Below are 55,242 nucleotides of genomic sequence, written 5' to 3'. Positions count from 1 at the left end.
CGGGATGACGACAATCATGTCGTCGCCGCGATAGTCCAGAAGGCGATCATAGGGCCGGACCTGCAGAGTCAGCTGGCCCCGCGCACCCTCCCGGTATACCGAGACCTGCGTGACCGGCAAGCTGTAGCGTCGGCACACGTCGACGATTGAGTCGGAATCGCGTGCCTCCAGGTAGCGGTCCCCGTGTGCGCTGCGGAAGATGAGGCGGCTCAGTTCTTCCACGGCTTCACCAGCGTCTTTGGCCGTCGCTTCAGGAGCGACGGCATCACCGAGTCAACGTTCCTGATGTAGGAGTTAACGTTCTGGACGCCACGGGCCATCGCCACGACCTCATCAGTCTCCTCTGCCTCGATCAACTCCACTTTGCCCCCCCGGCCGGGCAGGAACATTAGGTTGAGGATCGGTGCGCCCCGCGCAATGAACAGAGGGGTCGAGGTGTCCCACCATTCGAAGACGAAGTTCACCGGCCTCACCCAGGAGCGAATATTCCAGCGCCCCTGGAGCACAAGCCCGGGCAGAGCCGGCTCGAAGTAGGTCGTCGTCAGCGGCGAGAGATATTGGATGTCGACATCGTCGTCTGAGATGAAGTAGTAGTTCAGCATCATCTGCATGAGCGGGCGGTCGGAGTGGCGCCACTCCTCACGCGGATGCACCTTGAGCAGCGGCGCGAGCTTGTCGGCCCGGATGCTTGATTTTTCTCCCACCGACACCGTGCATCCGTCGCGGGTCAACTCACAGTGCATCTGGAGATCAAAGGGGCTCCGAATCGTGTAAAGACTGCTCGAGAAGTCTCGTGACGCGGGACAGAAGCGGATGAGCCCTTTTTGCTCGCGATAATCCTTTTGCTCTGCGTAGGGTTCAGGGTCAAACCAGATGGCTCGCGCCTCGAGGGCACGCGGCAGGAACCATCCAACCCGACGAGGAATGGTCAGCCGTGACAGGTCGGGCTACAGGCGTTGAGGTACAACTCGAGCGAGTAGCCGGAAACCTGCACAGCGCCACCACGCAAACCAGTGACGCTCGATGACAACGTCGTGCCAGAGTCACCCACCACCACAGAACGCGTTTCTGTCCGGAACGCCAGCACTTCGGCCGACTCGGACTTGGTGACCACAGCATTTGTTGAAAGGCTCATTCGACACTCCCTCACATTGGTATGCCTGAGATACTAACAGCCGCTCTATGACGCAGCCAAGGCTTCTGACACAAATCGCGCAACGTCGCTCTCTAGCATGCTGACTTGTTCAGACGTCTGCATGTTCTTCAACGACACTTTTCCGGATGCTTGCTCGTTGTCACCGATGATCACGGCGAATCGGACGCCCGTCCTGTCGGCGAACTTAACCCCCGCGCGTACTGTCATAGCGCCTAGGGCTGGCACAGAGCGGATGCCAGCGTCGCGAAGCACTCTAGTCAGTCGACGAGCGTCCGCGAGCAGGTCGTCGCCTGTCCCGAAGACGTACACGTCCGGGCCGAAGTCCGGCTTTGGAAGGAGACCGTGGGTCGTGAGGAAGTCGACTACAGTCACGTCGCCCATCCCGCAGCCGATACCCGGGATCTTTCGGTCAGTGAACAGACTCGCGAGATCGTCATAGCGCCCGCCTCCGAACAGGGAACGGCGGTTATCCGGCGAGGTGTCGAACACCTCAAACACTGTGGACGTGTAGTAGTCAAATCCTCGGATGATGTGTGGGGAAAACTCAAGCGGTACTGAGGTCATCCGTTCACCTATGATCCGCACGATCCGCGAATGGGACGCTGCGTCCTCTCCCGCGACATCGACAAACGACGCCAGATCCATGGCGAGCAGCGCGCGCAAACGGGCGTCCTGCTCGGGGTCGAGACCAGCACCACGCAGGGATTCCGACCGCTGTTCATCGTCGATCTTCTCCCAGCGATCAATGACTTTGCCTATGGCCGCGAGATTCTCGTCAGACACACGGACATAGTTCCTGAGCCCGGCATCGAGCAAGCCCCGGTCGTTCACGCGGATGACATACATCGAGGGGTCCGCACCGAGCCCGTTCAAAAGCGCGGCAATCAGCTCGAACATCTCGATCTCTGCCCCGAGGTCTTCGCTGCCGAAGATGTCAAGGTTGAGCTGCCAGTGCTCGCGCACTCGGCCGCGTTGCGGTCGTTCATACCGGTGGGCGTTGATGTGCGAGTACCAACGCGCCGGAAAGACAACATCGGCCTGGTGGCCGGCGATCATTCGCGCTACCGACGGCGTCATCTCCGGTCGCAAGACGATTTCGCGCCCGCCCTTGTCTGTGAATCGGTACATCTGCTCGTCGACGATCTCCTTGCCGGACTTCGCCTCGTAAATTGCAGCGGGCTCGATGATCGGCCCATCGTAGCGCTCGAACCCAAACAGCTCGGCTGTCTTGAATAACGACTCGAAGATTTGCGTCCGAATCGACATCTCTTCGGGCAGAAAGTCCCGCGTGCCTCGATAGGGTTTCGTAGAGAGGGGCAACGCAGAACTCGATTCTCGGCTGTTAGTTCGGGGCGGTCGATTGTTCATGCTGGCGATGACTATAAAGCATGCGCACGATTCGGTCAATAATACCAGTGTCGTGGTTTTTTCAACGTTCGCGCGCCCTCTACGCGCGTTGCTCGAAGTTCACAGCGTCGACGGCCTCGCACTCCGTCGCTTCGACGTCCCCTGTCGTCGCCGAGCGATGCATTTCCCGGAGCCCCTGGCTCGAAAAGTCGAGCACCTCGGCCCGGTTATGCAGAAGCGACGCGTTCTCCCAGATCACGACGTCATCCGAACGCCAGGAATGCCGGTAAACCAACTCTTCCTCGACCTGCGAGGCATGGACGATACCCAGGATTCTGTCGCTCTGAGCGTCAGTGAGGCCGCGGAGCCGAGTCGCCTGCGGGGAGCAGTAGATGAACCGGCGCCCGGTGACCGGGTGCACGCGCACGATCGGCTGAATGAGCCCCCGGCCCTCGGGGACCTCCGAATGATCGATTGATGGGAGGTACCAGTACAGCCCGTCAAGCGACGGGCGCACATCGTCGGGAATCGACTCATAGGCCCCGTACTGGTCTGCGAATAGCGTGTCGCCCCCCGGACCCGAGGGGCATTCGAGGCAGTGCAGCGCCGTGGCGCCGTGCGGACGTCTCGCATACGCCAGACCGTCCGAGTGCCAGGCCATTCCGTATTCCATCGTCGGTGAGTCGGGAGAATTGCGAATGTACAACAAATCCGGATACCCGTTCACCTGATGCGACCGAGGCCGGCGCGAGATCCCCAGATCGAGGTCTCCGAAGTACGCAGTCAGGCGGAGCTGGTCGGCAGGGCCGATCCGTGTATCGCGAAAGTGCAGCAGCTGAAACTCCGCTAGCGCCTCCCGCAGCTGTCGTACGGTTGAGTCGTCTGCAGGCTCGCGAAGATCGATCCCCTCGACGACCGCGCCAAACCTCCCGATCGGGACCGTCGTGAAAACAGTCGTCACAGGTGCACATCCAGCTTGTGTCGTTCAATCGATGCCCTCACGAGGTCCAAATCGGACGCGCGCGGGGATCCAGCAAAGCCTTCGCCCCACCGATCCGCGTACCGGTCCGGCGCCGGTTCCCCCCCGCTGAGTGCGAGCAGCACAGACTCCAGACAGATCGCCACGTAGGACACCGCGTACCCACCCTCATGCAGTATTACAAGCCGGCCATCGCAGGCGGCGTCAGCGATAGCCATCACGATTCGTGTCATCTCAAAGTAATCGGCCGCACACAGCTGCAGTCGTGCAGCTGGATCGACGTTCGATCCATCGAACCCGCAGCTGACGATCACGACATCCGGCACGAATCGGGCGCAGAGCGGCGCCACCACCGACTTCATCGCCAGCGCGTACGCAGCGCCGCCAGCGCCGGGTGCGAACGGCAAATTGGCATTCCGGAGACTGCCCCGGCCCGCACCGACCGCATCCACCGAACCGTCAGAAGACACCCACGCTTCCCGGTCCTGATGGAGGGAGATCGTTAGTACCGACTCATCCTCCCAGAATATGCCCTGGGCGCCGTTGCCGTGGTGTGCATCCCAGTCGACGATCGCGACGCGTGCGAAGCCGAGGGATTGAAGCTCTCTTGCGAGCACCGCGCTGTGGGCGAACACACAGCCTCCACCGCCGGCGCTGGACGTCGCGGCGTGATGCCCGGCGGGGCGCACGAGGGCATAGCCGTTTCGCACGTCGCCCCGCGCGACTGCTCTCCCCATCGTCAGGACCGCGGCGCAGGCGTCGAGCGCCGGATCGGACCGGATCGGATCGCGCGCGAGTTCGTCGACGTACGCTTGCGGATGGATCCGCCCTACTGCCTCCGCCAGCCCGGCGCGGTCAATCGGCAGCTCCCGCACGCGTGACCAGACATCCGCCTGGCGCAGGTGCGCCACCGGTACGGCGACCCGTTCCGGTCGGTCCCAGAGATCGTCGAACTCGGCAATCACGCTCGGCTGCAGGAACCCCGATCCGGTCTTTGTGCGCGGCCCGCGGACTTCGGTAGCCACCACGACACCTGTTGCGTAATCACTCATGCTTCGACGTTGCTCCGATCTACCTGACGTTAGGTCCATGATGCCACGGCGCGCCGCAGTGATGGGCGAATCTGAGCAGTCAAGGTTTGGTTGGCCTCGCAAACAATTCGACTGAAAGGATTGTTCGGTAAAGGTGGAAACGGAGACCGTAAGGAGCAGCGAGAGTCCTTCTATCCTCAACCGTCACGGTGTGCATTGGCGCATCGCGTCTTTTCAGGGATACCCGAGGAGCATGGTGTCTTGCCGTGTTTCGCGCATGGTTGGCACTTCGATCGTGATTCGATGACGCCGCATCTTGTACTCATCTTTGGTGGTTTCTGCTGCCGAGGTCTCGTCTGGTTCGACCAACACGTCTCGTTCCTCGGGTTGGTCCCCGACGAACTGCCAGAGACGGATGAGCGGTGCGCGGGAGTCAAGGCCGGCGCTGGTCATCTTTCACCGCTCATTTCCTCTCTTTGAGGTTGGCCGAGAGCATCTAAGCCGGCGCCAATCGCGTCATCAGTCGAGAAGGTCGAGAAAGGTTCACCCGCATCTGGCATGCCCTCGGCGGTCCCGCCCCAGGTGATGGTCGCTTCGGTCATGAAGTTGCGCTGGGTCTGGAGTTTCGTGACAAGGCGATTGTCTGCGACTTGAGCGCCTAGTACCCAGTTCGGCCAGACCGGCATTCGCCAGTTGACATCTATCTTATAGAGCCACTGCTTGTCGCGTTGGAGCTCGTATCCGTCTATGTGCTCGAGCGCTCTGAGATATCCGGTCGGGGCACCGGCGTCCTTGAACTCGAATGCGAGGCCTTCCAACTCCTCGTCATTGATCCAGACGGCCGGCGGCTTGTACTCGGATAGGGGTGCGATATGAAGTGCCACGCTTGCATTCACGTGGTTGCCGAACTGATAGAGAATAATGTTTCCCCATGGGCGGTTGAAAAGAATCTCATCGCGGAAGATCGTGGCCAGCTTGTCGGCACCGCGGTCGCTGCGCCTGAGCGCCGTGCGTGGGTCGACGAAGTGGACGACCGCGTATGCGTCGAGCCGCTCGTTGAGCGTGTAGCCCTCAAGCCCGACGCCGCAGGTCTCCAGGAACGCCCGCATGTCGCCCTCCGGCTCGACGGCATATCGCTTGAGCATGTCCACCAATGTGGCGTACGCCTGCTCGGAACTGCCCATGCCTATGACATTAACCAGCTCCTCGGAGATGGCGATTCGTTCTGCGGACAGGGTTCCGTTTCCGCGTCGAAGCTGGCGTAGCTCATCGCGAAGTTTGAGCCGGGTCGGGTCGTCTTTCACTGGTTGGCTCCTGCCCGTGGTGTCAGTTTCGTGTCAGTGACGCAAACGTCGCTGCGAACCAGACTGGAATCAACAACTTCATATGCCGGAGCGGGAGCGATGCAACGTCAATTGCATCGCTCCCTGGCCGAATCAATCCCCATCCCTGTCCCCGTGAAAGAACGAAAGAGAGAACACAATTGACCACCTTCACCGTACTGCGCACCGGCGCGGCCGTCTGCGCCCTCAGCGCAGCGCTCGCACTCACCGCATGCTCATCCCTGAACACCACCACCACCCCCGACCAGACAATCCTCGCCGCGTGCGCTCCCGACAAGCAGGTCGCTGCCGACGTCGACATCGATGGCAGCGGCTCAAGCTCCGGCGATACCATCGCGACCGAACGGCTGGCGATCACCGCTGACGTGGTGCGCCGCACGGCTATCTGCGGCGGCCATCTTCTGGTCCGTGCCTTCTCCGCCTCGAGCGGTGCGACGGTCACCATCTATGACGGCGACCTGTCGTTGCCGGGTGCGACAGACAACGCGCGCCTGCGGCGAGTTGACGGGCTGGTCGAGAAAGTCATGGCCGAGGTCACCGCCAAATACGGTGACGCCATCGCCGCCCTTTCGGGCGGCGGCTCGGACATCACCTCCGTCTACCGGCTGGCCGGCGAGTATGCCGCCCAGCTCGGCACCGGTTATGTGCTGCACCTGTATGTACTGACCGATGGCCTGAACAACATCGGCACCGACCTCACCTCCCAAGCGCTCGCCCCCGAGCAGGCGACCGACCTGGCCTCGACGGTCAATGTTCCGGCGCTGCCTGGCGCTTCGATCACGGTCGCGGGTCTCGGCCGGATCAACGGCGACCCGGCACCGTCCGCTCTGGTCGAAGGGCTGGTGGCGTTCTACAACGCGCTGTGCGTAAAGACCGGCGCGGAGACCTGCGTCTCCGTGACCGATTACACGGCGGGGCGGTGACCGTCATGGCACCCACCAAGCACACCAACGGCTCCACCGACCCGACAGATGAGCGGGTCACGGAGTACAGCACCCTCAGCCTCCAGCAGGTTGATGAAGCGCACCGCATCGACGGCATCACCGGGCCAGCCCTGCATGTCGAGAACGAGCTCGATGCCTTCGGGCGCGAGCAGGAACCACTGTGGAAGGCAGAGGGCATCCTGCAGTCCCGCCCGGCGCTGATTGCGCACTCAGGCTTGAAGGTGCAGGCCGAGACGGCGGAGCACCTGAGCCGCCGGCACCGCCGACTGGTCAAACGCGCCCAGCGTCGTCTGGAACGCACGGTTGCAGCCTTGAGTCCGTTCGTGCGCCGCAAGAAAGGCCAGAAGACCTGGTTCATGGTTCGCACCGGCCTGCTCCTGCTCGGTGACGTCGCTGGACAAGCTGGGGCGCAGATCTACTACGGCGAGATCCCTGAACTCGCACTCACCCAAGCACTGGCCGCCGGGGTCGCGGTCGTCACCGCGGGGTTGGTCGGCGGTGAGATCAAAGACCTGCGCCTGGCGGGCAAGCGAAAGATCGAACGCGCCAACCTCACCACACAGCAGGAGCCCTTCGCGCACCTGTTCGACGGCACCGATGACGGCACGCACTTCGTCAAAGCACTCGTCTACGTAGGCGCAACAGTGGGGGTATTGATCTCGACCGGGATCTTCGCGCTGCGCTCGACCATCGACGGCCCGCTCAGTGGCCTCGTCTACGGGGCGTTGGCGGCGGGCATTGCCGCGGCCAGCTTCATCTCCAGCTACATCGTCACCGATGAAATCGCCGACGCAATCGACACTGCAGAGAAAGACTATGAGCGCACCCTCAAACGCCAGACCGCGCTCGCTGCGAGTGCACCGCTGAAAACGGCGCTGGAGAAGCACGCCGAGGACGAGTCGATCCGTTACGAGCACGAGACGCGCGGACAGGCGGCACAGCTGACCTATGAAGGTCTGAAGCACCGTGTGCTGCGCCGCAACCCAGGCGTGGCCGGACATGGCCCCGCCGCCGAACCGGAGCCCGTTGTCGAACGCCGCACACGCGACGACGGGAGCGGAGCATGAGCCTCACGCCACACCTCCAACCCAGTGCCCTCGTGGGCGAAATGCCGCGGCAGGTCAAGCAGCGCAGGAACGAACCACCCATTGAACTGGGCTGGCCAGGCTTCTGCCCCCGCCAGCCCCGGCTGGTGCTTCCCATCTTCGATGACTCCGGCTCGGTATCGCTGCCCGGCGGAGGCGACCCCATCGGTAACCGGTATCAGGAAGCTCAACGTGCATTCGAGGCCCTCCGGGAGTGGTGTTCCTGCGGCAAGTGCCTGGCCGGGGTGCTGCACTTCGACACTCCGCGAGGGGACGTCGACCCCGGCAAGTTGCGCAGCACCTCGTTCCAAGGACAACTCGCGAGTGGCCTCCGGATACCGCGCGGCGCGGCTGGCTCAAGCGTCCTCGGCCCCGGCCTCACCCGAGCGGAGGACATCGCAGCACGCTTCCCGAAACACGAGGTTCGGCTGGTCGTGCTGACGGACTGGCAACTGTTCGACACCGACAACGTCCTCGAGCGGCTACGTAACTTTCCGGGAACGATGCTCGCCATTGGGTTGAACGCAAGCCTCCCCTCGCCAGTTGACGGCCACGACATCGTCGGCCTTCGTATCGCCCACGATGACCCGCCTGGGGCGGTTGCTCGGGCGCTGTTCGGCGAACTGACAGTCGGTCGACGCGGGCGCCGCTTCATCGCAACAACCGCCATCGAGGAGGCAACAGCGTGAACATCGTTGCTCATTTCACAACATCAGAAATCGCCGCCAACGGCGAAGCGAACTTCGACGCCGCGACCTCCGTTGGTCGGTATTCCGATCGCCTGTCGCATCGCTTCTTGCCTGGAGCGATCGGAACATTGCGCGAACCGCGTCGAGAGCCCATAACCATACGTCCACCCCGGCGGCACGCGCATCGCGTCCATGTGAGCCCGGAATTGAAAGGAGGAACAAACCGATGAACACCAACGACACGACCACCAAGACGTCCAAGCTCAGCAAGAAATTTGCGGTCTGTTATGCGGACCCGCCATGGGACATTCAGCAGAAGGGTGCCCGCGGGGCCGTCAAGCACTACGACCTGATGACCCTCGAACGAATCAAGAACATGCCCGTCGCCGACCTCGTCGACGACAACGCAACACTACTGCTCTGGGTCACCAACGCGGCGCTGCCCGCTGGCCTGGAAGTGATGAAGGCCTGGGGCTTCGAATACAAGACCAACGCCGCCTGGGACAAGTACTACATGGGATTAGGCCAATTTTTCAGGGGCTCGCACGAGCTGCTCTTGCACGGCACCCGGGGGAAAGCCCCCTTTAAGTTCCACGGTCAGCGTTCGACCTTGCACTTTCCACGACAGCAGCACAGCCGCAAGCCTCAGGAAATGATCCCGCTCATCGAGCGGGTCCTCGACGGCCCGTACTTGGAGCTGTTCGCTCGGCAGCGCCCCAACAGCCGATCAGACTGGTCGGTCTGGGGCAACGAGATGATCGACTCCGACATCTCGATTCCGGGATATCCGGTGCCCTCTGACTTCACCGATCAGGCCGCCACCCTACCTGCTGGAGACGGGCGGATATGAGCCATGACGACCGGCAAGGAAGACCCAAAATCCATGGCACGGCGCTTTTTCAACTTCTGTCTACTGGTGCTCGGCGGCATCGTGCTGCTCGACCTCGCACTCGAACTTCTCGCCCAATTCTGGGGGTGGCTCGTACTGGTCGGAGTAGTCGTAGCAGCCTCGTGGGCGCTGGTGTACATCGTCCGTGCTCGTCGGGACAGGTGGTGAAACCGTGAGCACGATCACCTCTGACAAGTCGTTGCGGAATGCACAACGTGTATTGACAAAAAGTGCCCCGTACTTCATAAAACATCTTCCACCGCACTGCGCGGCTGCCGTATACCCACGACCGACCAACCGAGAGAAGCAACACCAAGCTAACCCGAAAGGAGGACGACCATGACGAGCAACCGCGCACCGCGCCGCCGATACCGCAAAACAGCCGAACGCCGCGTCTGGGTGTTCAGCGAGCTCAACCACGACCTGACACCTGAGCAGATGGCCAAAGTCCTCACCAGCGCCGCGCTCGAACAAGCACGACTCGAACACGAGGCAAGAACTGGGCACGAACACCTGACGGATAACGCCCCGGCCGACCCGGCTCCGACGACCGGCGAGGCTACCGAATGAGCGCGCCGCTGGACTTCACCCGCCTGTATCTGCCGCTCCCGCTCGGGGCAGACATTGTGACGCGCTTGCTGAGCCGACTCGCGCAGCCCGGTACTCCCCGCCCGCTGGCGTTCGAGACCCGCGCGGACCACGAGAGCATCTCGTACCTTGCTGGGACAAGCCCCGACAAGGTGCAGCTCCTTGCCCGTCTGCTTGGTGACCAGCTACCCGGCTCACGCACGAGTGACGACTCGAAACGGACTGCGGTGCAGTCAGCCGGACGCGTCACCATCCGTTCCGGTGGTCTGCCGCTCAATATCGGCAAGCTTGACGACATCGTCCACGCAGTCCATGCGGCGCTGGCTGGACGACGCGCGGGTGAGCAGATCGTGCTGCAGCTCATCATTGGGCGAGGTTATCGACCGGAGCTGGTGTCGCCCACGGTGTCGGATCCAACCCGAACGTCGCTCTGGACGGCGCTCACCCGCGGTAGTAGCCCCGCACCGGCGGAACTGCGCACCCGACTCCGTAGCCGGGCGGAACAGCCGAGCCTGGACGTCATGATACGAATCGGCGTCTCGGCTGCGACCGCATCACGCAGGCAGAACCTTGCCTTCGAACTGGCGGGCGCCCTCAAGGGACTCGAGTCACCGGGTGTTCGCCTGGAACTCGTCCGCGAGGATGCTCGCCTCCTCAACGCTGTCCATGCACCGCGCCGCTCACCGCTGCGTCTCAGCGCGGCGGAACTCGTGCCCTTGCTCGGCTGGCCTGTCGGTGATGGACTTCTTCCGGGGCTGCCTGGGCCACACCCGCGCCGGATGGCGGCTTCGGCGGCGCTCAGCCGCAGTGAGAGCGTCTTCGCCACCACGACCGCACCCGGTGACGCTCGCTTGGTCGGGATTCGACCGGAGGCCCATCTCCAGCACGTGGTTGTCACCGGCCCGACCGGCTCGGGAAAATCGATGGTATTCGCCCACCTGGTGTTAGCCGACATCAAGGCCGGACGCCCGGCCGTTGTCGTCGATCCGAAGCGCCAGCTCATCGATCACATCGCCGACCGCATCCCCGAGGCGAACCTCGCAGATATCGTCATCCTCGACGCGGCGGATAAGCAACCGGTCGGGTTCAATCCACTCGACACGGAGGGCCGTAACGCTGATGTCGTCGTGGACGGCATTCTGGCGGCATTCAAAGCCGTCTTCGAGGATGGATGGGGACCGCGCACCGAGGATCTGCTTCACGCCGGCCTGCTGACGCTGGCCCGGGCCGGCGAGGCCCGGGGCACCCCCTATACGCTGCTGGACCTCCCACGACTCCTGACCGATGCTGCATTCCGCCGCTCGGTGACGGGAGCAGTCTCGGAGGACCAGACGCTGGCGTCATTCTGGGCTGGCTATGAGGAAATGACTCCTGGTGCCCGGGCGGCGGTCATCGCCGCCCCAATGAACAAGCTACGCAAGTTCGTGCTGCGGCGAAATCTGGCAGCCGTCCTCGGCCAATCCCGGCCTCGCTTTCGCCTGCGTGATGTCTTCCGGGAAGGCAAGACCGTGCTCGTACCCCTCAACGACGCCCTGCTCGGCCCTGGTGCCGCCCAGCTCCTCGGCAGCCTCATCACGTCCGAACTCTGGATGGCTACCCTGGAGCGGGCATCGGAACACAATCCGACGACGCGACCGGCATCGATCTACATCGATGAGGTGCAACAGTTCCTGAACTTGCCGACCTCAATCGCCGATGCCCTCGCCACCTCCCGCTCCTACGGGGTGTCCTGGAATCTCGCTCACCAGTTTCGGGCACAGCTTCCGTCCGGCATGCGCTCGGCCTTCGACGCCAACGCCCGCAGCAAGGTCGTCTTCGCTGTCGGCCCCGATGACGCCCGCGACCTCGCCCGGATGGCTCCCGGCCTCGACGCGGAAGATTTCATGAGCCTGCCGCCATACGAGATCCAAGTGAACCTCGTCGACCAGGGTGCACCCACCGGCTGGTTCGCGGCCCGGACTCTACCTCCGGAGCCGTCGCTCGGAACACTCGAGCGTGTGCGCCAGCACAGCCGCAATCGGTATGGTGCCCAACTGCCTCCGGACACGGGACCCACGGATCCGCCCGCGACGGTTAACGCCGCAGTTGCCGATACGCCGCCCGCCGCCACGCACCGGAAAGCGAGGCGACCATGAGCGCCCGGAACCGGCTCACCTCTGAGCCAGCTCTACCCGTCGGTGTTCCGTTCGCCCTTCCATCCGCAGCACCGACAGAGGCCCAGAAGGCCCGAAGTGGCGGCCGCTCGGGGGCACCTTGGGATGGGACTACCCGCCTTACGGGTCATCCCATCTCGCTCCCGGCAGCGGAACCCCTGGTACCTGATCGTCCTCGCCTCATTCGGCCCACCAGCGAACTGGTGCAGCTCCTCACCGATCGCGATCTCCTGGTACTGAAGGACCTCGAACAGTTTCGACTGCTCTCAACGCGACACATTCAGCGGCTCAGATTCCACCAGCACGCCAACGTCGCCTCGGGCACACGCACTGCCGTGCGCATCCTGAACCGGCTCGAAGGGCACGGCCTCATCTCCCGACTGTCCAGACGCGTCGGCGGCAGCATCCGAGGCTCAGCGGCAAACGTCTGGCAGCTCGCTGCGACCGGCGAACGAGTGCTCCGCCGACTCAGCAGCGAAACACCTCGTCGCCGCTACGTCGAACCATCGCCACAGTTCTCCCGCCACACCCTGGCCATCGCCGAGCTCGCAACCCTGCTTCACGAGCAAGCGAGAACCGGGGGCGTCGAGCTACTGGAGCTCCAAGCCGAACCAGACTGCTGGCGGCAATACACGAACGCGGCCGGAGTGGCGAAGTGGCTGAAGCCCGACCTTTACGTGGTGACTGCCGACACCCAGTTCGAGAGCCATGCGTTCGTCGAGGTCGACCTCGCCACCGAGCACCTGCCCGCCGTGCTGCGAAAGTGCCTCGCGTATCAGCGGTACTGGCGGACAGGCATAGAGCAGACCACGCGGGACCTGTTCCCGGCGGTCGTCTGGGTCACCCCAGACGAGACCCGGGCTCGAAAGCTGCGCACCGCCATCCAAGACGAGCCCAGGCTCACCACCGAACTGTTCCATGTCATCCCCGTAAACGAGGCGCTCGGCGTTCTCGCCCCCGATGCTCCCACACCTAACACCTCGAAAGGAGGAACCACATGACAATGCAATCCCCAACCACCAGCAACCCGGACCAGAGCGACCGCGCGCGGCGGCAGATCAACGCGTCCATATATGACCAGCCAGATTACCTCAGCGAACGGACGGCCCGCCTTATCGCAGCCGCAGTCCACCCAGGAGAAGGCTCGGCGCTCGCCCACTACGCCAGTACCGGCGAACGCCGATCCGGCATGCTCGACGAACTCGGCACCTTGCAGCTCAGCGTCGAACACAGCATCTGGCGGGACCTGCTCGAAATGCGCCTCACCGCCAACGAGGACATCAACCAATGAACGAGCAGGAACGCTTCACACCCAGTCCCGAGCGAATGAAACGAACCGCCCATCGGTTCGAGAGCCGTATCGTCGAAGGCATCACCGCAGCACAGACCGAGCAAAGGGAGATCGACCACCTCACGGCGCGCATGATCGCCCATGCGTTGGGCCGCGCGCTCGGACGCGGTTCGGCGCTGGCCGAGTTCGGACGGAGCGGCGAAGGAACTTACGAGGCCCTCCGCGAGGAGTACCTCCCGCTCTACAGCGATCCGACAACGCCCGCCGAGATCCGGGAGTGGATCGACTGGTTCGGCACGCATCTGGTTGAGCAGACCAACCGCGGCAGTGACCGTCGCTTCATGACCTCCGGACCAACCCCGGACCTTGCTCATCTTCTCGTACCGACAACCATCGAGCTGAGTGGAAGGCGCCAGATCGTCCAGGTTCCCGCCACCAAATCGGAAGCGGAGATCACCGCGCTGGCGGCTGCACTCGAGCTTCTGCCGACTGCGGACACGAACGCGTTTCGCGCCTTTCTCAGGCTTGCCGACGTCGACGCGTCTGCTACAAATCTGGTCGAATCGTTCCACGACAGCTACATCAGCAGCTTCGGATCCATCGATGAGGCGCTCTACGGCCTCACCGAACTCGACGAGTGGGAAACGGACCTTCATAACTTCGCCGCCGACCGCGGCATCCTGCCCGATGCCGTCTCGCTGAACCTCGATCTGATCGAAGCCCAGACCCGTGATATCTACGACATCGTCGAGATGAACGGGGTCCTCTATGTCTTCAATAAGTAGCTCGGTCTGCGCCCAATGGGGACTACAGACCGGGCCGAAAAGGGTGTTCTCCGAAGGCAGACAGAGACTGTTGCGGAATGGTCAACAGGCCCGGAAATACGGGCCTCAAGAGGTAAAATGGGAAGGTAAACGGAGAACCAAGCCCATGGCCAACTCGCCCACGGCCCCGCGTCCCAGCCGTCTAACCGACGGGGCGCAACCTCCAGAACTTCTCTCTCGAATCACCAGATTCGAAGCTGCTCTCACCCACTCGAAAGGAGAGCAGCAATGAGCCTGCTCGATGACCAACAGCCCGCGGCGTTCACGAGCGCACCCGCATCGCCCGTGGACGAGCCGGAGGAAATCATTGCCCCGGCCGGCACCCGCGCCGTGCTGTATCTGCGCGTTTCTTCCAAGGGCCAGGTAAACACCGACTACGACCCGGAAGGACTTTCAATTCCAGCCCAGCGCTCGTCATGTGTGCGCAAAGCTGAGCAAATGGGCATCAACGTGGTGTCCGAGTATGTGGAACCGGGAAAATCAGCAACCGAGATGACTCGGCGAGTGGCCTTCCAACAGATGCTCGAGCGCATTCGCCGCGAAAAGGACATCGACTACGTAATCGTCTATGAACTCTCCCGACTCACCCGAAACCGTACCGACGATGCCATCGTCATGGCTGACCTCAAGAAGCGGGGCGTCACCCTCATCTCCGCGACCGAGTCGATCGACGAGTCACCGGTCGGGCAGCTTATGCAGGGGCTCCTCGCAGCATTCAACGAATATCGTTCTGCGAAGGACGGCGCAGATATCGCCTACAAAATGAGCCAAAAGGCCAAGACCGGCGGCACCATTGGGCGCGCACCGATCGGATATATCAACTCGATCGACCGGTACGACGGTCGCGAGATTCGTTCGGTCACCGTCGATGCCGAGCGTGCGCCCTTCGTGAAACTCGCGTTCGCCATGTACGCGACCGGTGATCACACAATGGAAGATATCGTCGACACCCTCACGGACAGAGGCCTCACAACCAGACCCACTGGTCGTCATCCAGCAGGCCCAGTGTCTATGTCCAAGATGTCGCGCATGCTGCGCGACAAGTACTACCTCGGGTTGGTCGTCTATAAGGGCGAAGTGTTCGACGGGCGCCACCCGGCCATCGTCGATTCGACAGTCTTCGACCGCGTGCAAGATCTCCTGGAAACACGAGGAGTAGCCGGCGAACGACGACGTCTGTACCCGCACTATCTGAAAGGGAGTGTGTGGTGTGGTCACTGTAAGCAGGACCGCGACATCCCGGATAGCCGCATGATCGTTCAACGGTCGATCGGTAATAACGGGGGCGAGTACTTCTACTTCTTCTGCCGCGGTAAGCAGGAGGGAATCTGCGATTCGCGTTACGTTCCGCAAATCGCACTCGAGGACGCCGTGACAGAGCACTACAAGACTGCTGTTCAATTCAAACCAGACTTCATCGCGGCGATCAAAGCACTCATCGAGTCGACGCTCGGCGACGCGGAGAATACTCAGAAACTCCTTCATCACCAGCTCCGACAGCAACTAAAAGCGCTCTCAGTGAAGACTGACAACCTCATCGACCTTGCTGCAGACGGTCAGATTGCGGCCGAGCGTGTTCGCGCCAAGCTTCGCGAGATAGAACGGCTGCGGGCACGGCTTCAAGAGCAGCTTGATCAGGTCAACGACGATCTCTCCGTAGGTGGCCAGTACATCAGCGATTGGCTCGACCTTCTTGCTGACCCACACACGCTCTACAAGCAATCGTCGGACGAGACCCGCCGAAAACTCAATCAGGCGATCTTCAAACGCATATGGGTCAGGAACGATGAAGTGGTGGACTTCGAATTGAACGAACCCGTCGCTGAGTTGCTGGCGGCACAAAAAGGCTTCGCGGCTCAGACGGCGGGTCTCGCCGATGATGCAGTGGCGAAGGCTGCATATGACCAAATAACGAAAACGCGCCCACCCCAGAGGGTGGACGCGTTGCGCAATAACCTAGACGACTTGCTACAGGCGATGGAACCTGCACAGGGTTCGAGTAAGCCGTCTATGGTGCCCCTGGAGGGATTCGAACCCCCAACCGTTTCCTTAGGACGGAACTGCTCTTCCGTTGAGCTACAGAGGCTGGCGTTTAAAGTTTAGCTGGTGCGAGCCCGATCGGAATTACGCAGGCGGATACAGGAACAGCGCGACGTCACTGGGTGAGACCGTGCGCTTGTGATAGGCGTGGCTGCCCATCCAGTTGTACTCCTCAAGTACGACGGATCCGTCGCTGCCGATCGACTGCACGTAGGCGACGTGGTTGTAGTTGAACCAGGCGACCGCGCCGACGACGGGGGTCTTGCTCGTAGTCCAGCCATGGTTGGACCACGCACTCGCCCAGGCGCTCGCGTTGCCGCCGCCGGGGGTCAGACTGTTCCAGGTCCAGCGCCAGGAAGAGCCGGTCGAGCCGGCGTCGCGGTTCAGGCGCCAGGCCACGAAGTCGACACACTCGCGGTAGTAGTAGCTGAGCGGGGATAGGCCGCCACCCTGCGACTCGGTGGGCATGTTGTACCAGGGGTAGTCGTCACCCTCTGCACGCACGCCGTAGACGGCGAAAGCGGCCGCAGCGGCACGGGCGGTCGCCGCCTGCTGGGCAGCAAGGGCCTTCTTGGCCGCGAGCGCCTGCGACGCGAGCTGCTCTTTCGTGGTGGCAGCGAAGCCGTCACGCGAAACAGTGACCGCGGTCGCCGCTGCTGCGACGGTAAGGCCCTGCACGGTCTTGTTGTCGGAGGAGTGCGTTGCGCTCGTCAGGTCACCGGCTGCACGCGGAGTGAAAGCGTACGCGGGCAGTGCCGCGGTGAGGAAGATGGCCGGAATGGCAAACACGGCAATCGCGATCTTGACCGGATGCCGCCGCTTGCGTGGGAAACGACCGACCGGCTTCGCGGGCGAGGCCGAAAAACGGCTACGCGGCCTCACTGCGGGCACAACGACGGGTTCGGGCTTCGGGGTAAGGAACTGCTCCGTTGCCGGGCTCAAAGCCGGGAGCGCCTCACGCTGGGCCCGGAGTTCGCGACGAGTGAGAAAGACCTCGGGGCTCGCTACGGAATCGGACACGCCAGACTCGGGCAACAGGATTCCTCTGGATCGTGGCGTATCAATCGGGTTGATCCCACCCTAGGGGAAACCGCCGAAGAAGTCACCCCCGGCGTTACGCATCCGTTACATTGCCTGATCAGGCGGCAGGCGCAAGATATTCGTCCCACTGCGGTAATGGTCGCTCGACGCCGCGCACGACCCAGCTGGACCCGATTGGGACCTTCGGGTGGAAAAGCAGATCCCAGCCCATCTCGGCGGGAGTGCGGTCGCTCTTGATGTTGTTGCAGCGCAGGCAGCAGGCCACGAGGTTGTCCCAGCTGTCCCGGCCACCGCGGGAACGGGGCTGCACGTGGTCGATCGTATTCGCAGTCCGGCCGCAGTACGCGCAGCGATGGTCATCCCTGCGGAGCACGCCGCGCCGGCTCACCGGCAGGGAACGTGAACGCGGGAGATGCACGTACCGCGTGAGGATGATCACGCTGGGTCGATCCCACGAGCCGGTCGTCGCCCAGACCGGGTGGGCCTGGTCGGCGGCCACGATGGTGGCCTTCTGATTCATGACCAGCACGATGGCCCGTTTGAACGAGACCACGGCGAGGGGCTCGTAGCCCGCGTTCAGAACAAGTGTGCGCATTCGTTCCCTTTCGAAAAGGGCTGGACGGCTTCCAGCCATTCGATCTACTCCCTCGCACCGAGAGTCAGGGGCAAACGGGCAAACAAAAAGGGCGCTGTCACAATGACAACGCCCTACGGGCTGAAACGCGAGAACACGCGCAACTCAGACAAGTTTGACTGCCGTGCCGCAACGCAAAGCGGCAGCGCACATCCATGGTGTGGATCGTGCATCGCTCGCGCATTGGCTCTCCCAAAAGACTCGCAGTACTACAGAGCATCAGGTTAACGCACAAGCGACACGCCGCGCAGCACCCACAACACTTCGTGGGCAAGCTGTTACGCATTGTTCACATCGTTGCAGCACGGCGAGGCCACGTCACGGCCTCGCCGTGCACCGCCGGAGCGACTCAGATCCCGAGGCGAACGATGTAGTACGAGCTCGTCCAGATGGGCTGCACCCGCACGGAAGCCCCCTCATAGGGCGCATGCAGGATGTTGCCGTTGCCTGCGTAGATGCCGTCGTGGCCGTCCATGATGACAAGGTCACCCGGCTGCGCATCGGCGAGGGAGATGCGGGTGCCCGTGGCGCCCTGGCCTGCTGCGGAATGCGGCAGGCTGATCCCGAACTGGGCGTAGACGTACATGACGAAGCCCGAGCAGTCGAAACCTGCCGGGGTCGACCCACCGTAGACATAGGGAACGCCCTGGTACTGCAGGCCGACGTTATAGACGGATGCGAGGCTGAACGTCGGGTAGGACGGGTTCGCCAGGAAGTCGGAGACCGACGGCCCCGAATACGCGGCCGCATACGTCGTCATGGAGGCGGCCGCCGCGACCCGGCGCGCTTCGGCTGCTGCTGCGGCGGCCGTAGCAGCAGCAGCAGCCTTGGCCGCGGCGATCTCTTCAGGCGTCGTGGCGCTGAAACCGTCGCGGGCGACGCTGACGGTCGAGGCCTGGCCGGCGACGGTGAGCGACTGGGCGCCCGCTCGGGTGAGGGCCGTGGATGCCGTCGTGCCGTGCGCGGTATCCGTGCCGGGAGAACTCGGCGCGAACGCGTACGCGGGGATCGCCATGGTGGCGACGAGTCCGCCGGCCAGGGTCATCGTCACGATGTTGGCGATGGCGCCGTGCCGGCGTGACGGGCGGGTGAAGATCCCGCGCGCGGGGGCCTTTTCACGCTGCGCCGGCGTCGGGGCCGGCCGTGCGGGTGTCGGGGCGGAACCTCGACGGGACAGTCTTCTACCTAATTCTTCGGCCAAAGTGTGTACCTCCGGCGCCTCGACAACACTAGGTAGTTGCCCCGTCCAATGCGTTGGTCGCATGTGTTACCGAACCAGGAGACGGGAAAAGAGACGTCCTGCTTCGAGCCCGGCGGCCGGTTCTGGCCTATGGGACTCGTCCGACAGTACGTGAGGTTTCTCCGTTTGTCACCCCTCGGTGACGATTTAATAACGAAAGTGTAACGAAACGGTCATCGTCCGACCGACGAAAATCCGGCATCCGTTCGGGTTTTGCCCCGCGAAACGGGCGGTTAGAGAGCGGCGACCGGGGTGGCCACGAAGATGTGGCTCGCGACTTCATTGGGCAGTTCGAGACCCTCATTGAACCCCGCGACCTCGACGAGAACGTAGGAACCGATTGCGGAGAAAACCGCCGAGTTGCCCGGCATCACGCCGGCGTTCTTGAGCTGGGCGAGGAGTTCCGGGTCGAACTGCACCGGTTCGCCGAGGCGGCGGATGACGGCGGTCACCGGGGTCGTTGACCGCGCGACGACCTCGACGAGGTTCGTCACTCCAGCCATGAATGCTACGGCGGGCGAGTCGCCCAGTTCGTCGAGCCCGGGGATCGGGTTGCCATACGGTGACTCGGTGGGATGCCCGAGCATCTCCAGGATCTTGCGCTCGACCTGTTCGCTCATGACGTGTTCCCACCGGCAGGCTTCGTCGTGGACGAACTCCCATTCGAGGCCGATCACGTCGCTCAGCAGGCGCTCGGCAAGGCGGTGCTTGCGCATGACGTGTACGGCCTTGCGGCGACCGTTGATCGTGAGTTCGAGGTGACGGTCGCCGGAAACGACGACGAGCCCATCCCTCTCCATGCGCGCGACGGTTTGCGAGACGGTCGGGCCGGAATGGCCCAGCCGTTCGGAGATCCGGGCCCGGAGGGGGACGATGCCTTCCTCCTCCAGATCGAGGATGGTCCGGAGATACATTTCGGTCGTGTCGATCAGATCAGTCATCGCCGGCCTCCCAGTGCCTCCGTGTGCGTCACAATCTTATCGCCGTGTTAGGGGTCGTTAGAATCGCCTCATGTCGAATCTGATAATTCCCTCCGAACTCTTGCCCGTTGACGGACGATTTGGCTGCGGCCCGTCCAAAGTCCGTCGGGAACAGCTTGAGTACCTCCTTAAATCTGGCACGTCCATTATCGGTACCTCCCACCGTCAGGCGCCGGTGAAGAACCTGGTCGGCCGGGTCCGAACCGGCCTGGCTGAGCTGCTCCGCGCTCCGGACGGCTACGAAGTCGTCCTCGGCAACGGCGGGTCCACCGCCTTCTGGGATGCAGCCGCGTTCTCCCTTATTTCCAAGAAGGCCCAGAACCTCGTCTTCGGCGAGTTCGGCGGCAAGTTCGCTGCTGCGGCGAGCGCACCGTTCCTCGAAGCACCCGACGTGATCAAGGCCCCGGCGGGCTCGCGCAGCGAGGCCGTTCCGACCGAGGGCGTCGACGTGTACGCCTGGCCGCAGAACGAGACCTCGACCGGTGTGATGGCGCCCGTCAGCCGCGTGCACGGCGACGCCGGAGCACTGACCGTCATCGACGCCACGAGCGCCGCCGCCGGCATCGACTACGCCGCCGACCAGGCGGATGCGTATTACTTCGCCCCGCAGAAGAACCTCGCCTCCGACGGCGGCCTCTGGATGGCGCTCTTCTCCCCCGCGGCCATCGAGCGCGTCGAGCAGATCGCCGCGAGCGGCCGGTATATCCCGGAGTTCCTCAGCCTGAAGAACGCGATCGACAACTCGCGCCTCAACCAGACCCTGAACACCCCGGCCGTGGCCACCCTGCTCCTGATCGAGAACCAGCTCGACTGGATCAACGGCAACGGCGGCCTCACCTGGGCCTCCGCACGCACCCGCGAGTCCTCCTCGGTGCTCTACGACTGGGCCGCGACCGTGGACTACGCGACGCCGTACGTCGTCAACCCCGACCACCGTTCGCAGGTTGTCGCGACGATCGACTTCGACGATGCGATCGACGCCTCCGCCGTAGCCAAGGTGCTGCGCGCGAACGGCATCTCCGACACCGAGCCCTACCGCAAGCTCGGCCGCAACCAGCTGCGCGTCGCGACGTTCACGGCGATCGAGCCGAACGACGTACGCCAGCTCGTCAAGTCCATCGAATTCGTCGTCGCCAACCTGGGCAAATAGCGGTCCTCGTGCGCCTCTGGCTGAGAGACAGCGAGCGCCGGCCCGATCCTGAGCCGGCGAAAGCGGATGCGCGCACGCCGATCCTGATCGGAGCCCTCTCCTGGCTCGTGGCCGCGGGTCTCGCCCTGGTTTTCCAGGGCGAGCTCGCGGCCCGCGGGCTCGGCTGGTGGTTGTGGTGCGCGGTGGCCGGGGTCGGCCTCGGTGCCGCCGGGCTGGTCTGGCTGCGCCTGAGGCACCGGTAGTTCGTCAGACGCTATTCGTCCTCGTCGATGTCGTCCGGGTCGATGTCGTCGTCTTCTTCGTCATCGTCGTCGTCTGCGTCGTCGTCTGCGTCGTCGTCGTCTGCGTCGTCGTCGTCTGCGTCGTCGTCATCGGTGTCGTCATCGTCATCGGTGTCGTCATCGTCATCGGTGTCGTCGTCGAGAGCGTCGGCGGCCGCGGTCGCAGCGACCAGGTCCTGGGCCGTGCGGTAGTCGGCGAGGCGATCGGACCACGGGATCCACTCGGGTGCCACGAGGGCCTCGTCCCCCGGCGTGAGCTCGGTCTCGAGCACCTGCGGCAGGGATTCCCCGTCGATGCGCGAGAGCGTGACGGTCCAGCGCCAGCCCGGATACCCGGTCATGGTGCAGTCGAAGAGCAGCGACACGACCCGGTCACCCTCGACGAGGTGTCCGAGGGGGTCGCCGATGGTGTCTTCCGGCGTGAAGGTGAGGAGGGCGGCCCTGGCCACCTCGACAGCCGCGACGAGTGTCTCGTCGGTCGGAACGGCATCCGCTGCCGGGGACCCGGCGTCATCGGCGACGGTGTCATCGGAGGCGGCGTCGACAGCCGGTACGTTGAGTGTGGTGTCTTGGATCTGCTCAGGCATCGAGTTCCTCTGCGACCTTGCGAAGCATGGCGGCGATCTTGTGGCTGTGGGCGCTATCGGGGTAACGGCCGCGACGCAGGCTCGCACCGATGCCGTCGAGCACCTTGACGAGGTCCTCGATGATGATGGCCATGTCGTCTGCGGGCTTGCGGCTGAGCTTGACGAGGCTCGGCGGCGCTTCGATGATGCGTACGGAGAGTGCCTGGGCGCCGCGCTTGCCATCGGCGATGCCGAATTCGAGCTTCGTTCCTGGCTTGACCGTCACTCCGGTGGGCAGCGCAGAAGCGTGGAGAAAGACCTCCTGGCCGTCATCGGAACTGATGAAGCCAAAACCCTTCTCCTCGTCGTAGAACTTGACCTTGCCGGTGGGCATCTGGACCTCGCTGAATTCCGGGCGCGCGACATGCGCGCCAACCGCACCCAGCTTATTCGGTTGCACCCGTCCCCGCCCCGTATCCTTGACACTGTGACCAATCAAACTCCACATGCCGCCGGCCGGCCGGAACGCATCCTCGCCTATATGGTCGCCGCCACCGTCGGCCTGTCGATCCTCGCGTTCTTCGCCGTCATCATCGGCACCTGGCTCGGCGCCGGCGCCAACAACGGCTTCGGCCAGGGTGTCTGGCCCGCGATCCTCGCGCTCCCGCTCGTCGGACTGCCGATTGGATTCATCCTGATCATCGTTCTCCTGGTGACGACCACCGTCCGCCGCGCTCGCGAGGCACGACAGAACGGGGAGTAACGCCGTGCTGACGCTCGCCTCACGCCTTCGTGCCCTCGACGATGCGGCGTTGCGCCGCACGATCGAGATCCGCGCGATCTCAGCCCACGGCATCCGTGATTTCTTCGACCTCGCCGAAGCCCTGCTGAACCCGGCCGCGGTCCAGGCAGCCCTCTCCCGGCTCGACCGGTCGACCCTGGCCGTGCTTGCGATCACCGCCACCGAGGCGCCTGCCGAACCGACCGACCCGACGGGAGTGCCCGGCGCGTCCCTCGGCCTCGATGCGCTCACTTCCCGCATCACCGAGCTCGGTGGCCTTCCCGTCACGCGAGCGGATGTCGCCGCGCGCGCAGCCGTGCTCGACGAACTGATGCTCGCACTCCTGTCCGACGACGGCCTCAGGGTGTATGCGGCGGTCGCCGAGCACCTGGCCACCTGGCCCGACCTCGGCCTGCCGTCCGCCCTCGAGCTCGCGTCGATACCCGCGCCCTCCGCGCTCGCGACCGTGATCACGACCGACAGCCGCTTCACCGACCACCTCGCCGCCGAACGTGCCTTCGCGGCGGTCTCCTCAATCGCCGAGCTCGTCACCGAACTCTCCCGGGAGCCCGTGCGCGAGCTCAGCCGGGGCGGACTTGGCCTGCCGGACACCAAGCGCCTCTCGTCCGTCATGGGCGTCGAGCTCGACGCCGTCGCCACCTACGTCGCGACAGCGGCCAGGGCGCAGCTCATCGCGCACTCGACCGGCTACTGGAACGAGACGGAGGCCGGCGAGGCCTGGCTCCTCGAGGGCACCGCCCAGCGCTGGGCGGCCCTGGCCGGCTCCTGGCAGGCGGCACTGCCGGCCGACGTGCGCAGCATCCTCGCGCACCGCCCCGGCGTCTCCTGGGGCGAGGGACTTCGCAGCTTCGTGACCTGGCTCTACCCGGCCGGCGGCGAGTGGATGGACACCCGCGTCACCGAGTTCGCCCGCGACGCCGAACTGATCGGCATCACCGCGCACCAGACCACGAGCCCGGCCGGTGCCGCGGTCCTGGCCGAAGACCTCGAGGGCGCCATCGTCACGATCGGGGCGTCCCTGCCTGCAGAAGTCGGTGCCGTCTACCTGCAGAACGACCTCTCCATCGTCTCCCCGGGCCCCCTGGCCCCGTCGATCGACGCCCGGCTCCGCGGCCTCGCCGACGTCGAGAGCCGCGAACTGGCCCTCAGCTACCGGATCTCGGCGACCTCGGTCAACCGGGCACTCGCCGCGGGTGAAACCGCCGAGTCACTCCTCCACTTCTTGCGCACGATCTCGCTCACCGGCATCCCCCAGCCCATCGAGTACCTGATCCGGGAGTCCGCAGGCCGGTACGGACGGATCCGGGTCGGCGAGGCGGCCGCACCGACCGCGCTCAGCCGCAGCTACGTCCGCTCGGAGGACGATGAACTCCTCGGCACCCTCGCCGTCGACCAGACCCTCGGCCCGCTCGGATTCATCCGCGCGGACGCCCACCGCCTCACGAGCCGGTTCACCTCGGACGTCGTGTTCTGGGCGCTCAACGACGCCAAGTACCCCGTGGCCGCGGAGAGCGCCGACGGAGAGGTCCTGCACCTCCGCAGGCACCAGCTCGCGAGGGTCCTCCCCCCGGAAGCTCCTAACCTCGCACTCATCCTGGTCGAAAAGCTCCGTGCAACGGACGGCGGCGAAGACGTCGCCGCCGACGCCTGGCTCGCCCGTCAACTCGATTCGGCGATCAAGTCCAAGCAGACCGTCGTCGTCAGCATTGCGATGCCGGGTGGGGTCGTCGTCGACTACCTGCTCGAACCGGCCAGTGTCGGCGGCGGCCGATTCCGCGCCAGGGACCGCCGTGCCGACATCGAACGCACCCTGCCGCTCTCGAGCATCATCAGCATCACTCCCGCCCCATAAGCGGGGGTGGGCCGATGGGAGGCTCCCAGCCATGCGGGCGTAGGATTAACGGCTATGTCTGATGGCCCACTGATTGTCCAGAGCGACCGCACGGTTCTGCTCGAAGTCGCCCACCCCCTCGCCGAAGATGCGCGCCACGACCTCGCCGTGTTCGCCGAGCTCGAACGGGCACCTGAGCACATCCACACCTACCGGATCACCCGGCTCGGCCTCTGGAACGCCCGCGCGGCGGGACATGCCGCCTCGGACATGCTCGGGACCCTTGAGAAGTATTCCAAGTTCGCGATCCCGCAGACCGTGCGGATCGACATCGAGGAGACCGTCGGGCGCTACGGCCGCCTGATCATCGAGCGCGACGACGAGGGCCAGCTCGTACTGCAGAGCAACGATCGGGCCGTACTGATGGAGATCTCCGGCGCCAAACGGATCGCCCCCCTGTTGATCGGCCACCCGAACCCGGATTCCTTCCTCGTCGAGCCCTGGGCCCGCGGCCAGCTCAAGCAGGAACTCGTCAAGCTCGGCTGGCCGGCCGAGGACCTCGCCGGCTACACGCCGGGGACCCCGCACGACATCGCGCTGCTCGAGAACGGCTGGGCGCTGCGCGACTACCAGAACAAGGCCGTCGCGAGCTTCTTCGACGGCGGTTCCGGCGTCGTAGTCCTGCCCTGCGGAGCGGGCAAGACCCTCGTGGGTGCCGGCGCGATGGCGACGGCGAAGACCAACACGCTCATCCTCGTCACCAACACCGTCTCGGCCAGGCAGTGGCGCGACGAGCTCCTCAAACGCACCACCCTCACCCAGGACGAGATCGGCGAGTACTCGGGGCAGGTCAAGGAAGTCAAGCCCGTCACGATCGCGACGTACCAGATCCTCACCGCGAAGCGGAAGGGCGAGTACGCCCACCTCGAGCTCCTCGACGCGATGGACTGGGGCCTCGTCATCTACGACGAGGTGCACCTCCTTCCCGCGCCGGTGTTCAAGCTCACGGCCGAGCTGCAGGCCCGCCGCCGCCTCGGCCTCACCGCGACGCTCGTCCGCGAGGACGGCCGCGAGGGCGACGTGTTCAGCCTGATCGGCCCCAAGCGTTTCGACGCGCCATGGAAGGAGATCGAGGCCCAGGGCTTCATCTCCCCGGCCTCCTGCTATGAGGTGCGGATCGACCTGCCGCAGTCCGAGCGGCTCACCTATGCCGCCGCAGCGGACGACGAGCGATACCGGCTCGCCGCGACCGCCCCGGCCAAGCTCGACGTGGTCAAGCGTCTCGTCGCCAAGCACCCCGGCGAACGCATCCTCGTGATCGGCCAGTACCTCGACCAGATCGACGAACTCGCCGACGCCCTCAACGCGCCGAAACTCACCGGGGCGACCCCCGTCGACGAACGCGAACGGCTCTACCAGGCTTTCCGGGTCGGTGAGGAGAACCTGCTCGTCGTCTCCAAGGTCGCGAACTTCTCCGTCGACCTGCCCGAGGCGACCGTGGCCATCCAGGTCTCCGGGTCGTTCGGTTCCCGCCAGGAGGAGGCGCAGCGGCTCGGCCGGCTGCTCCGTCCCAAGGAGTCCGGCCTCGCCGCCAACTTCTACACGCTCGTCGCCCGCGACACCGTCGACCAGGACTTCGCGCAGAACCGCCAGCGCTTCCTCGCGGAGCAAGGGTACAGCTACACCATTCTCGACGCGAACAACCTCGACACCGACGCCCTGGTCGACGAGGCCGCCGCAGGCATCCGCTGACCGAACCGATCCGGCGGACTCGGTCAGGGCGACGGGCGCGTGTAGCGCAGGAAGAGCATGTCTCCGGCAGTGAGCACGTGTCCGAGACGCATCGGGCGTGACGCGGCCACGGCACCATGCGCGATACGGCCAGATGTGCCTGCCTCAAGCACCGGGCTCAGGCTCAGGCAGAGTTCGTCGACGGCATCGGCTGTGAGCAGGGCCCCGAACAGGCTCGGGCCGCCCTCGCAGAGCACCTGGCGCAGGCCCCGCGCGGCAAGCTCGCGGAGCGCGAGCGGGAGATCGATCATCGCTTCCCCGCATACGAGAACGTCGGCCACTGCCTCGAGGTCGGCACGCTTGTCGGCCGGTGACCGCGCATGCGTGATGACGATCGGGCGCGTCGCGGCGTCCGTGAACAGCGGATGCCCGGCGTCGAGATCCAGGCGCCCGCTCACGACCGCGATGCGCGGCTGCGGCGGGAGGCCGTGCGCGACGCGCCAGGCCTCGGCTGCGGCATCCAGGCGGATGCCACCGTAGCCCTCGGCGCGGATCGTCCCGGCGCCGACGAGGATCACGTCGGTGAGGGTCCGGAGCGTGTCGAAGACGTGCTTGTCATCGGCATTGTTCAGGCCACCGCTCAGGCCGTCGTGGGTCGCGGCGCCGTCGAGGCTCGCGATGACGTTCACCCGCAGTCGCGCGGCGGTCCTGTCCTCGATGCGGTAGGCGTCGAGGAGACCCGCCTGGCTGAAGTCGGTCATCGCTCAGGCCAGGTTGTGGCGCTCGTACGACGGTTCGCGGAAGCCCAGGATCGCCTCGGTCATCCGAACGGCGTCCACGGCGGCGCGCACGTTGTGCATCCGCACGATCCGGGCGCCCTGCATGATGCTGAACACGGCGGCGGCGAGGGAGCCCTCGACACGTTCGTCACGGGCGCGGCCGAGGGTCTCGCCGATGAAGTCCTTGTTGGAGACCGCGACGAGGGTCGGGTAGCCGAGCGCGGCGATCTCGGGGAGGCGCCGGGTGAGCTCGAGCGAATGCCGGGTGTTCTTGTTGAGGTCATGGCCGGGATCGATGATGATCCGCTCCGCGGGGATCCCCCGGGACAGGGCCAGCTCAGTGCGCTCTCGCAGGAATGCGGCGACTTCGCTCACGACGTCGCCGTAGCGCGGAGCCGGGTGCGGCATCCGCGGGCGAGCGAGGCTGTGCGTCACGACGAGGGTCGCGTCGCTGTCCGCGACGATGTCCGCCATCAGCGGGTCGTGGATGCCGGTGGTGTCGTTGATGACGTCGGCGCCTGCCGCGAGCGCCGCCCGTGCGACGGCCGCCTGGAACGTGTCGACGGAGATGACCGCGCCGGCCCCGCGTAAGGCCAGGACGACCGGGACGACACGGTCGATCTCCTGTTCGACGGGGACGGGCGGGCCGGGCGCGAACTTGACCCCGCCGATGTCGACCCAGTCCGCGCCATCGGATATCGCCTGGTGCGCGGCAGCGACGGCCTTGTCCAGGGCGAAAGTGGCGCCCTGGTCGAAGAACGAGTCTGGGGTGCGATTGATGATCGCCATCACCGCGATCTCGCGGTCGAAATCGAATTCGCGGCCGCCGATCATGCGACGGGGATGAATCAAAACGGGAAACGCGGCGGTGCCGCCCGCCATCAGGAACCCACCCCTGGCGTATCGGCGACCGCTCGACCGGCTTCGGGGCCGTGGCTCCGGGCGGCCGCGGGGCCGAAGAGGCTGTCGAGACTTCGGGATTCGTCCCGTAGCGCGGACACGTCGACGCGCACGCGCGACCTGATCAGGTTCTGGACGGAATCGTTGACGTCCCAGACATTGACGTTCATGCCCGCAACCACACGGCCGTCGGCGACCCAGAACGCGACGAACTCGCGGGCGGCCCGGTCTCCCCGGAACACCAGCTCCGCATCCCTCGCCAAATCGCCATACCCCGAGTATTCCATTCCGAGGTCGAATTGATCGGTGTAGAAGTAGGGAATCTCCTCGTAGCTCACCGCACGGTCGAGCATGGAGAGTGCGGCGGCCCGACCGGCGTTCTCGGCGTTCGCCCAGTGCTCGACCCGGAGGTGGTGTCCGAGAACGGGATGGAACACGCTCGCGACGTCACCGACCGCGAAAACCCCTGGCTCGTTGGTGCGGAAGGCCGCGTCGACGACGATGCCGTCTGCGACCTCGAGCCCCGCGTCGAGAGCGAGCCGCGTATTGGGTGTCGCGCCGATCCCGACCACGACGACGTCCGCGAGCACGACCTCTCCGGCCGGCCCGTCCGCGCCGGGGGTACCGTCCGTGGCCGATTGGAGCCGGACGCCCGTGACCCTTCCGTCCGTGCCGAGGATCTCGGCCACGCCGGTCTCCATTCGCAGGTCTACCCCGTTGGCCCGGTGGAGCGCGGCGAAGACTCCGCCGATCTCCGCGCCGACCGCGCGTTGCAACGGCACAGCGCCCTGGCCGAGCACCGTCACGTCGTTGCCGTAGCTTTGAGCAGCAGCCGCCACCTCGAGTCCGATCCAGCCGGCACCGACCACGACGATCCGGCGGCCCCCTGGCGCGAGCGCCGCCTTCAGCCGGGTCGAGTCGGCCACGGTGCGCAGGAGGTGTACACCGTCCAGGTCTCCCCCGGGGCCGGGGAACGGCCGGGCGGCCGCCCCGGTCGCAAGCAGGAGCCGGTCGTAGCGCAGCGTCCCGCCGCCGGCGTAGCTCAGCTGCCGCGCGTCGAGGGTGAGCGCCGTCACCGCGCGACCCCGCACGACCTCGATGTCCTGTGCGGCGTACCAGTCGGCCGGGTGCACCTCGATCGAGTCGCGGGCGGAAGTCCCGGCGAGGAAGTCCTTGGACAGCGGCGGCCGGATATACGGGTACTCGGCCTCCTCGCCAAGCAGAACGACCCGTCCGTCGAAGCCTTCGACGCGGAGCGCCTCTGCCGCGCGCGCCCCGGCGAGGCCGGCCCCGACGATCACACATGTTGCGATTTTCATGGCGTTCTCCCGTTCGAATCCGTCGCGGCGTACGCGTCGGATTAGCCCCGGCGGCTCCGCTCCCCACCCACAATCTACTCACGTCCGCACCACACCGGTCACTTACAGCAAAGGTCCAGCTAACGCGCAGATACTGGTCCAATGACTGATGGCCCCCGCATTCTTATTGTCGACGACGAGCCCAACATCCGGGATCTCCTCACCACCAGCTTGCGCTTCGCCGGCTTCGCCGTGCGGGCCGTTGGCAACGGCGCCCAGGCGATCTCCGCGGTGCTCGAAGAGGAACCCGACCTGATCATCCTCGACGTCATGCTTCCCGACATGAACGGCTTCGGCGTGACCAAACGCCTCCGTTCCGCCGGCTACACGGCGCCGATCCTGTTCCTCACGGCCAAGGACGACACCGAAGACAAGATCACCGGCCTCACGGTCGGCGGCGACGACTACGTGACCAAGCCGTTCAGCCTCGACGAGATCGTGGCCAGGATCAAGGCCATCCTCCGGCGCACGATGCACGCCGACGAAGACGCCGTCATCCGCGCCGGCGAACTGACCATGGACCAGGACACCCACGAGGTCCTCGTCGGCGAAGAGCCCATCGAGCTCAGCCCGACCGAGTTCAAGCTGCTCCGCTACCTGATGCTCAACCCGAACCGGGTGCTCTCGAAGGCGCAGATCCTGGACCACGTCTGGGAATACGATTTCAACGGCGACGCCGGCATCGTCGAGTCCTACATCTCCTACCTGCGCCGCAAGGTCGACGCGCACTCCTCAGAGCCGCTGATCCAGACCAAGCGCGGCTTCGGCTACATGCTCAAGGCTGCCAAGGCATAGTCCCAGACTGCGCAAATAGACTGGCAGCCTGATGCATCAGTCACTTACGGAGCGGTGGAACCGCATATCCCTCAGGTCCAAGATCACCGGCGTGACCGTTCTCATGCTCACGCTCGGTCTCCTGGTCTCCGGGATCGGGACGATGGCCATGCTCCGGCAGTACGTGATCCAGCAGGTCGACGCGCAGCTGCAGGCGGATGCCCAAACGACGTCGGTCGCATACACCGCGAACGCCCTCGGGCAGAATACCGGCACCGTCGTTCCTTCGGACTACTTCGTCGCCCTGTACGACGAGAACGGCGAACTCCGCTACCATTCCTGGACCGACGTGCCCGCACGCGAACTGCCGCAGATCACCATGCCCCTTGACCTGCAGTCGGTCAACGCGCTCAACGGCCAGACCATGCGCCTGCAGGACGCCTCGCACGACACCGAGTTCCTCGCTGTCGCGGTGCCGCTCGTCACCAACGTCCACGGCACCTACGGCACCCTCGTCATGGCCGTCTCGCTGAAGCAGTCCGAGAACACCGTCGGCACTTACCTCACGATCTTCCTCGGCTTCGGCCTGGGCGTCGTGCTCCTGGGCGGCCTGATCACGCGGCTGCTCGTGACGAGCACCTTCGCCCCACTGCGCGAAGTGGAGCGCACGGCCGCTGCGATCGCAGACGGCGACTTCAGCCAGCGGCTCGGCGGGGCAACCCCGAACACCGAGGTCGGCCGACTCAACCGCTCCCTCAACACCATGCTCAGCAGGATCGACCGCCTGTTCAAGGAACGGGCCCGCACGATCGACCAGATGCGCCGCTTCGTCGGCGACGCGAGTCACGAGCTCCGCACCCCCCTCGTCTCCGTGCGCGGCTACGCCGAGCTCTACCGGATGGGTGCCCTGCAGACTCCGGAAGAGGTCGCCCAGGCGATGGAGCGCATCGAGAAGGAAGCGATCCGGATGGGCGGCCTGGTCGAGGATCTCCTCGAACTCGCCCGTCTCGACGAGACGAAGCCGCTCGCCCTCACCCCCGTCGACCTGCTCCCCCTCGCCCGCGATGCGGCACTCGACGCGATGGCCTCCGCCCCCGGTCGCACGATCACGGTCGTGACGGCGGCTCCCGACACGGACGAAGAGCCTGTCGTCCCTTTGGCCCCCGCCATCGATCTCGCGCACTCCACGGGCGAGGTACTGACCTCGGCCCTCGTGACGGCCCCCGAACGTGCCGGAGGGGCCGTGGCCGTGCCGCATACGAGTACCGTCTCCTTCGCCGGCGCGACCCTCGCCCGACTGCGTACCCGTCGCCCCCGTAAATCGGATGCTGTCGCCATCCTCCCTGAGCCGGTGCCGACCGCTGCCCCGACCGCCGCGATCCCCGCCGTCGTCATGGCCGAAGAGAACAAGATCCGCCAGGTCATCACCAACTTGATGGGCAACGCCCTTCGATTCAGCCCCGCCGACAGCCCCATCGAGCTCGAGATCGCCGTCGACCGGCGGAACCAGCGCGCATCCGTCGCCGTGATCGACCATGGCGAGGGCATCCCGCCGCAGATCCGCGACAAAATCTTCCAGCGCTTCTGGCGCGCCGATACCTCCCGTGCACGCGAGACCGGTGGCAGCGGACTCGGCCTGGCGATCGTCGCGTCGATCGTCGCCAGCCACAACGGCACCGTCCAGGTCGTAGAGACCCCGGGTGGCGGCGCGACCTTCCGGGTCTGGTTCCCCCTCGCAGAGTCTCCGAACGCGCCGCAGCGGCTCGCGATCACCCCGGCCCCCTGACCCCGGCGGCTCCTCCCCCGGCGGCTCCTCCCCCGGCGGCTCCTCCCCCGGCGCGGGTGGCGGCGAGTTGTCCCCAGCAGGGGCGTAAGCGCCGGCCCTGCGCGGCGTCCGCCATACGGTGGCAGCACACCCCTCGAAAGGACTGCAGATGCCCCGGTACCAGGTAGACAGTGAACTCGTGCTCAGCACCACAACGACGGCCAGGGCGACGCTCGGTCGGATCCAGGCGGAGGTCGCCGCGCTGCTCGGCCAGCTGACCGGGCTGGAGGGTTCGTGGACCGGGCAGGCCGCCGCCGCGTTCCAGGCCGCCGTGACGGACTGGCGGGCGACCCAGCAACAAGGTTGCGCAGAGCGCTGAAAGCCTCGGCCAGGCGCTCAACCAGGCCGGCCAGCAGTATGCCGAGATCGAGCAGGCCAACGCGCGGCTCTTCGCCCGGTAGCGGCGTCCGGTCGCGGCGTCCGGTCGCGGCGTCCGGTAGCGCGTCCGGTAGCGGCGTCCGGTAGCGGCGTCCGGTAGCGGCGTCCGGTAGCGGCGTCCGGTAGCGGCGTCCGGTAGCGGCGTCCGCCACATTGTGGCGGATGCCGGGACGTGGCGGATGCCGGTCGTGCGGAGACCGGATCGGGATCGTGCCTGCCCGGACGCGAAAACAGGGCGCTTCCCGGAGGAAACGCCCTGTTTGCGGTGAAGCGGTGAAGCGGTCTAGCTATCGAGCAGGGTGGACTTAGAAGTCCATTCCGCCGGACGGGTCGCCGACCGGAGCAGCGTTCTTTTCCGGCTTGTCGGCGACAACGGCCTCGGTGGTGAGGAACAGTCCGGCGATCGACGCGGCGTTGAGCAGCGCGGAGCGGGTGACCTTCACCGGGTCATTGATGCCGGCGAGGAGCATGTCAACGTACTCACCGGTCGCGGCGTTGAGGCCCCAACCGATCGGCAGGTTGCGCACCTTGTCGGCGACGACGCCGGGCTCGAGACCCGCGTTGAGGGCGATCTGCTTGAGCGGGGCATCGATGGCGACCTTGACGATGTTCGCGCCGGTCGCCTCGTCTCCGACGAGCTCGAGCTTTTCGAACGCGGTCTTGCCGGCCTGGATGAGGGCGACGCCACCACCGGCGACGATGCCCTCTTCGACAGCGGCCTTCGCGTTGCGGACGGCATCCTCGATACGGTGCTTGCGCTCCTTGAGCTCAACCTCCGTCGCGGCGCCGGCCTTGATGACGGCAACGCCGCCGGCGAGCTTGGCGAGACGCTCCTGGAGCTTCTCACGGTCATAGTCGCTGTCGGTGTTCTCGATCTCGTTGCGGATCTGCTGAACGCGACCGGCGATGGCTTCGGGGTCTCCGGCGCCTTCGACGATGGTGGTCTCGTCCTTGGTGATGACGATCTTGCGCGCGTTGCCGAGCAGGTCGAGGGTGACGTTCTCAAGCTTGAGGCCGACCTCCTCGGAGATGACCTGGCCACCGGTGAGGATGGCGATGTCCTGCAGCTGGGCCTTGCGACGGTCGCCGAAGCCGGGAGCCTTGACGGCGACCGACTTGAAGATGCCGCGGATCTTGTTCACAACGAGCGTGGCCAGAGCCTCGCCGTCGACGTCCTCGGCGATGATGAGGAGCTGCTTGCCGGTCTGGATGACCTTGTCCACGATCGGGAGGAGGTCCTTGATGTTGGAGACCTTGGAGTTGACGATCAGGATGTAGGGGTCTTCGAAGACCGCTTCCTGACGGTCGGGGTCGGTCACGAAGTACGCGGACAGGAAGCCCTTGTCGAAGCGCATGCCTTCGGTGAGCTCGAGCTCGGTGCCGAGGGTGTTGGACTCCTCGACGGTGACGACGCCTTCCTTGCCGACCTTGTCGATGGCCTCGGCGATGATCGCGCCGATTTCAGCGTCGCCGGCAGAGATGGATGCGGTGGCCGCGATCTCTTCCTTGGTCTCGACCTCTTTGGCGTTGGCGATCAGCTCTGCGATAACCGCAGCGGTGGCCTTTTCAATGCCGCGCTTGAGGCTGATCGGGTCTGCGCCGGCTGCGACGTTGCGCAGGCCTTCGCGGACGAGCGCCTGGGCGAGGACGGTCGCGGTGGTCGTTCCGTCGCCGGCAACGTCGTCGGTCTTCTTGGCGACCTCTTTGACGAGTTCCGCACCGATCTTCTCGTACGGGTCGTCGAGTTCGATTTCCTTGGCGATCGAGACACCGTCGTTGGTGATCGTGGGGGCGCCCCACTTCTTCTCCAGTACGACGTTACGTCCGCGCGGGCCGAGGGTGACCTTAACCGTGTCAGCGAGGATGTTCAGGCCACGCTCAAGGCCACGACGGGCCTCTTCGTTGAAAGCAATGATCTTTGCCATATGTGTTTCTCGTCCCTCCCGGACGTTACCAAAACGGTGATGGGTTGGCACTCAAAAGGAGAGAGTGCCAAGTCGATTCTGGCACTCAGGGGTCGAGAGTGCAAGTGAGCGTCGGGAAGCGTCGGGGGAGGCTACGGGACGAGTTCGACGGAGCCGGTACCGTTCGGGATCAGTTCGATCCAGGTATTGCCCGGGGCGAGGCGAATGGTGATCCCGTTGTCGTCGATCAGCCGGATCGGGTCAGCCTGCCCGGCCTTTGACCACGTCGCGTGCACGGTCTTGCCGCCGGCGGACACCGAGCCCTCCCCCGTGCCGATCATGACGGTCTTGGGTACCTCGCCGTAAGTGCCGTCGATGTCGACCCGGAGCACGAGGACGTTGGTGGCGCCCCGGCGGGCGCCGGTCGTGTCGAGGTCCGGGGTGCCCTCCTGCGAGCGCAGGTATGCCTGTGAGGCCGTGTCCCAGCTCCAGCCGGGGTAACGCGATGCGGAGAACCGCGCGTTGATCTGGGTGATCGGGGTGCCGTCGACCCCGGCGGTCGATGCCGCGATGCTGCCCGCATACGCGAACTGCTGCACCGGCGGCGCGACAGAGGCGTTGCGCCCCACGAGTTCGGCGGCCTTCAACACGACGTTGTGCGGGGCCTCCCTGTCGGCGACGCGGGAGAACAGGCCCGTCGTGTCGTAGTCGAAGACCGAGTTGATGACGGGGGTGGCCTTCATCATGTCGACGAAGATCTGCTGTCCGCCGGAGTACGCGACGATCCCGCCGAACGGCGTGATGATGTCGGGGTCCATCGGCCGGATCGACCGCACCGGGCCGATCGCGTCGGGAATGTCGGACTGCCAGACGCCGACGTAACGGGTCAGTCCGCCCTCGACGAGTTCCTCGAAGACGATGTCAGCACGATCCAGCGAGATCTGGGGCCTGGCGGCCTCGTGGTTGTCGATCTTCACAGCGAGGGACGGGTTCGCAGCCTTCCCGGTCGGCACGATCGTGCCACGAAGCGGCGCGATCGCCAGCGGCGGCGGGACGTCGACAGAAGCCGCGGTGGGTTTCACGCTCGCCGTCGGCGTCGCCGTGGTCGGCGGCTCAGTTCCGGCGCACGCCGTCATCACCAAGAGGAGGCATGGAAGAAGCACGGCACCGAAAAGTCGTGCCGTGCTTCGCCCGTGGATTGTTGCAGTTCTTTTCGCTGTCACGCCCCACACCCTAACGCGGCAAACTCGCGGATGCCGCGCGGCTCGGGATGTTACCCGAGATTGGGTGCGCTTGATGAGGGTGCGCCTGATTTTTCAGATCAGACGGGACGTACCGACTCGGCCTGTGGCCCCTTTGCCCCGGTTCCCATTTCGAAGATGACGTGCTGTCCCTCTTCCAAAACCTTGTACCCGTGCATGTCGATGGCGGAATAGTGGACGAAGACGTCCTGTCCGCCGCCGTCGACGGTGATGAAGCCGAAACCCTTTTCAGCGTTGAACCATTTGACGGTTCCGTTCGCCATGTGTAACTCCCCAGTGCTCTGATATTTTCGGCAACCGCCCGTTGGCCGTACCGGGCCTGGCGCATGTGACTGCGTCCATCTGATCCGACCGGTCGGATGCCCCAGGGGGGCAACCGGACGAACGAGATGAGCGACCTGAATCAAAGAGTACTGAAGCCAAGAAAGAACGAAAGGGGGTTGACGAAGAGCCCCCGTGGAGTTATGTAACCGGAGGCGAATGGCCGGTCAGGACGTGGGCGTGGTGCTGGACACGAAGTCCGCCCCGACGACGACCGTGAGGTCGGCCCCCGAGGCCGCGAAGTCGCTCGCGAGGAGCACCGTGGATCCCGGCAACGAAGCCGCGACCCCGCGGGCGGCGCCCTCGAGGGTCGCATCGGCGTAGTACACGGTCGTCTTGGTCACATCTTCGGTGCTCGCGTTACTGAGCGCGCCGACAGTCCAGCCGGCCGCGGAGAGCACGTCCCCGGCAGCCTTGGCGACACCCGTTCCCTTTGTACCGTTGAGCACGGTTACGGTGAGGCTCGGATCGACCGTCGCGACGGCCGTCGGAACGGCGGTCGCGGCATCCGTTGCCGTTGCCGGGTCTGTCGCCGAACTGGAGGACAGCCCGGGGATCGCGATGTTCAGTTTGTTGCTGAGCGAGGCCATCCCGAAGACTCCGAGGCCGATCAGGACGGCCGTTGCCCCCAGTGCCCACCAGAACGCAACCCAGTGGCGTCCCTTCTTTCCGGGGGCGCGATGGGCGCCCACCCGGTCGAGGGAGTGCGGCAGATGGTCGAAGCGGTCTTTCGGATAGGTGGGAGGCATTGTGGGGCTGGGTCGATCCTCTTGTCGCGGGCGAATGGGTGGAACGTCGGGGTCGGAAAGCCGGCTGCGCCTAGGGGGCGGGGCTGGTTCGGTGCTCCGGAGCGCGCACTGTCCGGCGCTCCCGTGCCTGCGCACGGGCTGCACGCATCCGCTGCAGGCGTTTCACCAGCATCGGATCGTGAGCCAGGGCAAGAGGGGAGTCGATCAAAACGCCCAATAGTTGATAGTACCGGGCCGAGGACAGCCCGAACTCGGAACGGATCGCCTGCTCCTTGGCTCCGGCATGCGTGAACCAGCGCCGTTCGAAGCTCAGGATGCCGCGGTCGCGGTCGGTGAGTCCGCCCGGGGAGTCGGCGGGGTTCGGGTCAGGCACGCCGTCCACCATCCACCTCTTTCACCATCGCCATTCGCTGCTCGAATCCTATTTGGCGTCGGCTATGGATTTGCTGGGCCACGCGGGTCGCTCCCTCGTCGGGAGGAAAGTGCCCGGGCAGTCGCGGGAGCGTCCCGTCGAACATCCCGTTGTGAAAGTGCTGAACGGGCCCGGGAATCGGAATACGCCGCTGCCGGGCTGAGTTTAAGCTTGTTGGGAGGGTTGGCGGCCACGCTGCACTGCGCCCTCGCCCGATGGGAAGGATGAACCATGGACTACGAAGTCACGAAGTCAGACGCTGAATGGGCCGCGGAACTCGGGCCGGAGAAGTTTGCCGTACTGCGGCAGGCCGCCACCGAGCGGGCCTGGACCGGGGAGCTACTCGACGAGAGCCGCTCCGGCATCTATACCTGCGGCGCCTGCCACGCCGAACTCTTCAAGAGCGGCACGAAGTTCGATTCCGGCTGCGGCTGGCCGAGCTTCTATGAGTCGGTGCGCCCGGAGGCCGTCGAACTCATCGAGGACACCTCCCTCGGCGTCGTCCGCACCGAGGTGCGCTGCGCGAACTGCGGTTCGCATCTCGGGCACGTCTTCGACGACGGTTTCGGCACCCCGACCGGGGACCGCTACTGCATGAACTCCATCTCGCTCGAGTTCAAGCCGGTCGACTAGACCGTGTCCACGGCGCTCGAGGCCATCGGCGGGCGGCGTTCTTCGTCCGCCGTGACGACGGATGCCCCTACGCACGACGACCTGCTCCCGCTCGTGGCCGCGTGCGCGCGCGTGGCCGACCACGGGGCCTTGCGGCCCTGGCGCCTGATCGAGCTGCGCGGGGATGCCCGCACGCGGCTCGGGGCGGCGTTCGCCGCGGCATCCGCCCGCCTCGCCGCTGAGGCCGGTGCGGAACCGCCGTCCGCTGCGGAGCTGGCCAAGCTTGCGGGTAAGCCGCTTCGGGCGTCGCTGTTGATCGCGGTCGTCGCGAGCCATCGGGAGAGCGACAAGGTCGAACCCTGGGAACAGGACGTCACCGCGGCGGGTGTCGGACACGCCCTGAGCCTCCTGTTGGCGCAGGCCGGCTGGGGTGTGATGTGGCGCACCGGGGCGTTCACCCGCACCGCCGAGGTGCACCGGCTGCACGGGCTCGCCGGGTCGGAGGAGTTGCTCGGCTGGCTCTATGTCGGCGGAGTGCCGTCTGGTGCGAAGCCGGGCGTCCGGCTCCCGATCGACCCTGCCGCGCACCTCACCGCACTCTGACCACCCCCTGACTGCCCCCATTTTCAGTTTTTCAGGGTCGCGCGAAGGCGAGGCTTCACCGTTTCTTTACCTGAACGTCGGCAGAATGTCCCGGGCGCAGCAGGCGCGGGACGTATCCTCGTGGCGTGAGCGCAGAAATCAGCACACTCGTCCGGCCCGACACCGTCTCCCTCGCCACGCTGACCGTCCTGCGGCCGGCTGCGACAGCACCCCTGACCGCCGACGCTCCTGCTGCCACCGCCTCCGCCGTTCCCCGGAGCCCGAGCCTCGACGATGCCGACGCCACCATCCTGGAACCGCTCGTGGATATCGTGCTCCGTTTCCTCTGGGCGCTCGTCGGCTGCTATGTCTGGGTCGTCCTGCTCGCCAAGGGGCCGCGGTCCCGCCTGGCTAGCCGGGAGCTCGAGCCGATCGTCTGGCCGCAGGCGGACTACCCCGCTGTGGGACTGCCGGCCCTCGCACTGTCGAGCGCCGGCAGCATCCGCCGACCCGTGAGCCCCGAGTTCGGCCAGATGAGCGCTCGCCCGTAGGTCACTCGGCCTGCGCGATGCGTGCCGTGTTGCCGGACGGATCGCGGAACGCGCAGTCGGTCGGCGCCCAGGGCTGGTCGATGAGTCCTGGAGCAGACCCGCCCGGATCGGCCCTGGTCGGCCCGGATCGGCCCGGATCGGCAAGGATCGCTTGGCCCGCAGGGCCGGGTCTGCGAGGCTGGCGGGATGACTGATGCCCGGAATCGCTTCCGTGGACGGCGGACGACGTCGAGTTCAACACGGATATGTGGGCGACGCCGGATCAGTCCTGCGAGTCGCTCATCGCCCTCTACCGCCGGGTCGGGACGCACTCGAGCGCGACGATCGATGCGCTCTCGCTCGACACCATCGGACAGGTGCCGTGGTGGACGGGCGACCGGAGCGCCGCGAGCCTGCACGAGATCCTGGTGCACCTCATCGCGGAGACGCACCGGCACGCCGGTCACACCGACCTCGTCCGAGAGCTCAACGACGGGGAAGCCGGACTCCGGCAGGGCAACGACAATATGCCGCCGGCCGACCGCGCCTGGTGGGAGGGCTACCCTGAACGCGTCGAGGCGGCCGCGCAGGAGTCGGCCCAGCACTGACCGGCGCCGGCGCGGCTCAGCGCGAGATGACGGTGCCGCCGAGCGAGGCGACCGCCCGCAGCAGGCGCGGGCCGGCGGCGAACCACGCCACGATCATCACGACGACCGAGGCCGCGAAGATCCAGAATCCGGTCCAGCCGTCGTCGCTCTGCACGGCGTACATGTGGTTGAGGTTGCGGAGCGCCCCGGTCGCGAAGACCAGGGTCACGTGCACGACGACGAAGATCAGGAAGACGACCATCACGCCGACGTGCACCGCCTTGGTCGGGCGGAGCGGGACGAGTTCGCTCAGCCGGCGTGACGTCCAGAGCGGCGACAGGCGGATGCCGGTGGCCAGCGCGAGCGGAGCGGCCACGAACACGATGGTGAAGTAGCTCAGGGTCTGGAGGGCGTTGTAGTTCACCCAACCGTCGGAGACCGGCCAGCCCAGCGAGACGTACTGGAGCGCGGCAGAGACGGCGTTGGGAATGATGTCCCAGCTGACCGGAACGATTCGCACCCACTGGCCGGTGACGAAGAGCAGCACGTAGAAGAGGAGCCCATTGAGCACCCAGAGCGCGTCGACCGAGAGGTGCAGCCAGACGTTGATGCCCATCCGGGTGGGCGCTCGTTTCGTGCGGACCAGCCCGATATTGCGCCGGGTCCAGAACATGGTCGGCCGCCCGGCAGTGCGGACCTGCCAGCCCGAACGCACGATGAAGAGGAGGAAGAAGACGTTGAGCCCATGCTGCCAGGCCAGCCAGGCCGGGAAGCCGACGGGCGCCCCGGACGGCAGCGGCGACGTTCCCGGGAAGTCGGTCAGGAAGGATCGCACGGCCGGCAGCGAACGGAGGCCCTTGGCGGCGAGCACGGCGGCGGCGAGCAGGCCGATCGCGAGGATGATGGCCACGGCGAGCCTGAACCAGGCGGTTCGACCAAAGCCGAGCAGCCCGGAGCGCTCTGCTGTCACCGGTCTCCCTCCCGGGCGATGGCGTCGTGCGGCATGGGCGTGCATCCCTCTGGTCTGGCGGCGTCGGTCGACGCGGTGGCGCGTTCGAGGCCGACTATGCCATCATCGACCATTTCGCGCCCGGCGTCTGCCCGCAGTGTCAAACTACGACATCTTGGCGACGGCTGCGTTCACCCGGTCACCGGGAGCGCTTCAGTTTCCCGTCGAGCCAGAGCGTGTCGGACGCGTCGCTGTGCATGGTCCCGGTCCCGACGTGCTTGGCGTCGATCTTCTCGCCGTTCTTGATGACGTGCACGAGGGCCATCGCGTGACCTCGACCCAGGTCGAAGTCCGCCTTCAGCCAGTCGACGATCACGCCGGCCTTCGTGGACGGGTCGTCGAACCCCTTCTCGTGGGCGAGGGTGATGAACTCGCGCGGGGTCAGGCCAGTCTTGTCTTCGATGTTGTCAAGGTAGGCCTGGAATGACATCTCTGCTCCTTCGCTGGTGGAACCCGGAATCTCGGGCCGGTCCATCAAACCGCCTTCAGGACCGGGTCGCAATCGTTTGGACCGGAGAATCCCACATTTGCGGATCCGCTGTCCCGAGATGTGTGTCGGACGCGTGCTAGCGTCGGCGAGATGACGGCTCCTCACATCGCCCTTGGCGCGATCAACCTCGAGGCCCATGACCCGACTGCGCTTGCCGATCTCTGGGCGTCGGTCACCGGAGCGACACCCTCACCCGGTGGCGATAGCGTCTATCTGCCGCCGGCCGCCGCGAACGGTTTCGGGATGTTCTTCCGGCCTTTGTATCTGCCGCATCACCGGCTCGTCGAGAGGCCCCGTCTTCTGCAGGTGACTAAATCATGACTACGGGCGATTCCGTGGGAACCGGATCGGCGTGGATCCCAGTGTTGTCACGGGTTGTGGGGTCGGCCACGGGACTTGAACCCGTAACCCCCACTTGCGTTTTGGCCCTTTTCGGCCGCTCACGGGAACGCGCTACAACCCTCAGTTCCTTGCTACGACTGGGATCCAGGCCTGTTTGGGATCACCACGGCGCGCGCCGAAACTGCCGCGTTTCTCTCGGCATCATGACTAAATCATGACTGCCGCGCGGCCTGGATGCCCCTTGTGAGCTGCTGTTTACAATCGTAAACTTCACGTATGGGGTTCGACGTTGATTGGACGCACGGAAGTGATCACATGTGGTCGAAGCATCGAGTGTCCGTGACCGAGGCGACGGAAGCGCTGGCCGACGTCGATGCGCAGTGGTTCGACCCGGACCCCAAGAGCACGTCGGGCAACAGCGCGCGAGTGCTCGGCTATTCGCACACGGCGAGCGCTGTGATCGTGGTCATCCTCGTCCATCGGGATGACCGCGCTCGGGCTTGATGGGGTGCGAATGGATGGCGAGCCGGCGCCGCAGACCGACGAACGTATCGAGAAGGGATCGAACAGTGAGCAGCAACATCCAGAAGCTGATTGAAAATGTCGCCGCCGAGGCAGATGCCTCGCGTGATGAACCGATGCCTGCCGGAGCGACCCCGATGCGTCCCAACAAGTCCGTCCCGGTCGCCGTTCGACTCCCACCCGACGACGTCGCCGCCATCGAGATCCTGGCCAACAAGCTTGACGTACCGATGTCCAGCCTCCTGCGCGGCTGGATTCTGGATGCCCTCGCGGCACACCGTGACGAGTCCATCGCGACCGCGCTCGACAGAGTCACCGCAGACATCCAGCGACTACGCGAACTCGTCGCCTGACGTCGCCACGCGTGCACTCAGAGGAGTCAACAGCTTCGTGCCGAGTGATCGATCGCTAACTCTTCGGCACCTTGCCTGCGCCTACCGGCGTGCCGACGAAGCGACGTCAGCGACCCCCGCCGCGAGTTCGCCGTCGGATACCACCGTCGAAGCCGGAGCCGAGCCTTATCGCCGACGAGGCTTCCGTGACGGGACAGCCACCGTCTCGCGTGTCTCTGAAGAGGAATCGCTCCTTGATGGCGGCGGTACTGCGGGCAGCCTGTTCGCTATCACGAGCGCCGTGCTCAGTTACGCCCACAAGGCCGGCTGGCTGCCGGTCAACCCGGCCAACGGCGTCGAGCTGCCGACCATCCTCCGCGCGCACCACATCTACCTGAGCTACGCCGAGGTCGAGCTGCTGGCCGACGCTGCCTTCGCTGCGACGTCCGACGAGACCGACCGGGTCCTCATCCACACGCTCGCGTACACGGGCATGCGCATCAACGAGGCGCTCGCGCTCACCGTCGGCGACCTTAGCCTGGAGACGCGCCGGGCGACGGTCAAGGCCACCTGGTCGCTCAACGCGGCCGGTGAGCGCGTCACGGGCACACCCAAGACCGGATCGACCGGTGTCGTGCCCCTGCAGCCCTTCCTCGTCGACGAGCTGCGGGCACTGACCACGGGCCGCTCCCCCGGCGCCTACGTCTTCCAGGGGCCACGAGGCGGGCCGATCCACGACCACAACTGGCGCAGCCGCACGTGGCGCCTTGCGGTCCTGGGCTCCGGCCTCGACATTCTCGGCCTGACCCGCACAAGCTGCGCCACACAGCCGCGTCTGCCGCCGTCGCCGCCGGTGCCGACGCGCTCGTCCTCCAGCAAATGCTCGGGCACCGCGACGCGGCCGAGACGTTGAACGCCTATGGACACCTCTGGCCCGACCGCCTCGACGAGGTGACGGATGCCGTCGGCCGCGCTCGCGACGCGGCGCTTGCGGCCCGGCCGTCGTTTCTCATCATGACTAAATCATGACTGCGGGCGATTCCGTGGGAACCGGATCGGCGTGGATCCCAGTGTTGTCACGGGTTGTGGGGCCGGCCACGGGACTTGAACCCGTAACCCCCACTTTACAAGAGTGGTGCGCTACCAATTGCGCCAGGCCGGCATGAGGCGGATTCCCGCCTCGGTCCCCCATCCTAAATGACGAACGGGGTCTCCGGGGCCAGACGGGCAGCATCCGCCGGCCGGGAGTCCGCTGCGGACGAAAACTACGGACCCGTCGAGGAACAGCCGGATCAGCCCGCCGGGGTCGGCGTGGGCGTCGGCGTCGACGTCGAGTAGGTCTCGCCCGCGGACTGCAGCACGAATGCAGCGAATTCCTTGGGGTCATCGAGAGCGCCCGAGTACTGCTTGCCGTTCACGAGCACGGTCGGAGTGCCGGTCACGGCCTCGACCGTGGTGTTGGGCAGCGGCCCGGACAGCGCCCGGTTGGTCGCGGCGACGACCCAGGCCTTGTAGCGTACGTCGGTGATGCAGGAGTCGATCTCCGAGACGGATGACGCGACTCCGGAGCTCTTCACGAGCCCCATGATTGCTGCGTCGTCCAGCCCCGCGGTGCCTTCCTTCGGCTGGTTCGCGAAGAGTGCGGCGTTGAAGGCGAAGAAATCATTGGGGGAATAGTCGGCGACGCACGCGGCAGCGTTCGCCGAGCGGAGCGAGTACTGGGTTCCAGCTGACTTGCTGGTCAGGATCGAGATCGGGTGGATCTCGACCGTTGCGGCACCCGAGGTGACCCACTTCACGATCTGGTCGCTGTTGGTCGTTTCGAACTGGCCGCAGAACGGGCACAGGTAGTCGACGTATACGCGGATGTCGGCGACGGTTCCGGTCGCATCCGGTGTGGACGGCACGGCGTCGGCGCCGGCCTTGAGGGCCGTGGTCTCGGTGACCTTCATGCCCTCGCCGATGAGGACGCCGTCACTGGCCATGTTCGCGGGGCCGGGGCCTGCGGGGCGGATCGAATTCATGACGACGAGTGCGATGACCGCGACGATAGCGAGTGCCACAACCAGGATGCCGCCCTGCAGCAGGAACCGGTTGCGACGGTTCTTCTTCTTCTGCTCGACACGCAGCTGGGTAGCCTTCGTGCGGACCGCGTCGCGTCGCTTATTTCGGGAAGGTCGACTCTCGCCAGATCCGCCAATAGTCATGAATGCTCGCTTCGGGTAGGTCTTTGGATCGACATTTCCTATGTAAATGCCCTCCAAATAATAGGACTCCAGTCTGGGAAATGACCAGACAGGGGCTGCCTTGCGCCGCATCCGCTGGGCAAAACCGCCGCAGACCCCCTGTTCGGGCGTGTCATACTGGAACAGTCGGATCCTGCCATGCGCAGGCCGACAATAAATCCCATCACTACGGATCGTCCGGCACGTACCTGCCGGTGAAGGAGAATACCGAAAATGGCTTCAGTCACCTTTGACAAAGCAACCCGTCTCTACCCGGGTTCCACCCGCCCCGCGGTCGACCACCTCGACCTGTCGGTTGCCGATGGTGAATTCCTCGTCCTCGTCGGTCCCTCCGGCTGTGGAAAGTCAACGTCCCTGCGCATGCTCGCCGGCCTCGAAGAGGTCAACGACGGTAACATCTTCATCGGTGAGCGCAATGTGACGGATGTTCCCCCGAAGGACCGCGACATCGCGATGGTCTTCCAGAACTACGCCCTGTACCCGCACATGACGGTCGCCGAGAACATGGGCTTCGCGCTCAAGATCGCCGGCGTCAACAAGGACGAGCGTGCAGCCCGCGTTCTCGAAGCCGCCAAGCTGCTCGACCTCGAGCCGTACCTCAGCCGCAAGCCGAAGGCCCTCTCGGGTGGCCAGCGTCAGCGCGTCGCCATGGGCCGTGCCATCGTGCGTCAGCCCCAGGTGTTCCTCATGGACGAGCCGCTGTCGAACCTCGACGCCAAGCTCCGCGTACAGACCCGCACCCAGATCGCCTCGCTGCAGCGTCGCCTCGGCGTCACGACCGTCTACGTCACCCACGACCAGACGGAAGCCCTCACCATGGGTGACCGCATCGCGGTGCTCAAGGATGGCGTGCTCCAGCAGGTCGGCACCCCGCGCGACCTGTACGCCAAGCCGAACAACGTCTTCGTCGCCGGCTTCATCGGCAGCCCGGCCATGAACCTCTTCCTCGCGGACACCGTCGAGGGTGGCATCAAGTTCGGCACCGCCACGATCCCGGTCGCCCGCGAGATCATCGCGGGCGCGACCGGCCCGAAGGTCACCATCGGTGTCCGCCCGGAGGACATCCACCTCTCGACCACGCACGGCGAGGGCCTCGAGGTGAGCGTCGACCTGGTCGAAGAGCTCGGTGCCGACGGTTACCTCTACGGTCACTCCACGGTCGAGGGCAAGCGCACCGACATCGTCGCCCGCGTCGACGGCCGTTCACACCCGAACGCCGGAGAGACGGTCTACCTGACGCCGACCGCGCACCACCTGCACGTCTTCGACGCCGAGAGCGGCCTCCGCCTCGGTGGAGCCGTCGCCGACTAGTCCACAACGATTCAAGAGAACGGCCGGGCGGATTCATTCCGCCCGGCCGTTCTGCGTCTCGGCCGTGCTTCCCGCGTCGTCTCGCCCGACAACTGTGCCCTGCGGACGAACCACAGTTGTCCGTATCGACCACGGTTGCCAAGCGGGCAGGGGCATCCGGCCCCGGCCGCCAACCCGCACCGGTAGGCTCAATCCATGAGCGGTTCTGTCAATATCACCTCGGCCACGGCCGACCCGGCCCTCCTCGACCTGCCCTGGCACCTGCCGCTGGATGCCTGGCCGAACGAGAACATCGCCGCCCTGCCGAAGGGCCTCTCCCGTCACCTCGTACGGTTCGCGCACCTCAGCGGTCGCGTCGTCGCGATCAAGGAAACCACGAGCGAGATGGCCAAGCGCGAGTACGAAATGCTCCGCACCCTCCAGGGACTCGAGATCCCCTGCGTGGAGCCGCTCGCCGTGATCACGAACCGCACCAACGAAGACGGCGAGCCGCTGAACTCGGTCCTCGTCACCCGGCACCTCAAGTTCTCACTCCCCTACCGCGCCCTGTACTCGCAGACCCTGCGACCGACGACCGCGACCCGCCTCGTCGACGCCCTCGCCCTGCTGCTCGTGCGCGTGCACATGGCCGGCCTGTTCTGGGGCGACGTCTCGCTCTCCAACACGCTCTTCCGCCGCGACGCGGGCGCGTTCGCCGCCTATCTCGTCGATGCGGAGACCGGGCAGCTCTACCCGGGCGGCCTGTCCAAGGGCCAGCGCGAGAACGACCTCGAGATCGCCCGGGTCAACATCGCGGGCGAGCTGATGGACCTCGAGGCCGGCGGTCGCGCCGCGGACGAACTCGACCCGATCCGAGTCAGCAACGGCATCGTGAACGCCTACCGGCTGCTCTGGACCGAGCTGACCGGCTCCGAATCCTTCGCGAGTTCCGAGCGCTGGCGCATCACCGAACGCGTCGAGCGCCTGAACGACCTCGGCTTCGACATCGAGGAACTCGCCATCAAGACGGATGCGACCGGCTCGACCGTGCGCATCCAGCCCAAGGTCGTGGATGCGGGGCACCACCAGCGCCGCCTGCTGCGGCTGACCGGCCTCGACGCCGAGGAGAACCAGGCCAGGCGCCTGCTCAACGACCTCGACGCCTACCGCCTCGCGTACGGCGACCCGGCGAGCGACGAAGAGTCCCTCGCCCACGAGTGGGTCGTCCGGGTCTTCGAACCCGTCATCCGCGCGATTCCGCGCGACCTCAAGGGCAAGCTCGAGCCGGCAGAGGTGTTCCACCAGCTGCTCGATCACCGCTGGTACATGGCCCAGAACCAGTCCAGGGACATCCCGCTCGCCGAAGCTGTCACGTCCTATGTGCAGGATGTCCTGCGTCACCGCCGCGACGAGGCGACCGTGATCGAACCCGCGACCGGGTCCATCACACTTCCGATCGACGTCACGAACGACGACGTCGCCGCGGGCGCCGGTGATACCAGCGCTGACGACGCCCAGGACTGGCGCCTCAAGGTCTAGACGTCCGGTCCGGGCGACGTCCGGATGCCGCGGCCCGCGGCATCCTCCGTCGTGGCGAACCCTGACCCGGTGACGGGTCAGGCGGTGGCGGCTGCCTTGGCGGCGGCGAGCTTGACGGCCTTAGCGACCTTCGCTGCCGCGCGCAGGCGGGAGATCTCGTAGAGCGTGACGCTCGCGGCGATGCCGGCGTTGAGGGACTCTGTGCTCGCGCTGATCGGGATCGAGACGATCGCGTCGCAGGTTTCGGTGACGAGGCGCGACAGGCCCTTGCCCTCGCTGCCGACGACGACCACGATCGGGCGCTCCGCGAAGCCGAGGCCGAGCTCGGGCAGCGAGGTGTCTCCGCCGCCGTCGAGACCGATCACGAGAACGCCGACCTCTTTGAGCGATTTGAGTGTCTGGGTGAGGTTGCTCGCCATGGCGACGGGCGTACGCGCAGCGGCACCGGCGGATGTCTTCCACGCGGATGCCGTGACGCCGACCGACCGGCGCTGCGGCACGATCACGCCGTGGCCGCCGAATGCCGCGGTAGAACGGATGATGGCTCCCAGGTTGCGGGGATCGGTGATGCCGTCGAGGGCGACGAACAACGGCTTGAAGCCGCGGCTGATCGTGAGCTCGAGGAGCTCCATCGGGTGCGCGTACTCGTACGCGGGCACCTTGAGTGCGAGGCCCTGGTGCACGGCGTCGCGGCCTGCGAGGCGGTCGAGTTCCGGTCGCATTACTTCGAGCACCGGGATGCCGCGGCCCGTCGCGAGGGTCAGGACTTCCTTGACCCGATCATCCATTTCGATGCGGGTCGCGATGTACAGGGTGCTCGCGGGGATCTTCGCGCGCAGGGCCTCGAGCACCGAGTTGCGTCCGGTGACGATCTCGTGCTCGTCGATCGACTTGGCCTTGCGGGTGGAGGTGCCACCGCCGCCGGAGTTGGCGGTGGAGCGCTGCCCGCCCTGCGAACCCGTTGTGGGACGACTGCGGCCGCCGCCGGCCGCTGCGAAGCGGTCCTGGGCGGCCTTGCGCTTCCCGGCGGGGTGGTACGGACGATCTTCGGCCTTGGGCGTGGGCTTCTTGCCCTCGAGGGCCTGGCGGCCCTGTCCGCCGGAGCCGACCTGGGGGCCGCGGCTGCCCTTGCGCACGGACCCGGTGCGAGCCTTGCGGTCTGTGTTCTTCATCAGTCAAAACTCCAATGCGCACCCGAGGGGGTGTCTTCGATGGTGATTCCGGCGGCGACGAGCTCGTCCCGGATACGGTCTGCGGCCTTGTAGTCGCGGCTTTCCCTGGCGGTCTCCCGGTCGGAGAGCAGGCGCTCGACGAGGGCGGTGAGTGCGACCATGGCTGGTTCGTCCGTGGCGACGGCCCAGCTGGGTGACAGGGGGTTGATGCCGAGGACCTCGCTCATGGCGAGCACCTGGCCACGAGCGGCGGCGGCGGCGCGCAGGTCTTCGGCGTCGAGCGCCGCGTTGCCGGTGCGTACGGTCTCGTGCAGCACGGCGAGGGCCTGGGGCACGGCGAGGTCGTCGTCCATGGCGATCGCGAACTCGTCGGGGACGACCTCGACGCCGCTTGAGGCGAAACGTGTCTCGGCGAGGCGGCGGTCGGCCCGGTCGAGGAAGCTCTCGATCCGTTCGAGGGCGGCTTCAGCCTCCGCAAGGGAGTGGTCGGTGTAGTCGATCGTGGAGCGGTAGTGCGCGGCGCCGAGGTAGTAGCGCACGACGATGGCCCTGGCCTGGTCGAGCAGCTCGGCAGCGAAGACGGAGTTGCCGAGGGACTTGGACATCTTCTGGCCCTGCACGTGCACGAGACCGTTGTGCATCCAGTACTTCGCGAACGCGTCGCCAGCCGCCGTTGACTGGGCGAGTTCGTTCTCGTGATGCGGGAACCGCAGGTCGAGGCCGCCGCCGTGGATGTCGAAGCCCGCGCCGAGGTAGCGGCTCGCCATCGCTGAGCACTCGATGTGCCAGCCCGGGCGGCCTGGTCCCCAGGGGGATGGCCAGGACGCCGAGGCCGGCTCGTCGGCCTTGTGGCCCTTCCAGAGGGCGAAGTCGCGGGGGTCGTTCTTGCCACGCGGGTCGGCGTCCGCCGCCGCTTCCATGTCGCCGCGACCCTGGCGGGTGAGCGCCCCGTACTCCGCCCAGCTGTTGGTGTCGAAGTAGACGTCGCCGGAGCCGTCGGCCGCCGGGTACGCGTGGCCGCGGTCAATCAGTCGGGTGATCAGGTCCTGCATCTGCTGGATGCTCGCGGTCGCACGTGGCTCGTAAGTGGGGGCGAGGATGCCGAGGCGCTGGTACCCGGCCGTGAACTCGAGTTCGTAGCGGTACGCGAGGGCCCACCACTGCTCCGCGGTGCCTGCCGCGTTGGCGAGGATCTTGTCGTCGATGTCGGTGACGTTGCGGATGAACGTGACGTCGAAGCCGCGGTAGGTGAGCCAGCGCCGGAGCTGGTCGTAGACCAGGGCGCTGCGCAGGTGGCCGATGTGCGGAGAGGACTGCACGGTCGGCCCGCACGCGTAGATCCCGACCGCACCGGGGTTCGTCGGAATGAAGTCGCGCAAGGCCTGGGCCCGGGAATCGTACAGTTGGATCGTCACACGTCCCAGCTTAGAACAGGGCCGGTTTCCGGCAGCGGGATGAGGGGCACGATCAGGGCCGTCGCGAGGGCCGCGATGCCCTCGCCGCGCCCGGTGAAACCGAGCCGGTCCGTCGTCGTTGCGGACACGCTGACCGGCGCGGACATGATCGCGCTGAGGTACCCCTCGGCCTCGAGACGGCGCGGGCCGACCTTCGGGCGATTGCCGATGATCTGGACGGTGACGTTGCCAACCCGGAACCCGGCCGCTGTGACCCTGCGGAGGGTTTCGCGGAGGAACACGTCGCCGTGCGCACCTTCGAGACGGGGGTCGGCCACGCCGAAGACACCGCCGACGTCGCCGAGGCCGGCCGCGGACAAGAGCGCGTCGCAGATGGCGTGCACGGCGGCGTCGCCGTCGCTGTGCCCGGAGAGGCCGCGCTCCCCCGGCCAGAACAGGCCGGCGAGCCAGAGCGGCGCGGCATCGTCGTACCCGTGCACGTCGAAGCCCGAACCGATCCGCGGTGACGGCGCGTCGGCCTGCTGGCCGAACGCGGCGGCATCCGTGCGGGCACGCTCGTCGAGGAAGGCCTCGGCCCTGTGCAGGTCCCACGGGGTCGTGATCTTGAACGCGAGCGGGTCTCCGGGGATGACCCCGACCGGATGTCCGGCGGCCGCGACGATCTCGGCGTCGTCGGTGGGGGTGCCCGCCGGGTCCGCGGCGTTCATTGCGGCGAGCAGCACGTTCCGGGGGAAGCCCTGCGGCGTCTGCATCGCCGAGAGGGCCGAGCGGTCGACCGTCGCACGGATGGTGCCCTCGGTATCGACGTGCTTGATGGTGTCGACGAGGGCCAGACCAGGGACGATGCCATGCCCGGTCGACCGCACGGCGGCGACGACGGCGTCGCACAGACTCGAAGGGGTGAGGGCGCGGGCGGCATCGTGCACGAGGACAGTCTCGACGCCCGGGCGCAGCACGGCGAGGCCCCGGTTGACGGAGTCGGCACGGGTGGGGCCGCCCACCACGACGTCGATGTACGACGCGGCAGCCCCGGCGGCGGATGCCGCGATCACCCTGGCCTCGGAGAGGTGGCTGTCCGGCGCCACGACGATCACCTGGGCGGGTTCGATCATTCCGAAAACGGACCCGAGCGCACGCTCGAGAAGAGTGCGGCCTCTGAGCAGGACGAACGCCTTGGGCTCCGCCGCTCCGAGCCTGGCGCCACTGCCCGCGGCAACGACGATGACCGCTACCGCGGGGGCTGCGTATTCAGTCATGTCTGGAGGCTATCTGTTGGAGGGCGGATGGTGCGGGATAGTTCGCACCAGAACGTGCGCACCGGAACGTGCGAAAGGCGGCACCTCGCGGCGCCGCCTTTCAGCGTGTGAAAAAAAGTGAGGGTGGGTCAGGAAGCCAGAACCTCGTCGAGGACCGTTGAGGCCTTCTCTTCGTCGGTCTTTTCGGCGAGGGCCAGCTCGCTGATCAGGATCTGGCGGGCCTTGGCGAGCATCCGCTTCTCACCGGCGGACAGGCCGCGGTCCTGGTCGCGGCGCCACAGGTCTCGGACGACCTCTGACACCTTGATGACATCACCGGAGGCGAGCTTTTCGAGGTTGGCCTTGTACCGGCGGGACCAGTTGGTGGGCTCCTCGGTGAACGGGGCGCGCAGCACCTCGAACACCTTGTCGAGGCCCTCACGACCGATCACGTCGCGCACGCCGACGAGGTCGACGTTCTCGGCGGGAACCTCGATGGTGAGGTCGCCCTGAGTCACGTTGAGCTTCAGGTACAGTTTTTCCTCACCCTTGATGATCCGCGTTTTCACTTCCGTGATCGTCGCGGCACCGTGGTGGGGATAAACGACGGTTTCGCCTACTTCAAAAAGCATGTATGGATATCCCTTCAGCAACGTCTATGATACCACAGCGAGGGGTGGTAGGGTTTGCGACCCTGACCGGGGCATGGTCCGGCAGCGCCACGTGGCCGACCTCCCCGATGCGCTAGGCTCGAAGCGAAATCTGCGGCGTTCGCGCCTTCAGGCGCACCGTCGAACTGTTGGAGGTCTTATGAGGGCTCGAGTCTTGCTGTCCGTGTTGCTGACGGCCGGTATCCTGCTGGGTACTAGTGGATGCAACCTGCTGGCTCCGCAGTCAACGACCAAACACTACGACGCGAGCGACGGGGTCAGCGGCAACGTCGGCGACCTGCAGGTCCGAAACGCGATCGTGCTCTCGACGGACGGAAAGACCGGGAGCCTCCTCGTCACCGTGGTCAACCCGAGCGATTCAGCGCACAGCCTGTCCGTGCAGTACACGGCCACGACCGGTAAGGTCACCCAGCAGCTGACCCTGAGGCCGCAGTCGAGCACCGCGATCGGTGCGACGGGCGGCCCCGTGATCACCCTCGTGAACATCGACGCCCCGCTCGGCTCGCTGTTCCCCGTCTACTTCCAGTACGGCACCGAGACCGGCATCCAGTTGCTCACGCCGGTGCTCGACGGCACGCTCCCCCAGTACTCGACCCTGCTGCCGACCACGGCGCCGTAGCGCCTGGCCTGCTCAGGTCAGGCCAGACCGGAAGTGGTCGAGCCCGACCGGGTCAGGCCTCGAACCAGACCGGTTCAGGCCTCGAAGCGGTAGCCGAGGCCGCGCACGGTGACGAGCATGGTCGGCTCTGACGGCGTCGCCTCGATGCGCGAACGGATCCGCTTGATGTGCACGTCGAGGGTCTTGGTGTCGCCGAAGTAGTCGGTGCCCCAGACCCGGTCGATCAGCTGCCCGCGGGTCAGCACCCGCCCGGCGTTCCGCAGCAGGAACTCGAGGAGCTCGAACTCCTTGAGCGGCATGTTCACCACGGTGCCGCTCACTGCGACCGTGTGGCGTTCGATGTCCATCCGAACGGTGCCCGCCGTGAGCATGTTCTCGTCGTCCTCGGTCTGGTCGGTGCGCCGACGTGACACCGCACGGATGCGCGCGAGTAGTTCCCTGGTCGAGTACGGCTTGGTCACGTAGTCGTCCGCGCCGAGTTCGAGCCCGACGACGATGTCGACCTCGGAGTCCTTCGCGGTGAGCATGATGATCGGGACCTGGGATCGGGTGCGGATCTCGCGGCACACTTCGGTTCCGGGGATGCCGGGGAGCATCAGGTCTAGCAGGATCAGGTCGGGTCCGATCCGGTCGAATTCGCTGATGGCGCTCGGCCCGTCCTCGGCGACGGTGACCTCGTAGCCTTCGCGTTCGAGCAGGAAGCTCAACGGCTCGCTCAGCGCTTGTTCGTCCTCAACCAAAAGAATGTGGGTCACGGGGTCTCTCCTTTTGTGGCCAGGGCGGTGTGACTCGCCTCAGGCAGCCGGATGGTGAACGTCGAACCGCTGCCCGGTTGGGACCAGACGCGGATGTCGCCGCCGTGGATCTGCACGATGTGCTTCACGATGGAGAGGCCGAGGCCCGTTCCACCGGTGTGACGCGACCTGGCCTGGTCGACCCGGAAGAATCGTTCGAAGATGCGGTCGAGGTCGGCCTCCTGGATGCCGACGCCCTGGTCGGTCACCGTCACCTCGACGACGCCGTCGTGGTGACGCACTCCCACACCCACCCGGGATCCCTCAGCGGAGTAGTGCACCGCGTTGGCGACCAGGTTGTGCACGGCCATCACGAGGAGACGTTCATCGCCCGTGACGAGAGCACCGGAGGGCTGGCCGACGGCGAGGGTGATGCGTGCGGCATCCGCAACGACCCTGCTCTGGTCGACGGCCGCCGCGACGACGTCGTCGATCGGGAGGTCTTCCGGCTCGGACAGGGAGTCCTGTGCCTGGAGCCGGGAGAGCTCGATGATCTCCTGCGTCAGCCGGGTCAGGCGCCCGGACTCCGTCGTGAGCCTGCTGGCGAACCTGCGCACCTGCACCGGCTCGTCGGCGGCCTGGTTCAGCGCCTCGGCGAGCAGGCCGACGGCGGCGATCGGGGTCTTGAGTTCGTGGCTGATGTTGGCCACGAAGTCGCGGCGCACCTCGTCGAGACGGAAGGCCTCCGTGCGGTCTTCGGCGAGCAGCAGCACGTAGCGGGCGCCGAGCGTGGCCAGTCGCACGCGCACCCGCATGCTCGCGTCGCCGAACGGGCCGCGGGAGAGGATCAGGTCTTCGGCGATCGGTTCCCCGGAGCGCCGCACCTTACCGGCGAGCTCGAGGAGTTCCGGGTGCACGATCTGCCGGTTCCAGACCATCCCCATCGACACGGCGGCCGGGGATGTCTTCATCACATTGTTGGAAGGGTCGAGCACGACGGCCGCGGTGTCGAGTGCGTCGAGGACCTGGTCGATGCCGTCCGGCACAGCCGGGTTGACCACCTCTGAGGCGCGACGGCCGTGGCGTTCCGCGATCTGGAGCAGGCTGATGAAGCCGGCACCGACCATGAGGCCCAGTGCCAGAGACACCAGCACGAGCCACGATGATTCCATTCCACCAGATTACTGACACAAAAAAGCGGAACGAACCGTGCCGGGCCGCTGGGCGGCTACTTTAGGTAGTATTCAACACTCCGGCACCTGCCGTTAACCTCTGTCGACAAAGATTCGCTGGGGGCCAGGTGGTTTCCACGTTTCTGCGCGTATTGCGCGCCCAGGAAGGAACACAGACGTATGCGTGAAGTATTCCAGCAGGAGCTCGCCGAGGTTCAGGACCGCCTCGTCGAGATCTCCCGTCTCGTCGGCATCTCGATCGCGAAGTCGACGAGGGCTTTCAACGAGTCCGACGTCAATCTCGCCGAAGAGGCCATCAGCGAAGACGATAAGATCGACGAACTCACCATCGAGCTCGACGAACTCGCCATCACGATCCTGGCGCGCCAGCAGCCGGTCGCCCGCGACCTGCGTATCGTGGTGAGCGCCCTCCGGATCAGCTCGTCCCTCGAGCGGATGGGCGACCTCTCCACCCACATCGCTCAGCTCGCCCGCTACCGCTTCCCCGACAAGGTCGTTCCGCAGAGCCTGCGGGGCACCTTCGGCGAGATGGGCGCCCTGCTCGTGACCATCTCGACGATGCTCACCGAGTTGCTCACCACCCAGGATGTCAAGCTCGCCGAGGTCATCCGCAACGAAGACGACAAGGTCGACGCCCTGCACCTGAGCGTCTTCGACGCCGTCCTCGCGGAGACCTGGAAGGGCGAGGCTGCCGACACGGTCGACTCGACCCTCGCGAGCCGGTACCACGAGCGCTTCGCAGACCACGCCGTCTCGATCGCCAAGAAGATCCAGTACCTCGGCACCGGCGCCTGGCAGCAGAGCACGCCCGGCGTCCAGTAGGCCGCCCGCACCACTCGAACCTC

63 protein-coding genes, 2 tRNA genes and 2 pseudogenes (1 of these 67 running past the window's edge) are annotated in these 55,242 nt (G+C 65.9%); 33 read left to right on the top strand and 34 right to left on the bottom strand.

The window, feature by feature from the left end; all coding sequences use genetic code 11:
* From RCH22_RS20170 to RCH22_RS20135, 8 genes are all read right to left on the bottom strand, one after another.
* Nucleotides 1-222 carry the 5' portion of a hypothetical protein gene (locus tag RCH22_RS20170; protein WP_327015367.1) on the bottom strand. Its footprint begins 975 nt before the window's first position, so the window shows 222 of its 1,197 coding nt (coding positions 1-222); the start codon lies at nt 220-222; its stop codon lies beyond the left edge, outside the window.
* On the bottom strand, nt 210-710 hold the full coding sequence (locus tag RCH22_RS20165; RefSeq protein ID WP_327015366.1) for a hypothetical protein: 501 nt from the start codon (nt 708-710) through the stop codon (nt 210-212). Before RCH22_RS20165 ends, RCH22_RS20170 begins: the two co-directional genes overlap by 13 nt.
* A gap of 218 nt (nt 711-928) precedes the next feature.
* The gene (locus tag RCH22_RS20160; RefSeq protein WP_327015365.1) at nt 929-1,135 is read right to left on the bottom strand and encodes a hypothetical protein; all 207 of its coding nucleotides are present in this window, start codon (nt 1,133-1,135) and stop codon (nt 929-931) included.
* Nucleotides 1,136-1,180: 45 nt separating this feature from the next.
* Entirely contained in the window at nt 1,181-2,476 is a 1,296-nt protein-coding gene (gene hisS, locus RCH22_RS20155) for a histidine--tRNA ligase (protein WP_327015364.1), read from the bottom strand.
* A 127-nt stretch (nt 2,477-2,603) separates the two neighbouring features.
* Entirely contained in the window at nt 2,604-3,464 is an 861-nt protein-coding gene (locus RCH22_RS20150) for a TauD/TfdA family dioxygenase (RefSeq protein WP_327015363.1), read from the bottom strand.
* A complete protein-coding gene (locus RCH22_RS20145; protein ID WP_327015362.1) occupies nt 3,461-4,534 on the bottom strand; it encodes a hypothetical protein in 1,074 nt (357 codons plus the stop codon). The genes RCH22_RS20150 and RCH22_RS20145 overlap by 4 nt, the downstream gene beginning before the upstream one ends.
* A 213-nt stretch (nt 4,535-4,747) precedes the next feature.
* Nucleotides 4,748-4,966: a hypothetical protein gene (locus RCH22_RS20140; RefSeq protein WP_327015361.1), complete on the bottom strand. Its 219-nt coding sequence runs from the start codon at nt 4,964-4,966 to the stop codon at nt 4,748-4,750.
* Nucleotides 4,963-5,817 carry a hypothetical protein gene (locus RCH22_RS20135; protein WP_327015360.1) on the bottom strand — a complete coding sequence of 285 codons (855 nt, stop codon included), beginning with the start codon at nt 5,815-5,817 and terminating at the stop codon, nt 4,963-4,965. The genes RCH22_RS20140 and RCH22_RS20135 overlap by 4 nt, the downstream gene beginning before the upstream one ends.
* Before the next feature lie 179 nt (nt 5,818-5,996).
* On the opposite strand from RCH22_RS20135, the gene RCH22_RS20130 reads away from it, so the two are divergent.
* The 12 genes and pseudogenes from RCH22_RS20130 to RCH22_RS21265 all read left to right on the top strand — a co-directional run.
* A complete protein-coding gene (locus tag RCH22_RS20130) occupies nt 5,997-6,779 on the top strand; it encodes a hypothetical protein (RefSeq protein ID WP_327015359.1) in 783 nt (260 codons plus the stop codon).
* A gap of 5 nt (nt 6,780-6,784) precedes the next feature.
* Nucleotides 6,785-7,867: a hypothetical protein gene (locus RCH22_RS20125; protein WP_327015358.1), complete on the top strand. Its 1,083-nt coding sequence runs from the start codon at nt 6,785-6,787 to the stop codon at nt 7,865-7,867.
* Nucleotides 7,864-8,574, top strand: a complete 711-nt coding sequence (locus tag RCH22_RS20120; RefSeq protein ID WP_327015357.1) for a hypothetical protein — start codon at nt 7,864-7,866, stop codon at nt 8,572-8,574. The genes RCH22_RS20125 and RCH22_RS20120 overlap by 4 nt, the downstream gene beginning before the upstream one ends.
* A complete protein-coding gene (locus RCH22_RS20115) occupies nt 8,571-8,804 on the top strand; it encodes a hypothetical protein (RefSeq protein ID WP_327015356.1) in 234 nt (77 codons plus the stop codon). The genes RCH22_RS20120 and RCH22_RS20115 overlap by 4 nt, the downstream gene beginning before the upstream one ends.
* The gene (locus tag RCH22_RS20110; protein ID WP_327015355.1) at nt 8,801-9,424 is read left to right on the top strand and encodes an MT-A70 family methyltransferase; all 624 of its coding nucleotides are present in this window, start codon (nt 8,801-8,803) and stop codon (nt 9,422-9,424) included. Before RCH22_RS20115 ends, RCH22_RS20110 begins: the two co-directional genes overlap by 4 nt.
* 33 nt (nt 9,425-9,457) lie before the next feature.
* A complete protein-coding gene (locus tag RCH22_RS20105; RefSeq protein WP_327015354.1) occupies nt 9,458-9,631 on the top strand; it encodes a hypothetical protein in 174 nt (57 codons plus the stop codon).
* A gap of 171 nt (nt 9,632-9,802) precedes the next feature.
* A complete protein-coding gene (locus tag RCH22_RS20100; RefSeq protein WP_327015353.1) occupies nt 9,803-10,033 on the top strand; it encodes a hypothetical protein in 231 nt (76 codons plus the stop codon).
* The gene (locus RCH22_RS20095; RefSeq protein WP_327015352.1) at nt 10,030-12,186 is read left to right on the top strand and encodes a type IV secretory system conjugative DNA transfer family protein; all 2,157 of its coding nucleotides are present in this window, start codon (nt 10,030-10,032) and stop codon (nt 12,184-12,186) included. The genes RCH22_RS20100 and RCH22_RS20095 overlap by 4 nt, the downstream gene beginning before the upstream one ends.
* Nucleotides 12,187-12,407: 221 nt before the next feature.
* Nucleotides 12,408-13,205, top strand: coding sequence for a replication-relaxation family protein (locus tag RCH22_RS20090; protein WP_327015351.1), 798 nt, complete (start codon nt 12,408-12,410; stop codon nt 13,203-13,205).
* Nucleotides 13,202-13,495 carry a hypothetical protein gene (locus RCH22_RS20085; protein ID WP_327015350.1) on the top strand — a complete coding sequence of 98 codons (294 nt, stop codon included), beginning with the start codon at nt 13,202-13,204 and terminating at the stop codon, nt 13,493-13,495. Before RCH22_RS20090 ends, RCH22_RS20085 begins: the two co-directional genes overlap by 4 nt.
* Nucleotides 13,492-14,280 carry a hypothetical protein gene (locus RCH22_RS20080; RefSeq protein WP_327015349.1) on the top strand — a complete coding sequence of 263 codons (789 nt, stop codon included), beginning with the start codon at nt 13,492-13,494 and terminating at the stop codon, nt 14,278-14,280. The genes RCH22_RS20085 and RCH22_RS20080 overlap by 4 nt, the downstream gene beginning before the upstream one ends.
* A gap of 267 nt (nt 14,281-14,547) precedes the next feature.
* Nucleotides 14,548-15,645, top strand: a pseudogene (locus RCH22_RS21265) (recombinase family protein); the annotation flags it as partial.
* Between the two features lie 189 nt (nt 15,646-15,834).
* On the opposite strand, the gene RCH22_RS20070 reads toward RCH22_RS21265, so the two are convergent.
* From RCH22_RS20070 to RCH22_RS20045, 6 genes are all read right to left on the bottom strand, one after another.
* Nucleotides 15,835-16,227: a hypothetical protein gene (locus tag RCH22_RS20070; protein ID WP_327015347.1), complete on the bottom strand. Its 393-nt coding sequence runs from the start codon at nt 16,225-16,227 to the stop codon at nt 15,835-15,837.
* A gap of 103 nt (nt 16,228-16,330) precedes the next feature.
* Nucleotides 16,331-16,405 (bottom strand) — tRNA-Arg (locus RCH22_RS20065).
* A 38-nt stretch (nt 16,406-16,443) separates the two neighbouring features.
* Complete coding sequence (locus RCH22_RS20060; protein ID WP_327015346.1) at nt 16,444-17,394, bottom strand: CHAP domain-containing protein; 951 nt, start codon at nt 17,392-17,394, stop codon at nt 16,444-16,446.
* A gap of 103 nt (nt 17,395-17,497) precedes the next feature.
* Entirely contained in the window at nt 17,498-17,995 is a 498-nt protein-coding gene (locus RCH22_RS20055; RefSeq protein WP_327015345.1) for an HNH endonuclease, read from the bottom strand.
* Between the two features lie 388 nt (nt 17,996-18,383).
* A complete protein-coding gene (locus RCH22_RS20050; RefSeq protein ID WP_327015344.1) occupies nt 18,384-19,235 on the bottom strand; it encodes a C40 family peptidase in 852 nt (283 codons plus the stop codon).
* A 272-nt stretch (nt 19,236-19,507) separates the two neighbouring features.
* Entirely contained in the window at nt 19,508-20,215 is a 708-nt protein-coding gene (locus RCH22_RS20045; protein WP_327015343.1) for a metal-dependent transcriptional regulator, read from the bottom strand.
* 70 nt (nt 20,216-20,285) lie between these two features.
* Here RCH22_RS20045 and serC point away from each other — a divergent pair, with 70 nt between their 5' ends.
* Nucleotides 20,286-21,404, top strand: coding sequence for a phosphoserine transaminase (gene serC / locus RCH22_RS20040; RefSeq protein ID WP_327015342.1), 1,119 nt, complete (start codon nt 20,286-20,288; stop codon nt 21,402-21,404).
* A gap of 8 nt (nt 21,405-21,412) precedes the next feature.
* The gene (locus RCH22_RS20035; protein ID WP_327015341.1) at nt 21,413-21,646 is read left to right on the top strand and encodes a DUF2530 domain-containing protein; all 234 of its coding nucleotides are present in this window, start codon (nt 21,413-21,415) and stop codon (nt 21,644-21,646) included.
* An 11-nt stretch (nt 21,647-21,657) separates the two neighbouring features.
* Here the strand turns inward: RCH22_RS20035 and RCH22_RS20030 are convergent, their stop codons facing one another.
* Together RCH22_RS20030 and RCH22_RS20025 are read right to left on the bottom strand one after the other, a co-directional pair.
* Nucleotides 21,658-22,272: a DUF3027 domain-containing protein gene (locus tag RCH22_RS20030; protein WP_327015340.1), complete on the bottom strand. Its 615-nt coding sequence runs from the start codon at nt 22,270-22,272 to the stop codon at nt 21,658-21,660.
* Nucleotides 22,265-22,645, bottom strand: a complete 381-nt coding sequence (locus tag RCH22_RS20025) for a cold-shock protein (protein WP_134450059.1) — start codon at nt 22,643-22,645, stop codon at nt 22,265-22,267. Before RCH22_RS20025 ends, RCH22_RS20030 begins: the two co-directional genes overlap by 8 nt.
* Nucleotides 22,646-22,738: 93 nt before the next feature.
* On the opposite strand from RCH22_RS20025, the gene RCH22_RS20020 reads away from it, so the two are divergent.
* From RCH22_RS20020 to RCH22_RS20010, 3 genes are read left to right on the top strand one after another with little or no spacing between them, the layout of a single operon-like run.
* Nucleotides 22,739-23,014, top strand: a complete 276-nt coding sequence (locus tag RCH22_RS20020) for a hypothetical protein (RefSeq protein WP_327015339.1) — start codon at nt 22,739-22,741, stop codon at nt 23,012-23,014.
* 4 nt (nt 23,015-23,018) lie between these two features.
* Complete coding sequence (locus RCH22_RS20015) at nt 23,019-24,905, top strand: helicase-associated domain-containing protein (RefSeq protein WP_327015338.1); 1,887 nt, start codon at nt 23,019-23,021, stop codon at nt 24,903-24,905.
* Nucleotides 24,906-24,959: 54 nt separating this feature from the next.
* Entirely contained in the window at nt 24,960-26,636 is a 1,677-nt protein-coding gene (locus RCH22_RS20010; RefSeq protein WP_327015337.1) for a DNA repair helicase XPB, read from the top strand.
* A gap of 23 nt (nt 26,637-26,659) precedes the next feature.
* Here the strand turns inward: RCH22_RS20010 and RCH22_RS20005 are convergent, their stop codons facing one another.
* The 3 genes from RCH22_RS20005 to RCH22_RS19995 are packed head-to-tail and all read right to left on the bottom strand — an operon-like array spanning nt 26,660 to nt 29,613.
* On the bottom strand, nt 26,660-27,376 hold the full coding sequence (locus tag RCH22_RS20005) for a pyrimidine reductase family protein (protein ID WP_327015336.1): 717 nt from the start codon (nt 27,374-27,376) through the stop codon (nt 26,660-26,662).
* Nucleotides 27,377-27,379: 3 nt separating this feature from the next.
* A complete protein-coding gene (gene folP, locus RCH22_RS20000; RefSeq protein WP_327015335.1) occupies nt 27,380-28,228 on the bottom strand; it encodes a dihydropteroate synthase in 849 nt (282 codons plus the stop codon).
* A 47-nt stretch (nt 28,229-28,275) separates the two neighbouring features.
* Nucleotides 28,276-29,613 (bottom strand): FAD-dependent oxidoreductase, encoded by a 1,338-nt coding sequence (locus RCH22_RS19995; RefSeq protein ID WP_327015334.1) that lies wholly within the window; start codon nt 29,611-29,613, stop codon nt 28,276-28,278.
* 141 nt (nt 29,614-29,754) lie between these two features.
* Here RCH22_RS19995 and RCH22_RS19990 point away from each other — a divergent pair, with 141 nt between their 5' ends.
* The 3 genes from RCH22_RS19990 (at nt 29,755) to RCH22_RS19980 (ending at nt 32,570) form a co-directional block, all read left to right on the top strand.
* Entirely contained in the window at nt 29,755-30,447 is a 693-nt protein-coding gene (locus RCH22_RS19990; protein WP_134450053.1) for a response regulator transcription factor, read from the top strand.
* Between the two features lie 31 nt (nt 30,448-30,478).
* Nucleotides 30,479-32,212, top strand: a complete 1,734-nt coding sequence (locus tag RCH22_RS19985) for a HAMP domain-containing sensor histidine kinase (protein ID WP_327015333.1) — start codon at nt 30,479-30,481, stop codon at nt 32,210-32,212.
* A 148-nt stretch (nt 32,213-32,360) separates the two neighbouring features.
* Nucleotides 32,361-32,570 carry a WXG100 family type VII secretion target gene (locus RCH22_RS19980; protein ID WP_327015332.1) on the top strand — a complete coding sequence of 70 codons (210 nt, stop codon included), beginning with the start codon at nt 32,361-32,363 and terminating at the stop codon, nt 32,568-32,570.
* A 364-nt stretch (nt 32,571-32,934) separates the two neighbouring features.
* Here the strand turns inward: RCH22_RS19980 and groL are convergent, their stop codons facing one another.
* The 5 genes from groL to RCH22_RS19955 form a co-directional block, all read right to left on the bottom strand.
* Nucleotides 32,935-34,554: a chaperonin GroEL gene (gene groL, locus RCH22_RS19975; RefSeq protein WP_134450050.1), complete on the bottom strand. Its 1,620-nt coding sequence runs from the start codon at nt 34,552-34,554 to the stop codon at nt 32,935-32,937.
* A 131-nt stretch (nt 34,555-34,685) separates the two neighbouring features.
* Nucleotides 34,686-35,615 (bottom strand): DUF3048 domain-containing protein, encoded by a 930-nt coding sequence (locus tag RCH22_RS19970; RefSeq protein ID WP_327015331.1) that lies wholly within the window; start codon nt 35,613-35,615, stop codon nt 34,686-34,688.
* A 239-nt stretch (nt 35,616-35,854) separates the two neighbouring features.
* Nucleotides 35,855-36,058, bottom strand: coding sequence for a cold-shock protein (locus tag RCH22_RS19965; protein ID WP_327015330.1), 204 nt, complete (start codon nt 36,056-36,058; stop codon nt 35,855-35,857).
* Nucleotides 36,059-36,283: 225 nt separating this feature from the next.
* On the bottom strand, nt 36,284-36,865 hold the full coding sequence (locus tag RCH22_RS19960) for a LytR C-terminal domain-containing protein (protein ID WP_327015329.1): 582 nt from the start codon (nt 36,863-36,865) through the stop codon (nt 36,284-36,286).
* A 70-nt stretch (nt 36,866-36,935) separates the two neighbouring features.
* Nucleotides 36,936-37,238 (bottom strand): DUF3263 domain-containing protein, encoded by a 303-nt coding sequence (locus RCH22_RS19955; protein ID WP_327015328.1) that lies wholly within the window; start codon nt 37,236-37,238, stop codon nt 36,936-36,938.
* 270 nt (nt 37,239-37,508) lie between these two features.
* Here RCH22_RS19955 and msrB point away from each other — a divergent pair, with 270 nt between their 5' ends.
* From msrB to RCH22_RS19935, 4 genes and pseudogenes are all read left to right on the top strand, one after another.
* Entirely contained in the window at nt 37,509-37,910 is a 402-nt protein-coding gene (gene msrB / locus RCH22_RS19950) for a peptide-methionine (R)-S-oxide reductase MsrB (RefSeq protein WP_134450046.1), read from the top strand.
* 3 nt (nt 37,911-37,913) lie between these two features.
* Nucleotides 37,914-38,492 carry a nitroreductase family protein gene (locus tag RCH22_RS19945; protein ID WP_327015327.1) on the top strand — a complete coding sequence of 193 codons (579 nt, stop codon included), beginning with the start codon at nt 37,914-37,916 and terminating at the stop codon, nt 38,490-38,492.
* A 125-nt stretch (nt 38,493-38,617) separates the two neighbouring features.
* Nucleotides 38,618-39,022 carry a hypothetical protein gene (locus RCH22_RS19940; RefSeq protein ID WP_327015326.1) on the top strand — a complete coding sequence of 135 codons (405 nt, stop codon included), beginning with the start codon at nt 38,618-38,620 and terminating at the stop codon, nt 39,020-39,022.
* Between the two features lie 218 nt (nt 39,023-39,240).
* Nucleotides 39,241-39,609: pseudogene (locus RCH22_RS19935) on the top strand (DUF664 domain-containing protein); the annotation flags it as partial.
* A gap of 16 nt (nt 39,610-39,625) precedes the next feature.
* On the opposite strand, the gene RCH22_RS19930 reads toward RCH22_RS19935, so the two are convergent.
* Complete coding sequence (locus RCH22_RS19930; protein ID WP_327015579.1) at nt 39,626-40,480, bottom strand: hypothetical protein; 855 nt, start codon at nt 40,478-40,480, stop codon at nt 39,626-39,628.
* Between the two features lie 256 nt (nt 40,481-40,736).
* Complete coding sequence (locus tag RCH22_RS19925) at nt 40,737-41,027, bottom strand: DUF4287 domain-containing protein (protein WP_327015325.1); 291 nt, start codon at nt 41,025-41,027, stop codon at nt 40,737-40,739.
* Nucleotides 41,028-41,177: 150 nt separating this feature from the next.
* Between RCH22_RS19925 and RCH22_RS19920 the strand changes: the two genes are divergently transcribed.
* The 5 genes from RCH22_RS19920 to RCH22_RS21260 all read left to right on the top strand — a co-directional run bounded on the left by RCH22_RS19920 (nt 41,178) and on the right by RCH22_RS21260 (nt 43,312).
* Nucleotides 41,178-41,408, top strand: coding sequence for a hypothetical protein (locus tag RCH22_RS19920; protein ID WP_327015324.1), 231 nt, complete (start codon nt 41,178-41,180; stop codon nt 41,406-41,408).
* A 360-nt stretch (nt 41,409-41,768) separates the two neighbouring features.
* Nucleotides 41,769-41,933: a hypothetical protein gene (locus RCH22_RS19915; RefSeq protein ID WP_327015323.1), complete on the top strand. Its 165-nt coding sequence runs from the start codon at nt 41,769-41,771 to the stop codon at nt 41,931-41,933.
* A 65-nt stretch (nt 41,934-41,998) separates the two neighbouring features.
* The gene (locus tag RCH22_RS19910) at nt 41,999-42,304 is read left to right on the top strand and encodes a hypothetical protein (RefSeq protein ID WP_327015322.1); all 306 of its coding nucleotides are present in this window, start codon (nt 41,999-42,001) and stop codon (nt 42,302-42,304) included.
* 37 nt (nt 42,305-42,341) lie between these two features.
* Nucleotides 42,342-43,196, top strand: coding sequence for a tyrosine-type recombinase/integrase (locus RCH22_RS19905; protein WP_327015321.1), 855 nt, complete (start codon nt 42,342-42,344; stop codon nt 43,194-43,196).
* Entirely contained in the window at nt 43,100-43,312 is a 213-nt protein-coding gene (locus RCH22_RS21260; RefSeq protein ID WP_369125312.1) for a tyrosine-type recombinase/integrase, read from the top strand. The genes RCH22_RS19905 and RCH22_RS21260 overlap by 97 nt, the downstream gene beginning before the upstream one ends.
* A 57-nt stretch (nt 43,313-43,369) precedes the next feature.
* On the opposite strand, the gene RCH22_RS19900 is transcribed toward RCH22_RS21260, so the two are convergent.
* A tRNA-Thr gene (locus tag RCH22_RS19900) sits at nt 43,370-43,445 on the bottom strand.
* A 130-nt stretch (nt 43,446-43,575) separates the two neighbouring features.
* Entirely contained in the window at nt 43,576-44,490 is a 915-nt protein-coding gene (locus RCH22_RS19895; protein ID WP_327015320.1) for a thioredoxin domain-containing protein, read from the bottom strand.
* Nucleotides 44,491-44,742: 252 nt separating this feature from the next.
* Between RCH22_RS19895 and RCH22_RS19890 the strand changes: the two genes are divergently transcribed.
* A complete protein-coding gene (locus RCH22_RS19890; RefSeq protein ID WP_134450030.1) occupies nt 44,743-45,840 on the top strand; it encodes an ABC transporter ATP-binding protein in 1,098 nt (365 codons plus the stop codon).
* A 195-nt stretch (nt 45,841-46,035) separates the two neighbouring features.
* Nucleotides 46,036-47,358: a DUF4032 domain-containing protein gene (locus RCH22_RS19885; protein WP_327015319.1), complete on the top strand. Its 1,323-nt coding sequence runs from the start codon at nt 46,036-46,038 to the stop codon at nt 47,356-47,358.
* A 77-nt stretch (nt 47,359-47,435) separates the two neighbouring features.
* On the opposite strand, the gene rlmB is transcribed toward RCH22_RS19885, so the two are convergent.
* From rlmB to RCH22_RS19865, 4 genes are all read right to left on the bottom strand, one after another.
* Complete coding sequence (gene rlmB / locus RCH22_RS19880; protein WP_134450028.1) at nt 47,436-48,530, bottom strand: 23S rRNA (guanosine(2251)-2'-O)-methyltransferase RlmB; 1,095 nt, start codon at nt 48,528-48,530, stop codon at nt 47,436-47,438.
* Complete coding sequence (cysS, locus tag RCH22_RS19875; protein WP_327015318.1) at nt 48,530-49,945, bottom strand: cysteine--tRNA ligase; 1,416 nt, start codon at nt 49,943-49,945, stop codon at nt 48,530-48,532. The genes rlmB and cysS overlap by 1 nt, the downstream gene beginning before the upstream one ends.
* Nucleotides 49,942-51,201 carry a 2-C-methyl-D-erythritol 4-phosphate cytidylyltransferase gene (ispD, locus tag RCH22_RS19870; RefSeq protein ID WP_327015317.1) on the bottom strand — a complete coding sequence of 420 codons (1,260 nt, stop codon included), beginning with the start codon at nt 51,199-51,201 and terminating at the stop codon, nt 49,942-49,944. Before ispD ends, cysS begins: the two co-directional genes overlap by 4 nt.
* 128 nt (nt 51,202-51,329) lie before the next feature.
* Entirely contained in the window at nt 51,330-51,812 is a 483-nt protein-coding gene (locus tag RCH22_RS19865) for a CarD family transcriptional regulator (protein WP_035879449.1), read from the bottom strand.
* A 178-nt stretch (nt 51,813-51,990) separates the two neighbouring features.
* On the opposite strand from RCH22_RS19865, the gene RCH22_RS19860 reads away from it, so the two are divergent.
* Entirely contained in the window at nt 51,991-52,470 is a 480-nt protein-coding gene (locus RCH22_RS19860; protein WP_327015316.1) for a hypothetical protein, read from the top strand.
* Nucleotides 52,471-52,544: 74 nt separating this feature from the next.
* On the opposite strand, the gene RCH22_RS19855 is transcribed toward RCH22_RS19860, so the two are convergent.
* Nucleotides 52,545-53,225 carry a response regulator transcription factor gene (locus RCH22_RS19855; RefSeq protein WP_134450024.1) on the bottom strand — a complete coding sequence of 227 codons (681 nt, stop codon included), beginning with the start codon at nt 53,223-53,225 and terminating at the stop codon, nt 52,545-52,547.
* Nucleotides 53,222-54,376, bottom strand: a complete 1,155-nt coding sequence (locus RCH22_RS19850; RefSeq protein WP_327015315.1) for an ATP-binding protein — start codon at nt 54,374-54,376, stop codon at nt 53,222-53,224. The genes RCH22_RS19855 and RCH22_RS19850 overlap by 4 nt, the downstream gene beginning before the upstream one ends.
* Before the next feature lie 180 nt (nt 54,377-54,556).
* On the opposite strand from RCH22_RS19850, the gene phoU reads away from it, so the two are divergent.
* On the top strand, nt 54,557-55,219 hold the full coding sequence (gene phoU / locus RCH22_RS19845; RefSeq protein WP_327015314.1) for a phosphate signaling complex protein PhoU: 663 nt from the start codon (nt 54,557-54,559) through the stop codon (nt 55,217-55,219).
* Nucleotides 55,220-55,242 lie beyond the last annotated feature (23 nt).

This window comes from Cryobacterium sp. GrIS_2_6 (assembly GCF_035984545.1).
In the GTDB taxonomy this organism is placed as follows: domain Bacteria; phylum Actinomycetota; class Actinomycetes; order Actinomycetales; family Microbacteriaceae; genus Cryobacterium.
This window is presented reverse-complemented; position numbering and strand designations above follow the sequence as displayed.

Excerpts from the sequence above, each read along its gene's own strand:
- RCH22_RS20160 (WP_327015365.1), bottom strand. The coding sequence starts at position 1,135 with ATGAGCCTTTCAACAAATGCTGTGGTCACCAAGTCCGAGTCGGCCGAA.
- RCH22_RS20145 (WP_327015362.1), bottom strand. The coding sequence starts at position 4,534 with ATGAGTGATTACGCAACAGGTGTCGTGGTGGCTACCGAAGTCCGCGGG.
- RCH22_RS20140 (WP_327015361.1), bottom strand. The coding sequence starts at position 4,966 with ATGACCAGCGCCGGCCTTGACTCCCGCGCACCGCTCATCCGTCTCTGG.
- RCH22_RS20125 (WP_327015358.1), top strand. The coding sequence starts at position 6,785 with ATGGCACCCACCAAGCACACCAACGGCTCCACCGACCCGACAGATGAG.
- RCH22_RS20120 (WP_327015357.1), top strand. The coding sequence starts at position 7,864 with ATGAGCCTCACGCCACACCTCCAACCCAGTGCCCTCGTGGGCGAAATG.
- RCH22_RS20110 (WP_327015355.1), top strand. The coding sequence starts at position 8,801 with ATGAACACCAACGACACGACCACCAAGACGTCCAAGCTCAGCAAGAAA.
- RCH22_RS20105 (WP_327015354.1), top strand. The coding sequence starts at position 9,458 with ATGGCACGGCGCTTTTTCAACTTCTGTCTACTGGTGCTCGGCGGCATC.
- RCH22_RS20100 (WP_327015353.1), top strand. The coding sequence starts at position 9,803 with ATGACGAGCAACCGCGCACCGCGCCGCCGATACCGCAAAACAGCCGAA.
- RCH22_RS20095 (WP_327015352.1), top strand. The coding sequence starts at position 10,030 with ATGAGCGCGCCGCTGGACTTCACCCGCCTGTATCTGCCGCTCCCGCTC.
- RCH22_RS20085 (WP_327015350.1), top strand. The coding sequence starts at position 13,202 with ATGACAATGCAATCCCCAACCACCAGCAACCCGGACCAGAGCGACCGC.
- RCH22_RS20080 (WP_327015349.1), top strand. The coding sequence starts at position 13,492 with ATGAACGAGCAGGAACGCTTCACACCCAGTCCCGAGCGAATGAAACGA.
- RCH22_RS20055 (WP_327015345.1), bottom strand. The coding sequence starts at position 17,995 with ATGCGCACACTTGTTCTGAACGCGGGCTACGAGCCCCTCGCCGTGGTC.
- RCH22_RS20045 (WP_327015343.1), bottom strand. The coding sequence starts at position 20,215 with ATGACTGATCTGATCGACACGACCGAAATGTATCTCCGGACCATCCTC.
- serC (WP_327015342.1), top strand. The coding sequence starts at position 20,286 with ATGTCGAATCTGATAATTCCCTCCGAACTCTTGCCCGTTGACGGACGA.
- RCH22_RS20030 (WP_327015340.1), bottom strand. The coding sequence starts at position 22,272 with ATGCCTGAGCAGATCCAAGACACCACACTCAACGTACCGGCTGTCGAC.
- RCH22_RS20025 (WP_134450059.1), bottom strand. The coding sequence starts at position 22,645 with ATGCCCACCGGCAAGGTCAAGTTCTACGACGAGGAGAAGGGTTTTGGC.
- RCH22_RS20010 (WP_327015337.1), top strand. The coding sequence starts at position 24,960 with ATGTCTGATGGCCCACTGATTGTCCAGAGCGACCGCACGGTTCTGCTC.
- RCH22_RS20005 (WP_327015336.1), bottom strand. The coding sequence starts at position 27,376 with ATGACCGACTTCAGCCAGGCGGGTCTCCTCGACGCCTACCGCATCGAG.
- folP (WP_327015335.1), bottom strand. The coding sequence starts at position 28,228 with ATGATCGGCGGCCGCGAATTCGATTTCGACCGCGAGATCGCGGTGATG.
- RCH22_RS19995 (WP_327015334.1), bottom strand. The coding sequence starts at position 29,613 with ATGAAAATCGCAACATGTGTGATCGTCGGGGCCGGCCTCGCCGGGGCG.
- RCH22_RS19990 (WP_134450053.1), top strand. The coding sequence starts at position 29,755 with ATGACTGATGGCCCCCGCATTCTTATTGTCGACGACGAGCCCAACATC.
- RCH22_RS19985 (WP_327015333.1), top strand. The coding sequence starts at position 30,479 with ATGCATCAGTCACTTACGGAGCGGTGGAACCGCATATCCCTCAGGTCC.
- RCH22_RS19980 (WP_327015332.1), top strand. The coding sequence starts at position 32,361 with ATGCCCCGGTACCAGGTAGACAGTGAACTCGTGCTCAGCACCACAACG.
- groL (WP_134450050.1), bottom strand. The coding sequence starts at position 34,554 with ATGGCAAAGATCATTGCTTTCAACGAAGAGGCCCGTCGTGGCCTTGAG.
- RCH22_RS19965 (WP_327015330.1), bottom strand. The coding sequence starts at position 36,058 with ATGGCGAACGGAACCGTCAAATGGTTCAACGCTGAAAAGGGTTTCGGC.
- RCH22_RS19960 (WP_327015329.1), bottom strand. The coding sequence starts at position 36,865 with ATGCCTCCCACCTATCCGAAAGACCGCTTCGACCATCTGCCGCACTCC.
- msrB (WP_134450046.1), top strand. The coding sequence starts at position 37,509 with ATGGACTACGAAGTCACGAAGTCAGACGCTGAATGGGCCGCGGAACTC.
- RCH22_RS19925 (WP_327015325.1), bottom strand. The coding sequence starts at position 41,027 with ATGTCATTCCAGGCCTACCTTGACAACATCGAAGACAAGACTGGCCTG.
- RCH22_RS19920 (WP_327015324.1), top strand. The coding sequence starts at position 41,178 with ATGACGGCTCCTCACATCGCCCTTGGCGCGATCAACCTCGAGGCCCAT.
- RCH22_RS19895 (WP_327015320.1), bottom strand. The coding sequence starts at position 44,490 with ATGACTATTGGCGGATCTGGCGAGAGTCGACCTTCCCGAAATAAGCGA.
- RCH22_RS19890 (WP_134450030.1), top strand. The coding sequence starts at position 44,743 with ATGGCTTCAGTCACCTTTGACAAAGCAACCCGTCTCTACCCGGGTTCC.
- RCH22_RS19885 (WP_327015319.1), top strand. The coding sequence starts at position 46,036 with ATGAGCGGTTCTGTCAATATCACCTCGGCCACGGCCGACCCGGCCCTC.
- rlmB (WP_134450028.1), bottom strand. The coding sequence starts at position 48,530 with ATGAAGAACACAGACCGCAAGGCTCGCACCGGGTCCGTGCGCAAGGGC.
- ispD (WP_327015317.1), bottom strand. The coding sequence starts at position 51,201 with ATGACTGAATACGCAGCCCCCGCGGTAGCGGTCATCGTCGTTGCCGCG.
- RCH22_RS19865 (WP_035879449.1), bottom strand. The coding sequence starts at position 51,812 with ATGCTTTTTGAAGTAGGCGAAACCGTCGTTTATCCCCACCACGGTGCC.
- RCH22_RS19860 (WP_327015316.1), top strand. The coding sequence starts at position 51,991 with ATGAGGGCTCGAGTCTTGCTGTCCGTGTTGCTGACGGCCGGTATCCTG.
- RCH22_RS19850 (WP_327015315.1), bottom strand. The coding sequence starts at position 54,376 with ATGGAATCATCGTGGCTCGTGCTGGTGTCTCTGGCACTGGGCCTCATG.
- phoU (WP_327015314.1), top strand. The coding sequence starts at position 54,557 with ATGCGTGAAGTATTCCAGCAGGAGCTCGCCGAGGTTCAGGACCGCCTC.